Origin of the sequence: Hydrogenophaga sp. NH-16 (assembly GCF_004006415.1) — a bacterium.
Taxonomy (GTDB): Bacteria; Pseudomonadota; Gammaproteobacteria; order Burkholderiales; family Burkholderiaceae_C; genus Hydrogenophaga; species Hydrogenophaga pseudoflava.
Genome location: NZ_CP029344.1, coordinates 2,971,034 through 3,028,586, shown reverse-complemented (window position 1 = coordinate 3,028,586; position 57,553 = coordinate 2,971,034). Strand labels below are relative to the sequence as shown.

General features: G+C 63.0%; 52 protein-coding genes, 1 tRNA gene and 1 other RNA gene (2 of these 54 cut by a window edge). 46 read left to right on the top strand and 8 right to left on the bottom strand.

Translation table 11 applies throughout. The features are described 5' to 3' along the window. On the top strand, positions 1-1,392 hold the 3' portion of the coding sequence (gene acs, locus DD542_RS14570; RefSeq protein ID WP_079365644.1) for an acetate--CoA ligase. The gene continues 603 nt to the left of window position 1, outside the view; the window shows 1,392 of its 1,995 coding nt (coding positions 604-1,995); its start codon lies off the left edge, out of view; it ends in the stop codon at positions 1,390-1,392. Between the two features lie 102 nt (positions 1,393-1,494). Here acs and DD542_RS14565 read toward each other — a convergent pair whose 3' ends face one another. Then, positions 1,495-1,800 carry a c-type cytochrome gene (locus tag DD542_RS14565; protein ID WP_066151532.1) on the bottom strand — a complete coding sequence of 102 codons (306 nt, stop codon included), beginning with the start codon at positions 1,798-1,800 and terminating at the stop codon, positions 1,495-1,497. A gap of 125 nt (positions 1,801-1,925) precedes the next feature. Between DD542_RS14565 and DD542_RS14560 the strand changes: the two genes are divergently transcribed. The 8 genes from DD542_RS14560 to DD542_RS14525 all read left to right on the top strand — a co-directional run bounded on the left by DD542_RS14560 (position 1,926) and on the right by DD542_RS14525 (position 10,472). Beyond that, on the top strand, positions 1,926-2,165 hold the full coding sequence (locus tag DD542_RS14560; RefSeq protein WP_066151530.1) for a TIGR04438 family Trp-rich protein: 240 nt from the start codon (positions 1,926-1,928) through the stop codon (positions 2,163-2,165). 116 nt (positions 2,166-2,281) lie between these two features. Continuing rightward, on the top strand, positions 2,282-4,138 hold the full coding sequence (ilvD, locus tag DD542_RS14555) for a dihydroxy-acid dehydratase (protein ID WP_066151803.1): 1,857 nt from the start codon (positions 2,282-2,284) through the stop codon (positions 4,136-4,138). A 38-nt stretch (positions 4,139-4,176) separates the two neighbouring features. Beyond that, positions 4,177-4,980: a prolipoprotein diacylglyceryl transferase gene (gene lgt / locus DD542_RS14550; protein WP_066151529.1), complete on the top strand. Its 804-nt coding sequence runs from the start codon at positions 4,177-4,179 to the stop codon at positions 4,978-4,980. 108 nt (positions 4,981-5,088) lie between these two features. Beyond that, the gene (locus DD542_RS14545; RefSeq protein ID WP_127806137.1) at positions 5,089-5,757 is read left to right on the top strand and encodes a GntR family transcriptional regulator; all 669 of its coding nucleotides are present in this window, start codon (positions 5,089-5,091) and stop codon (positions 5,755-5,757) included. Beyond that, a complete protein-coding gene (locus tag DD542_RS14540) occupies positions 5,754-7,094 on the top strand; it encodes a malonyl-CoA decarboxylase family protein (protein WP_127806136.1) in 1,341 nt (446 codons plus the stop codon). The genes DD542_RS14545 and DD542_RS14540 overlap by 4 nt, the downstream gene beginning before the upstream one ends. Positions 7,095-7,134: 40 nt before the next feature. Then, complete coding sequence (locus DD542_RS14535; protein ID WP_066151523.1) at positions 7,135-8,124, top strand: tripartite tricarboxylate transporter substrate binding protein; 990 nt, start codon at positions 7,135-7,137, stop codon at positions 8,122-8,124. Positions 8,125-8,145: 21 nt separating this feature from the next. Continuing rightward, on the top strand, positions 8,146-8,913 hold the full coding sequence (locus DD542_RS14530) for an enoyl-CoA hydratase/isomerase family protein (protein WP_127806135.1): 768 nt from the start codon (positions 8,146-8,148) through the stop codon (positions 8,911-8,913). Between the two features lie 17 nt (positions 8,914-8,930). Then, complete coding sequence (locus tag DD542_RS14525) at positions 8,931-10,472, top strand: malonyl-CoA synthase (RefSeq protein ID WP_127806134.1); 1,542 nt, start codon at positions 8,931-8,933, stop codon at positions 10,470-10,472. Positions 10,473-10,531: 59 nt separating this feature from the next. Here DD542_RS14525 and DD542_RS14520 read toward each other — a convergent pair whose 3' ends face one another. After that, complete coding sequence (locus DD542_RS14520) at positions 10,532-10,975, bottom strand: universal stress protein (protein ID WP_066151517.1); 444 nt, start codon at positions 10,973-10,975, stop codon at positions 10,532-10,534. Positions 10,976-11,071: 96 nt separating this feature from the next. Here DD542_RS14520 and DD542_RS14515 point away from each other — a divergent pair, with 96 nt between their 5' ends. The 9 genes from DD542_RS14515 to DD542_RS14475 all read left to right on the top strand — a co-directional run bounded on the left by DD542_RS14515 (position 11,072) and on the right by DD542_RS14475 (position 19,187). Beyond that, entirely contained in the window at positions 11,072-13,456 is a 2,385-nt protein-coding gene (locus DD542_RS14515) for a cation-translocating P-type ATPase (RefSeq protein ID WP_241559560.1), read from the top strand. Positions 13,457-13,501: 45 nt separating this feature from the next. After that, positions 13,502-13,639, top strand: coding sequence for a cbb3-type cytochrome oxidase assembly protein CcoS (gene ccoS, locus DD542_RS14510; RefSeq protein WP_066151515.1), 138 nt, complete (start codon positions 13,502-13,504; stop codon positions 13,637-13,639). A 67-nt stretch (positions 13,640-13,706) separates the two neighbouring features. Beyond that, positions 13,707-15,152: a cytochrome-c oxidase, cbb3-type subunit I gene (ccoN, locus tag DD542_RS14505; RefSeq protein ID WP_127806133.1), complete on the top strand. Its 1,446-nt coding sequence runs from the start codon at positions 13,707-13,709 to the stop codon at positions 15,150-15,152. 13 nt (positions 15,153-15,165) lie between these two features. Continuing rightward, positions 15,166-15,909, top strand: a complete 744-nt coding sequence (gene ccoO, locus DD542_RS14500) for a cytochrome-c oxidase, cbb3-type subunit II (RefSeq protein ID WP_079365653.1) — start codon at positions 15,166-15,168, stop codon at positions 15,907-15,909. A 12-nt stretch (positions 15,910-15,921) separates the two neighbouring features. Then, positions 15,922-16,059, top strand: coding sequence for a cbb3-type cytochrome c oxidase subunit 3 (locus tag DD542_RS14495; RefSeq protein WP_079365654.1), 138 nt, complete (start codon positions 15,922-15,924; stop codon positions 16,057-16,059). A 30-nt stretch (positions 16,060-16,089) separates the two neighbouring features. Then, positions 16,090-17,004 carry a cytochrome-c oxidase, cbb3-type subunit III gene (gene ccoP / locus DD542_RS14490; RefSeq protein ID WP_127806132.1) on the top strand — a complete coding sequence of 305 codons (915 nt, stop codon included), beginning with the start codon at positions 16,090-16,092 and terminating at the stop codon, positions 17,002-17,004. A 138-nt stretch (positions 17,005-17,142) separates the two neighbouring features. Continuing rightward, on the top strand, positions 17,143-18,516 hold the full coding sequence (gene ccoG / locus DD542_RS14485; protein WP_127806131.1) for a cytochrome c oxidase accessory protein CcoG: 1,374 nt from the start codon (positions 17,143-17,145) through the stop codon (positions 18,514-18,516). A 93-nt stretch (positions 18,517-18,609) separates the two neighbouring features. Then, positions 18,610-18,846, top strand: coding sequence for a FixH family protein (locus DD542_RS14480; RefSeq protein WP_164868405.1), 237 nt, complete (start codon positions 18,610-18,612; stop codon positions 18,844-18,846). A gap of 47 nt (positions 18,847-18,893) precedes the next feature. After that, entirely contained in the window at positions 18,894-19,187 is a 294-nt protein-coding gene (locus DD542_RS14475) for a hypothetical protein (RefSeq protein ID WP_066151503.1), read from the top strand. A gap of 78 nt (positions 19,188-19,265) precedes the next feature. On the opposite strand, the gene fnr is transcribed toward DD542_RS14475, so the two are convergent. Beyond that, positions 19,266-19,985 (bottom strand): fumarate/nitrate reduction transcriptional regulator Fnr, encoded by a 720-nt coding sequence (gene fnr, locus DD542_RS14470; RefSeq protein WP_079365657.1) that lies wholly within the window; start codon positions 19,983-19,985, stop codon positions 19,266-19,268. Between the two features lie 177 nt (positions 19,986-20,162). On the opposite strand from fnr, the gene hemN reads away from it, so the two are divergent. Beyond that, on the top strand, positions 20,163-21,542 hold the full coding sequence (gene hemN / locus DD542_RS14465) for an oxygen-independent coproporphyrinogen III oxidase (protein ID WP_066151499.1): 1,380 nt from the start codon (positions 20,163-20,165) through the stop codon (positions 21,540-21,542). A 50-nt stretch (positions 21,543-21,592) separates the two neighbouring features. After that, positions 21,593-22,267, top strand: coding sequence for a sulfite exporter TauE/SafE family protein (locus tag DD542_RS14460; protein ID WP_127806129.1), 675 nt, complete (start codon positions 21,593-21,595; stop codon positions 22,265-22,267). Positions 22,268-22,272: 5 nt separating this feature from the next. Here DD542_RS14460 and DD542_RS14455 read toward each other — a convergent pair whose 3' ends face one another. Next, complete coding sequence (locus tag DD542_RS14455) at positions 22,273-23,214, bottom strand: DMT family transporter (RefSeq protein ID WP_079365659.1); 942 nt, start codon at positions 23,212-23,214, stop codon at positions 22,273-22,275. Between the two features lie 295 nt (positions 23,215-23,509). Between DD542_RS14455 and aceA the strand changes: the two genes are divergently transcribed. From aceA to DD542_RS14380, 15 genes are all read left to right on the top strand, one after another. Continuing rightward, positions 23,510-24,841: an isocitrate lyase gene (gene aceA, locus DD542_RS14450; RefSeq protein WP_066151490.1), complete on the top strand. Its 1,332-nt coding sequence runs from the start codon at positions 23,510-23,512 to the stop codon at positions 24,839-24,841. A 207-nt stretch (positions 24,842-25,048) separates the two neighbouring features. Further along, on the top strand, positions 25,049-25,444 hold the full coding sequence (locus DD542_RS14445) for a DUF4189 domain-containing protein (RefSeq protein WP_143434252.1): 396 nt from the start codon (positions 25,049-25,051) through the stop codon (positions 25,442-25,444). Between the two features lie 206 nt (positions 25,445-25,650). Beyond that, on the top strand, positions 25,651-27,558 hold the full coding sequence (gene thrS, locus DD542_RS14440) for a threonine--tRNA ligase (protein ID WP_079365661.1): 1,908 nt from the start codon (positions 25,651-25,653) through the stop codon (positions 27,556-27,558). A 99-nt stretch (positions 27,559-27,657) separates the two neighbouring features. After that, positions 27,658-28,254, top strand: coding sequence for a translation initiation factor IF-3 (gene infC, locus DD542_RS14435; RefSeq protein WP_079365662.1), 597 nt, complete (start codon positions 27,658-27,660; stop codon positions 28,252-28,254). Between the two features lie 193 nt (positions 28,255-28,447). Beyond that, positions 28,448-28,651 carry a 50S ribosomal protein L35 gene (gene rpmI, locus DD542_RS14430; RefSeq protein WP_066151481.1) on the top strand — a complete coding sequence of 68 codons (204 nt, stop codon included), beginning with the start codon at positions 28,448-28,450 and terminating at the stop codon, positions 28,649-28,651. Between the two features lie 24 nt (positions 28,652-28,675). After that, positions 28,676-29,035 (top strand): 50S ribosomal protein L20, encoded by a 360-nt coding sequence (gene rplT / locus DD542_RS14425; protein ID WP_066151478.1) that lies wholly within the window; start codon positions 28,676-28,678, stop codon positions 29,033-29,035. 118 nt (positions 29,036-29,153) lie between these two features. Continuing rightward, positions 29,154-30,206, top strand: coding sequence for a phenylalanine--tRNA ligase subunit alpha (pheS, locus tag DD542_RS14420; RefSeq protein ID WP_066151475.1), 1,053 nt, complete (start codon positions 29,154-29,156; stop codon positions 30,204-30,206). 23 nt (positions 30,207-30,229) lie between these two features. Further along, complete coding sequence (pheT, locus tag DD542_RS14415) at positions 30,230-32,653, top strand: phenylalanine--tRNA ligase subunit beta (protein WP_127806127.1); 2,424 nt, start codon at positions 30,230-30,232, stop codon at positions 32,651-32,653. 38 nt (positions 32,654-32,691) lie between these two features. Further along, positions 32,692-33,018 carry an integration host factor subunit alpha gene (locus DD542_RS14410; protein WP_066151798.1) on the top strand — a complete coding sequence of 109 codons (327 nt, stop codon included), beginning with the start codon at positions 32,692-32,694 and terminating at the stop codon, positions 33,016-33,018. A 200-nt stretch (positions 33,019-33,218) separates the two neighbouring features. Beyond that, positions 33,219-33,668 carry a MerR family transcriptional regulator gene (locus DD542_RS14405; RefSeq protein WP_066151469.1) on the top strand — a complete coding sequence of 150 codons (450 nt, stop codon included), beginning with the start codon at positions 33,219-33,221 and terminating at the stop codon, positions 33,666-33,668. A 35-nt stretch (positions 33,669-33,703) separates the two neighbouring features. Further along, positions 33,704-33,780: transfer RNA gene (locus tag DD542_RS14400), tRNA-Pro, on the top strand. A 646-nt stretch (positions 33,781-34,426) separates the two neighbouring features. Further along, complete coding sequence (gene radC, locus DD542_RS14395; protein WP_127806126.1) at positions 34,427-34,963, top strand: DNA repair protein RadC; 537 nt, start codon at positions 34,427-34,429, stop codon at positions 34,961-34,963. Positions 34,964-35,461: 498 nt separating this feature from the next. Then, positions 35,462-36,229, top strand: coding sequence for a phage integrase N-terminal SAM-like domain-containing protein (locus DD542_RS14390; protein WP_241559559.1), 768 nt, complete (start codon positions 35,462-35,464; stop codon positions 36,227-36,229). A gap of 679 nt (positions 36,230-36,908) precedes the next feature. After that, entirely contained in the window at positions 36,909-43,346 is a 6,438-nt protein-coding gene (locus DD542_RS14385; protein ID WP_164868404.1) for a PAS domain S-box protein, read from the top strand. Between the two features lie 136 nt (positions 43,347-43,482). Next, positions 43,483-43,932 carry a response regulator gene (locus tag DD542_RS14380; protein WP_127806124.1) on the top strand — a complete coding sequence of 150 codons (450 nt, stop codon included), beginning with the start codon at positions 43,483-43,485 and terminating at the stop codon, positions 43,930-43,932. Positions 43,933-44,107: 175 nt separating this feature from the next. Here DD542_RS14380 and DD542_RS14375 read toward each other — a convergent pair whose 3' ends face one another. Further along, entirely contained in the window at positions 44,108-44,806 is a 699-nt protein-coding gene (locus DD542_RS14375; RefSeq protein ID WP_164868403.1) for a response regulator, read from the bottom strand. 323 nt (positions 44,807-45,129) lie between these two features. Between DD542_RS14375 and DD542_RS14370 the strand changes: the two genes are divergently transcribed. The 5 genes from DD542_RS14370 (at position 45,130) to DD542_RS14350 (ending at position 50,100) form a co-directional block, all read left to right on the top strand. Further along, on the top strand, positions 45,130-46,467 hold the full coding sequence (locus DD542_RS14370; RefSeq protein ID WP_066151290.1) for a glycosyltransferase: 1,338 nt from the start codon (positions 45,130-45,132) through the stop codon (positions 46,465-46,467). 49 nt (positions 46,468-46,516) lie between these two features. Further along, positions 46,517-47,287: a hypothetical protein gene (locus tag DD542_RS14365; RefSeq protein ID WP_127806122.1), complete on the top strand. Its 771-nt coding sequence runs from the start codon at positions 46,517-46,519 to the stop codon at positions 47,285-47,287. Positions 47,288-47,339: 52 nt separating this feature from the next. Beyond that, positions 47,340-48,103, top strand: a protein-coding gene (locus DD542_RS14360; protein WP_127806121.1) for an IS5 family transposase whose coding sequence is annotated in 2 segments (ribosomal slippage) — positions 47,340-47,655 and positions 47,655-48,103 — 765 coding nt in all. Because the reading frame shifts where the segments join, the coding sequence is not laid out codon by codon here. 21 nt (positions 48,104-48,124) lie between these two features. Next, positions 48,125-48,967: a Gfo/Idh/MocA family oxidoreductase gene (locus tag DD542_RS14355; RefSeq protein WP_127806120.1), complete on the top strand. Its 843-nt coding sequence runs from the start codon at positions 48,125-48,127 to the stop codon at positions 48,965-48,967. Further along, positions 48,964-50,100 carry a DegT/DnrJ/EryC1/StrS family aminotransferase gene (locus DD542_RS14350; RefSeq protein ID WP_127806119.1) on the top strand — a complete coding sequence of 379 codons (1,137 nt, stop codon included), beginning with the start codon at positions 48,964-48,966 and terminating at the stop codon, positions 50,098-50,100. The genes DD542_RS14355 and DD542_RS14350 overlap by 4 nt, the downstream gene beginning before the upstream one ends. On the opposite strand, the gene ffs is transcribed toward DD542_RS14350, so the two are convergent. After that, positions 50,086-50,182: signal recognition particle sRNA small type (ffs, locus tag DD542_RS14345), an RNA gene on the bottom strand. The genes DD542_RS14350 and ffs overlap by 15 nt on opposite strands. Positions 50,183-50,247: 65 nt before the next feature. On the opposite strand from ffs, the gene dnaX reads away from it, so the two are divergent. The 5 genes from dnaX to DD542_RS14320 all read left to right on the top strand — a co-directional run bounded on the left by dnaX (position 50,248) and on the right by DD542_RS14320 (position 54,789). Beyond that, positions 50,248-52,149, top strand: coding sequence for a DNA polymerase III subunit gamma/tau (gene dnaX / locus DD542_RS14340; protein ID WP_127806118.1), 1,902 nt, complete (start codon positions 50,248-50,250; stop codon positions 52,147-52,149). 46 nt (positions 52,150-52,195) lie between these two features. Next, entirely contained in the window at positions 52,196-52,528 is a 333-nt protein-coding gene (locus DD542_RS14335) for a YbaB/EbfC family nucleoid-associated protein (protein WP_066151282.1), read from the top strand. 14 nt (positions 52,529-52,542) lie between these two features. Continuing rightward, a complete protein-coding gene (gene recR / locus DD542_RS14330; RefSeq protein WP_127806117.1) occupies positions 52,543-53,148 on the top strand; it encodes a recombination mediator RecR in 606 nt (201 codons plus the stop codon). 36 nt (positions 53,149-53,184) lie between these two features. Beyond that, complete coding sequence (locus DD542_RS14325; RefSeq protein WP_127806116.1) at positions 53,185-53,589, top strand: MAPEG family protein; 405 nt, start codon at positions 53,185-53,187, stop codon at positions 53,587-53,589. A gap of 135 nt (positions 53,590-53,724) precedes the next feature. Then, positions 53,725-54,789 (top strand): ABC transporter substrate-binding protein, encoded by a 1,065-nt coding sequence (locus DD542_RS14320; RefSeq protein ID WP_127806115.1) that lies wholly within the window; start codon positions 53,725-53,727, stop codon positions 54,787-54,789. A 19-nt stretch (positions 54,790-54,808) separates the two neighbouring features. On the opposite strand, the gene DD542_RS14315 is transcribed toward DD542_RS14320, so the two are convergent. Both DD542_RS14315 and gloB read right to left on the bottom strand, forming a co-directional pair. Then, entirely contained in the window at positions 54,809-56,395 is a 1,587-nt protein-coding gene (locus tag DD542_RS14315) for a transglycosylase SLT domain-containing protein (protein WP_127806114.1), read from the bottom strand. Between the two features lie 57 nt (positions 56,396-56,452). Next, positions 56,453-57,226, bottom strand: coding sequence for a hydroxyacylglutathione hydrolase (gene gloB / locus DD542_RS14310; RefSeq protein WP_127806113.1), 774 nt, complete (start codon positions 57,224-57,226; stop codon positions 56,453-56,455). A gap of 84 nt (positions 57,227-57,310) precedes the next feature. Here gloB and DD542_RS14305 point away from each other — a divergent pair, with 84 nt between their 5' ends. Further along, a protein-coding gene (locus tag DD542_RS14305) for a methyltransferase domain-containing protein (RefSeq protein WP_066151269.1) crosses the window boundary here: on the top strand, positions 57,311-57,553 show its start. The gene runs 597 nt beyond the window's last position; 243 of the gene's 840 nt are visible here — the first part of the coding sequence; it begins with the start codon at positions 57,311-57,313; its stop codon lies beyond the right edge, outside the window.

The following is a 57,553-nucleotide window of genomic DNA, read 5'->3' as shown; positions in this document are numbered from 1 at the left end:
GGCGGCAAGGAGCTGCCGCTCAAGTCAATCGTGGACGAAGGAATCGCCATGGGCGGCTGCGACACGATCAAGGACGTGATCGTGTTCCAGCGCACACCCACCGCCTGCAACATGGTGGCGGGTCGTGACAGCTTCATGCACGACGTGATGGCGGGGCAGTCCACCGACTGTCCGGCCGAGATGGTCGGTGCCGAGCACCCGCTGTTCGTGCTCTACACCTCCGGTTCCACCGGCAAGCCCAAGGGTGTGCAGCACAGCACCGGGGGCTACCTGCTGTGGGCCAACCTGACCATGAACTGGACCTTCGACCTGAAGGACAACGACGTGTTCTGGTGCACGGCCGACATCGGCTGGATCACCGGCCACAGCTACGTCGCCTACGGCCCGCTGGCTGCCGGCGCCACCCAGATCGTGTTCGAAGGCGTTCCGACCTACCCGAACGCCGGCCGCTTCTGGCAGATGATCGAAAAGCACAAGTGCACGATCTTCTACACCGCACCGACGGCCATTCGCTCGCTGATCAAGGCTGCCGAAGGCGACGAGAAGGTGCATCCGAAGAACTGGGACTTGACCAGCCTGCGTCTGATGGGCTCGGTGGGCGAGCCCATCAACCCCGAAGCCTGGATGTGGTACTACAAGCACGTGGGTGGCGAGCGTTGCCCCATTGTGGACACGTTCTGGCAGACCGAGACCGGTGGCCACATGATCACCCCGCTGCCGGGCGCCACGCCGCTGGTGCCGGGTTCCTGCACGCTGCCGCTGCCGGGCATCACCACCGCCATCGTCGACGAGACGGGCAACGACGTGCCCAACGGCGCGGGTGGCATTCTGGTGGTGAAGAAGCCCTGGCCCTCAATGATCCGCACCATCTGGGGCGACCCCGAACGTTTCAAGAAGAGCTACTTTCCCGAAGAACTCAAGGGCTACTACCTGGCTGGCGATGGTGCCGTGCGCAGCGCCGACCGGGGTTATTTCCGCATCACAGGCCGTATCGACGACGTGCTGAACGTGTCGGGCCACCGCATGGGCACGATGGAAATTGAGTCGGCCCTGGTGGGCAAGACCGACCTGGTGGCCGAAGCCGCCGTGGTGGGCCGTCCGGACGACCTGACGGGTGAAGCCATCGTGGCCTTCGTGGTGCTCAAGCGCTCGCGCCCCACCGGCGACGAGGCCAAGGCCATCGCCAAGGAACTGCGCGACTGGGTGGGTAAGGAGATTGGCCCGATCGCCAAGCCCAAGGACATCCGCTTTGGCGACAACCTGCCCAAGACCCGTTCGGGCAAGATCATGCGCCGCCTGCTGCGCTCGATCGCCAAGGGCGAGGCCATCACCCAGGACACCTCCACGCTGGAAAACCCGGCGATCCTGGACCAACTGTCGGAAAACAACTGATCTTCTTGGAGCTGCCCTGGTGCCTGCACAACGGCACCGGGCGACAAAAAAGCCCGCTGGGTTCCAGCGGGCTTTTTGTTGGCGTGTACTGTGCGAAGTGGCTTACTTCTGGCTCAACACCCAGGCAGCCAGCTTCTTGGCTTCGGCATCGCTGACTTGCGTGTTGGCCGGCATGGGAATCGCACCCCAGACGCCGGAACCACCCTTGACGATCTTGCCGGCCAGCATGTCGACGGCCTTGGCATCGCCCGCGTACTTCTTGGCCACATCCTTGTAGGAGGGGCCGACCAGCTTCTTGTCGACCGCATGGCAGGCCATGCAGTTCTTGGCAGTGGCCAGAGCCTGATCAGCCATGGCGGAGGTGGAGATAGCGGCCATCGCAGCCATAATCATCAGAGCGCGTTTCATGGTGTTGTCCTCGTGGGAATAAGTGAGAAGCTCACGAGCCGCGATTCTAGCGAGTCGGTCGGGGACGCCCCATGCTTCTTTACAGAAGTTTGCCCGTCTTTATCGGACCTTTACCGGAGGGTGTGATGTATTTGTTGGCTGTCGGAATTGCCTTGTTGCTGATGAGATACCTGGAGATCGGTTTCATGGCCGGGGTGTCGTGGTGGTGGGTCGCGGTGCCTTTCGGTTTGACGGTTGCCTGGTGGACTTGGGCTGACACCACCGGCTACACCAAGCGCAAAGAAGTCGAGAAGATGGACAGGAAGAAGAAAGAGCGCATCGACAAGCAGCGCGCAGCGCTCGGCATCCGGACACGCAAGCGCTGAATCGCGCGGTAGCCGTCCCCCTTGCCCCGGCTGGGCTTTCAGATGCAAGGCGCATGGCCCTGCGGGATAATTTGAGGTTGACAGCCCGCATTCCGTTCATCAACATCATCCGCCCCATGCCTGCTTACCGCTCCAAGACTTCCACCGCCGGCCGCAACATGGCTGGTGCCCGCGCTCTCTGGCGCGCCACTGGCATGAAGGATGGCGACTTCGCCAAGCCCATCGTCGCCATTGCCAACAGCTTCACGCAGTTCGTGCCTGGTCATGTGCACCTCAAGGATCTGGGCCAGCTGGTGGCGCGCGAGATTGAGGCCGCTGGTGGCGTCGCCAAGGAATTCAACACCATTGCGGTGGACGACGGCATTGCCATGGGGCACGACGGCATGCTGTATTCGCTGCCCAGCCGTGAGCTGATCGCCGACTCGGTGGAATACATGGTCAATGCCCACTGCGCCGACGCGCTGGTGTGCATTTCCAACTGCGACAAGATCACACCCGGCATGCTGATGGCCGCCATGCGCCTGAACATTCCTGTGGTGTTTGTCTCCGGTGGCCCCATGGAGGCGGGCAAGGTGCGGCTGGCCAATCCGCAGACCCAGACCATCGAGATCAAGAAGCTCGACCTGGTGGACGCGATGGTGATGGCCGTGGACAGCAAGGTGAGCGAAGCCGATCTGGCCGAGGTCGAGCGTTCGGCCTGCCCGACCTGCGGATCCTGCTCAGGCATGTTCACCGCCAATTCCATGAACTGCCTGGCGGAAGCGCTGGGCTTGGCGCTGCCGGGCAACGGTACCGTGGTGGCCACGCACGCCGACCGCGAGCAGTTGTTCAAGCGCGCCGGTCGCACGGCTGTGGCGCTGTGCGAGCGCTATTACGAACAGGGCGATGAGTCGGTGTTGCCGCGCTCGGTGGGCTTCAAGGCCTTCGAGAACGCCATCACGCTGGACATCGCCATGGGCGGGTCCACCAACACCATCCTGCACCTGCTGGCCATCGCACAGGAGGCCGGGATCGACTTCACCATGGCCGACATCGACCGCCTCTCGCGTGTCGTGCCGCAGCTGTGCAAAGTCGCGCCCAACACCAACAAGTACCACATCGAAGACGTGCATCGTGCGGGCGGCATCATGGCCATCCTGGGTGAACTGGACCGTGCGGGCAGGTTGCACACCGACGTGCCCACCATCCACGCCAAGACCATGAAGGACGCGCTGGAACAGTGGGACATCGCGCGCAACCCGTCAGACGAGGTCAAGACCTTCTACATGGCCGGCCCGGCGGGCATTCCGACGCAGGTGGCGTTCAGCCAGTCCACGCGCTGGCCCAGCCTCGACCTGGACCGTGCCGAAGGCTGCATCCGCTCCTTTGACCATGCATTCTCGAAAGAGGGCGGTCTGGCCGTGCTGCGCGGCAACATTGCGCTCGACGGTTGCGTGGTGAAGACGGCGGGGGTGGACGAGTCCATCCTGGTGTTCGAGGGTTCGGCCTATGTCACCGAGTCCCAGGACGAAGCGGTGGCCGAGATCCTGGCCGACAAGGTCAAGGCCGGCGACGTAGTGATCGTGCGCTACGAGGGTCCCAAGGGCGGCCCAGGCATGCAGGAGATGCTCTACCCCACGAGCTACATCAAGTCCAAGGGCTTGGGCAAGGCCTGTGCGCTGCTCACCGACGGCCGCTTCTCCGGTGGCACGTCCGGCCTGTCTATCGGCCACTGCTCGCCCGAAGCGGCGGCCGGCGGCGCCATCGGCCTGGTGCGCCAGGGCGACCGCATCCGCATCGACATTCCCAACCGCAGCATCAATGTGCTGGTGAGCGATGAGGAGTTGGCCAAGCGCCGCGCCGAGCAGGACGCTCTGGGCTGGAAGCCGGCCCAGCCGCGCCCGCGCAAGGTGACCGCCGCGCTCAAGGCCTACGCCTTGCTGGCCACCTCGGCCGACAAGGGTGCCGTGCGCAACCTGTCGATGCTCGACTGACCGGAGAGGGTCATGGCCTGCGTGCACAATCGCAGGCCATGTTGATTCATCCCCAGATTGATCCCATCGCCCTGCAGCTTGGCCCGCTGGCCATCCACTGGTACGGGCTGACCTACCTTGCGGCCTTCGGGCTTTTTATTTTGCTCGGGCGTGCTCGGCTGAAGCACGAGCCCTTTGCGTCGGTTCGAGCGCCCAGACCCTGGGAGGGCAAGGATGTCGAGGACATCCTGTTCCTGGGGGTTATGGGTGTGGTGCTGGGCGGGCGCATCGGCTATTGCCTGTTCTACAAGCCTGCGTACTACCTGAGCCACCCGCTGGAGATCTTTGCGGTCTGGGAGGGTGGCATGAGCTTCCACGGCGGCATGCTGGGCGTGCTGGTGGCGATGGTCTGGTACGCACGTAGCCGCCAGCGGCCGTGGCTGCAGGTGATGGACTTCGTGGCGCCCTGCGTCCCCACTGGTCTGGCCGCCGGTCGGGTGGGCAACTTCATCAACGGCGAACTCTGGGGGCGGGTGGCCGACCCGTCGCTGCCATGGGCCATGGTGTTCCGCGGCGCAGGTGACCTCCCGCGGCATCCCTCGCAGGTCTACCAGTTCCTGCTGGAAGGTCTGCTTCTGTTCGTCCTGTTGTGGTGGTACGCGCGCAAACCGCGCGCGACGGGGCAGGTGGGCGGCGCCTTCCTGTTCGGCTATGGCCTGTTCCGCTTTACCGCGGAGTTTTTCCGGGAGCCGGATGCCCACCTGGGCCTGTTGTCTTTGGGCATGAGCATGGGGCAGTGGCTGTGTGTGCCCATGGTCCTCGGCGGTGCTGCGTTGTGGGTCTGGGCGGGTCGACGCAGCTGAAGGCGTCCGACGTGTTCTGAGGGTTTGTACGGGCTTGCGCCCGGTGGGCCTCTCTCTAGAATTATCTGTAATTACAGGTAATCACGAAGCGGGTTCTCCCGATGCTTCATGCGACTGGTGCTCAACTCCCTTCACGATGAGGTGGCCGCCAAGTTGCGCGACCGCATCTTTGCGGGGGACCTGGCGCCAGGGCGATTCATCGACGAACCGGCACTCTGCGCCGAGCTGGCGATCTCCCGCACGCCCTTGCGCGAGGCGCTCAAGGTGCTGACGGCCGAAGGGCTGGTGAGGCACGAGCCGCGGCGCGGCTGCTTTGTGAGTGAAATCACCGAGCGCGATCTGGACGAGATCTTTCCGGTCATTGCTCTGCTGGAAGGGCGGTGCGCGTTCGAAGCTGCCACCAACGCGACCGACGCCGATCTGGCAGCGCTGGAACAGTTGCACGACCGCCTGCAGCGCAGCGCCAAGGCCAAGCGCATCACCGAGTACTACGAAACCAATTACGCGATTCACGAAGCCATCATCGTGCTGGCCAACAACCGCTGGCTGGCGCAGGTGATCGGCGACCTGCGCAAGATCGTCAAGCTCGCGCGCCTGCAGCAGCTGCATGCGCCCGGCCGGCTGGAACAGAGCCTGTCGGAGCACATGGCGGTGTACGCCGCACTCAAGGCCAGGGACGCCGAGGGGGCGGAGGCGGCGATGCGGACCCACCTGATCCGCCAGCGCGTGGCGCTGCGCGACCTGGCCCGTCTCCACATCTCGAGGATCTCCGCATGAACACCAGGGAATGGCTGAGCGAAAGGGTTTCCCGCCTGCGTGCGCAGGCCGCGAAGCCCCAGCCGGCACCTGTGCGCTCCACGCACGAGCGGCTCAAAGCCCGCCTGCGGCAGGGAGAGGAAGCGCTGTCGCCCCGGGCGCTGCGTCAGAAGCTGGACGAGCTCAAGGGCATCGTCGATCCGCTGGTCAGCGAAGTGGAAGGCGGCCGCCGCGCCGGGGAACTGATCGCCTGGTACGCCAGCGCCTCGCCGGCCCACCGGCGCGATCTGTGGCTGCTCATGAGCGAGCGCTTCGTGGCCGACCCCGAGCAGGTCAAGGCCGCGCAGCAGAAATACGCCGCCGCGGTGGGCACGCCCGACGAAGCCGCGGCCGAGGTGCTGTACCGCCGCGCCACCGTGTCGCCGCGCCGGCGCCTGCTGCAGCGCTTCAGCGCCCACCCGGACGGCATTCCTTTTCTGGTCAACCTGCGCGCCGAGATGCAGCCGCAACTCAAGACCGACAAGCGCCTGCTCGCGCTGGACGTGGAGATGGAGTACATGTTCTCCACCTGGTTCGATGTGGGCTTTCTGGAACTGCGCCGCATCAGCTGGGACTCGCCCGCGTCGCTGGTGGAGAAGCTCATCAAGTACGAGGCGGTGCACGACATCCGCAGCTGGGGCGACGTGAAGAACCGACTGGACAGCGACCGCCGCTGCTACGGTTTCTTCCACCCGCGCCTGCCGGGCGAGCCGCTGATCTTCGTGGAGGTGGCGCTGATCAACGAGATCGCTCCCAGCATCACGCCGCTGCTGGACGAAGCCGCCGCGCCGGCCGACCTGGACCGCGCGACCACGGCAATCTTCTATTCCATCAGCAACACCCAGGCCGGACTGCGCGGCGTGAGCTTTGGCGATTCGCTGATCAAGCGCGTGGTCGAGTGCCTGCACGAGGAGTTTCCGCGCCTCAAGACCTTTGCCACGCTCTCGCCGATTCCCGGGCTGCGGGCCTGGCTGGGCAAGCACGCGCCGGCCGAGTTGCTGCAGGCCTGGGAGGCGGCGCCAGATCTGGCCGAGAAGTCGCCTCCGCGCGTGGCCCTCAAGCAGTGGGCGGCGCGTTACCTCGCCCAGGAGCTGCAGGATGGCAAGCCGCTGGATGCGGTGGCGCGCTTCCACCTGGGCAACGGCGCGCGCATCGAGCGCCTGAACTGGGCCGCCGACCCGTCGGCCAAGGGATTCAAGCAGTCCTACGGGCTGATGGTCAACTATCTCTACGATCTCAAGAAGCTCGACAGGAACCGGTCCGCCCTGGCACAAGGCAAGATCCCGGTCGCCCCGGCGATCAAGGACCTGCTGGCCTGACGCGAAACACTTTCACCACAACCACAACGGAGACAAACCGATGCAAGCAACAGGATTCAAGCGGCGCGATGTGCTGCGCGCGGTCGCGGCAGGCGCCGCGGTGTACGGCACCGTGGGCCATGCCCAGGGCAGCTGGCCGACCAAGCCGGTCACGATGATCGTGCCGTTCCCGGCCGGCGGCGGCACCGACGCCTTCGCGCGCCCGATGGCGGCCCAGTTCACCAAGCTCTCGGGCAAGTCCCTGGTGATCGACAACCGCGGCGGCGCTGGCGGCACGCTGGGCGCAGGCATCGCGGCCAAGGCGGCGCCCGACGGCTACACCCTGTTCATGGGGGCGGTGCACCACACCATCGCTCCGTTCATGTACCCGAAGCTGGACTACGACCTTGAAAAAGACTTGGTGCCGCTGATCCTGGTGGCCAGCGTGCCGCAGGTGCTGGTGGTCAATGCCAAGAAGCATGGCGGCATGGACTTCAAGGCCTTCCTGGCCGAGATCAAGGCCAACCCCGGCAAGCTCAACTACGGCTCGGCCGGCAGCGGCACCTCGCACCACCTGGCCGGCGAGCTGTTCAAGCAGCAGAGCAAGACCTTCATCACCCACATCCCGTATCGCGGCGCGGGCCCTGCGCTCAACGACCTGATTGCCGGCAACGTCGACATGATGTTCGACGGCCTGGGCTCATCGGCCGGTCACATCAAGGGTGGCCGCATCAAGGCGCTGATGGTGTCGGGCACCAAACGCAACGCCGCGTTCCCCGACGTGCCCTGCGCCGCCGAGCTGGGCCTGCCCGAGTACACCGTGACCACCTGGTACGGCATCTGGGCACCCAAGGGCACGCCGGCCGACGCGCAGGCGCGGGCCATCGAAGAGATCCGCAAGGCTGCACAGGCCGACGAGGCCAAGACGGTCTGGGCGGCCCAGGGCGCCGAGTTCCCGAACCTCAGCGGCGCCCAGTTCGATGGCTTCGTCAAGGCCGAACTGAAGAAGTGGGCGCAGGTGGTCAAGGCCTCGGGCGCGAAACTCGACTGATCTGTCGCCACTGTCCCGCCCATGTCCGGTCACATCCGCCTGCACCTTGAAGACGCCATCGCCCGCGTCACCCTGAGCAACCCGTCCAAGTTCAACGCCATGTCGCGCGCGATGTGGCGCGAGCTGCGGCAGGTGTTCACCGGGCTGCAGCAGCGCAGCGAGCTGCGTGCCGTGGTGGTGGCTGGTGAGGGCGGGCACTTCTGTGCGGGCGGTGACATCGCCGAGTACACCGACTTCCGCTTTCACCCAGACGGCTTGCGCGATTTCCACGAGAACGACGTCTGGGGCGGCCTCTCGGCCGTGGTGGACTGCGACCTGCCCGTGATCGCACAGATCGAGGGCAACTGCATGGGGGCTGGCGTGGAGATCGCCAGCTGCTGCGACATCCGCGTGGCAGGGCATGGTGCCCGCTTCGGTGCCCCGATTGCCAAGCTGGGCTTCCCGATGGCGCCGCGCGAGGCCGCGCTGGTGGCGCGCGAAGTGGGTCTGGCCACTGCGCGGCAGATGCTGCTGGAGGCCGCGGTGCTGGACGCGCCGACCCTGCTCGCGCGCGGCTTCCTGCACACCGTGCTGCACGACGCGGATGTGCCCGCCGAGGCCCGGCAACGCGCCCTGCGCATCGCCCGCCTGGCGCCGCAGGCCGCGCGCCTGAACAAGCAGACCTTGCGCGCGCTGGCGGGCGGGCAGGGCGCCGAAGCCCTGGTACCCACCGCCTACGACTACGCCGACAGCGCCGAACACCGCGAGGGTATTGCCGCCTTTCTGGCCAAGCGGCCGCCGAACTTCTGAACCTCCCACGCCACACCATGAGCAACCAGAACCTGTTCGTCGCACTGCGCGACGCCTTCCCCGCCGACCTCGACCGCGCGGCGGTGGAGACCGACAACGGTCTGTCCTATTCCTGGCGCGATCTGGACCGCGCCACGGCCATGATGGCCAACCTGCTGGACTCGCTGGACCTTCCTCCGGCTTCGCGCATCGCCGTGCAGGTGGAAAAGTCGGTCGAGGCCATGGTGCTGTATCTGGCCACGCTGCGTGCGGGCCATGTGTTCCTGCCGCTGAACACGGCCTACCAGAGTGCCGAGATCGAGTACTTCATCGGCAACGCCGAGCCTGCCGTGGTTGTCTGCAGCCCGAGGAACCACGGCTGGGTGAGCAAGATCGCATTCACCGCCGGCACCCAATACGTCTTCACACTGGGCGACGACCGCACTGGCAGTCTGCTGGAGCGCGCGGCCCATTGCAGTGACGGCCACGTGCCCGCAGTCCGGAGCGACGACGACCTGGCCGCCATCCTCTACACCAGTGGCACCACCGGCCGCAGCAAGGGTGCCATGCTCACGCACGGCAACATGCGCAGCAACGCGCTGATGCTGCGCGACTACTGGCAGTGGCAACCGGACGACGTGCTGATCCACGCGCTGCCCATCTTCCACGTGCACGGCCTGTTCGTGGCCATCCACGGCGCCCTCATCAACGGCAGCAAGATGATCTGGCTGTCAAAGTTCGATCCGAAGCTGGCCATCAGCAAGTTCCCGGAAGCCACCGTCTTCATGGGCGTGCCCACGCTGTACGTGCGCATGCTGGCCGAGCCGTCGCTGACGAAGGCGCAGGCCGCGCACATGCGTCTGTTCATCTCCGGCTCGGCGCCGCTGCTGATCGAGACCTTCACCGAATGGCAGCGATGCACGGGTCACACCATCCTGGAACGCTACGGCATGAGCGAGACGGTGATGCTGACCTCCAACCCCTGCGGCCCGGACGCGCGCTACGGCGGCGCCACCGAGCGCCGCGGCGGCACCGTGGGCTTCCCCCTGCCCGGCGTGACGCTGCGGGTGATGGAGGAGGACGGCAAGGCGGTGGCGCCGGGCGAGATCGGCGGCATCCAGGTGAAAGGCCCGAACGTGTTCAAGGGCTACTGGCGCATGCCCGAAAAGACAGCGGAGGAATTCACCGCCGACGGCTTCTTCCGGACCGGCGACGTGGGCAAGGTGGACGAACGAGGCTACGTCACCATCGTCGGCCGCAGCAAGGACCTGATCATCTCCGGCGGCTACAACGTCTACCCGGCCGAGATCGAGGGTGTCATCAACGACATGCCAGGCGTGGCCGAGAGCGCAGTGATCGGCGTGCCACACCCGGATTTCGGTGAGGTGGGCGTGGCGGTGATCATCGCCAAGCCTGGCGCCACGGTGGACCCGGACCGGGTGATCGCCGAACTCAAGGCAAAACTCGCCAACTTCAAGATTCCCAAGCGTTGCGTGATGGTCGACGAACTGCCGCGCAATACCATGGGCAAGGTGCAGAAGAACCTGTTGCGCGATCAGTACAAGGGCGCGTTCGCCTGAACCTGGCGCTGCAAAACAAAAAGGCCCGCAGTCGCGGGCCTTTTGCTTGAGGGGCTCGCTCAGCGCAGGACGAGCACGGGGATGTGAGAATGCGTCAGCACCTGCTGCGTCTCGCTGCCCAGCAACAGCCGCTTGATGCCCTTTCGGCCGTGCGAGGCCATCACGATCAGGTCCACCTTGTTGCGCTTGGCTGCGGCGATGATGGCTTCGGCGATCAGGTCGGACTTGACGGTGATCGGCTTGACCTTGACCTCCCGTTTCTGTCCCGCGGCCTTGACCGCGTTGACCGCCTCCATGGCTTCATCGTTCCACTGCTTCTCGATGCGGGCCACTTCCGCTGCCGCCAGGGCCACACCGCCTTCGAAATAGGTCTGCGGGTAGCGCGGCACCACCTTCAATGCCACGACCTCGGCACCGGTGATGTCGGCCAGGCCAATGGCGTGTTCGACGGCCATGTTGGACAGTTTGGAGCCATCGGTGGCCACGAGGATGCGCTTGTACATGCTGATCTCCGGTTGTGTTGTGGTTGAAAGGACAATATAGGCTACGCATTGACCGCCCGGTAGCGGTTGACTTAAATCAACTGCATGAAAAGCGACTTGAACTACCCTCGCGGCATGAACGAGGCCGCCACCGCGCCCCCGGTGGGGCTTTTGCTGGGCAACGAACCGTCTGCCCAGTCGCAGCGCGGGGAAGACCCTTTCGGACCACATCGCGGGCCGCTGACCGTCACCGATGACTTTTCGGTGCTCGACGACCCGGTCGAGCTGAACGACTTCACTGAATTCAAGGAAATTGACGGCCAAACGGTGGCCGAATCCGTGCTGATGGTGCAGGGCATGTACTGCGCTGCCTGCGCCGACACGGTGGAATGCGCCTTGCAGGACCTGCCCGGCGTGCGCAGCGCGCGGGTTCATGCCGCGACGCGCCGCCTGATGCTGCAGTGGGAACCCGGTGCCACCCGCATGTCGTCGCTGGCCGACGCCGTGGGCCAGGCCGGGTACCGCCTGCTGCCGCTGCAGCAGGCGCTGTCGATTTCCGAACGCCTGAAGGAAACCCGGCTCGCGCTCTGGCGCCTGTTCGTGGCCGGCTTCTGTGCCATGCAGGTGATGATGTACGCGTGGCCAGCCTACGTGGCCGAGCCCGGCGAGATGCCTGCCGACATCGACCAGCTGCTGCGCTGGGCCAGCTGGGTGCTCAGCGTGCCTGTGGTCACTTTTGCCAGCGGACCGTTCTTCAGGGGTGCGTGGCGCGACCTCAAGCTCGGTCGTGTCGGCATGGACACACCGGTGTCCATCGGCATCCTCGTGGCCTTCCTGGCCAGCTCGGCGGCCACCTTCGATCCGACAGGGCCCTGGGGCCATGAGGTCTGGTTCGACTCTTTGACCATGTTCGTGTTCTTCCTGCTGGGGGGGCGCTACCTCGAACTCAAGGCGCGGGACCGCACCGCCGGCGCGCTGGATGCGCTGATGAACCGCCTGCCCGAGGTGTGCGAGCGGCAGACCGCCGACGGGCGTTTCGAATCGCTGTCGGTGCGCCGTCTGTCGGTGGGCGATGTGGTGCGGGTGCAGGCGGGCCAGGCTTTCCCGGGAGACGGGCGGCTGCTCAGCGGCACCGCGACCGTGGACGAAGCGCTGCTCACCGGCGAGTCCGATCCTGTGACCCGCCGACAGGGCGATGGGGTGGTGGCCGGCAGCTACAACCTGGCCGGGCCGGTGCTGGTCGAGGTGCTGCGCCTGGGGCGCGACACCCGGTTTGCCCAGATCGTGGCGCTGATGGAAAAGGCCTCCACCGAGAAGCCGCGCCTGGCCGTTTTGGCCGACCGCATTGCGGCGCCATTCCTCGTGCTCGTGCTGGCGGCGGCCGCGCTCGCGTTTGCATACTGGTGGCAGATCGACCACTCGAAGGCGCTGGCCGTCGCCGTGGCTGTGCTGATCGTGACCTGTCCCTGCGCCTTGTCGCTGGCCACGCCGGCGGCCATGCTGAGCTCCGCTGGAGCTCTGGCTCGGCGCGGCATTCTGGTGCGTCGCTTGCAGGCGTTCGAGACACTGGCAGAGGTGGGGGCGGTGGTGTTCGACAAGACCGGGACGCTCACCTACGACCGCCTGGCGGTGACGGGCCAGCGATTCCGTGAGGGGGCGGACCCCCGGCAGGTGCTGGCGCTGGCCGCCGCCATGGCCGAAGGCTCGCTGCACCCTGTGTCCCGTGCCATCGCCGCCTTCGCGCATGAGGCGGGTGTGTCTACTGTGCGCATCGATCTGAACGAGGTGACCGAGGCGGCAGGGCAGGGGGTGTCTGCCCGGAACGCGCACGGTGACCTGCTCCGCATGGGGTCGGCGGCCTTCTGTGGTTTGGCCAGCGAGGGTATGGAAGCGCCTGCTGGCCGTGTGCACCTTTCGGACGCGCAGGGATTGCTGGCCAGCTTTGATCTGAGCGAAGGGGTGCGCGAGGACGCGGCCCCGGCCGTGGCGGCCCTGCACCAGTCCGGGCTGCGCACCTGGCTGCTGTCGGGCGACCGGGAAGCGGCCGCTCGGGCGGTGGGGCAGACGGTGGGGGTGCAGAACGTGGTGGCGGGTGCCTCACCCGAGCAGAAGCTGGCTCAGATCGAGTCCATGCAGTCGCAGGGGCTCCGTGTGGCGATGGTGGGCGATGGTCTCAACGATGGTCCGGTGCTCGCCAGGGCCGACACCTCGTTCACACTCGGTCATGCGGCGCCGCTGGCGCAGGCGCAATCCGACTTCATCCTTCAGGGCGGCAAGGTCCAGGACGTGGTGTTGACCTTGCGGCAGGCCCGGTTCACGATGCGCATCGTTCGTCAGAACCTCGTATGGGCCGCGCTGTACAACCTGGTGTGCGTCCCTCTGGCACTGGTCGGCTGGATGCCGCCGTGGCTGGCCGGTCTGGGGATGGCGGGCAGTTCGTTGCTGGTGATCCTCAACGCGCTGCGGCTGGCCGCGCCACCGCGTGAGCAGACCGGCGCCTGAACCGGCTCTTGGCGTTTCAGATTGAGATTATTTCAAGGAGCCGACATGGACATCCTGTATCTGTTGATACCCGTCTCTATCGTGCTGGTCTTCGCGATCATCGGCGTGTTCTGGTGGGCACTGCACGCCGGTCAGTTCGACAACGTCGAGCGCGAGGGCGAACGCATTCTTAGAGGCGATTGACGTAAGTCAAGGCGTTCACTGGGTTACATGTGGACACTTCGCCGGTGGCATTAATGAGGAGTTCTGTATGTCCGTAACAACAAAGACCGGCCAACCGGCGGTCTACAACGACAGCGTCGTCCGCTGGTTCTCCATTGCAGCCGTGATTTACGGCGTGGTGGGCATGCTGGTGGGCGTCATCATCGCGGCCCAGCTGACCTGGCCCGAGCTAAACATGGGGATCGAATGGATCACCTACGGCCGCCTGCGGCCGCTGCACACCAACGCCGTGATCTTTGCTTTCGGCGGCAGCGTGCTGTTTGCGACCAGCTACTACGTCGTGCAGCGGACGTGCCACACCCCCTTGTTCTCCAACAAGCTGGCTTGGTTCACCTTCTTCGGCTGGAATGTGGTCATCCTGTCCGCGGTGGTCACCCTGCCAATGGGCCTGACCCAGAGCAAGGAGTACGCCGAACTGATCTGGCCGATCGACTTGCTCATCGCCGTCACCTGGGTGGCCTACGCGATCGTGTTCTTCGGCACCGTCGGCATCCGCAAGGTGAAGCACATCTATGTGGCCAACTGGTTCTTTGGTGCCTACATCATCACCATTGCCCTGCTGCACATTTTCAACAACCTGTCGATCCCGACCAGCCTCACGCATTCCTACTCCGCCTATGCCGGCGTGCAGGATGCGATGGTGCAATGGTGGTACGGCCACAACGCCGTGGGCTTCTTCCTGACCGCCGCCTTCCTGGGCATGATGTATTACTTCATCCCCAAGCAGGCCGAACGTCCGGTGTACTCGTACCGCCTGTCGATCGTTCACTTCTGGGCCCTGATCTTCACCTACATGTGGGCGGGCCCCCACCACCTGCACTACACCGCGCTGCCCGACTGGGCGCAGTCGGTCGGCATGGTGTTCTCTCTCATCCTGCTGGCCCCCAGCTGGGGCGGCATGATCAACGGCATCATGACCCTCTCGGGTGCATGGCACAAGCTGCGTGACGACCCCATCCTGCGCTTCCTGATCGTGTCCCTGTCGTTCTACGGCATGTCCACCTTCGAAGGCCCGATGATGTCCATCAAGACCGTCAACGCGCTGTCGCACTACACCGACTGGACCGTGGGTCACGTGCACTCCGGTGCTCTGGGCTGGGTGGGTCTGGTGTCCATGGGTTCGCTGTACTACCTGATCCCGCGCCTGTTCGGCCAGAAGAAGATGTACTCGGTGCCAGCCATCGAACTGCACTTCTGGATCGCCACCATCGGCATCGTGCTGTACATCGCCGCGATGTGGATTGCCGGTGTGATGCAGGGCCTGATGTGGCGCTCGGTCAACCCCGACGGCAGCCTGACCTACACATTCGTTGAATCGGTGAAGGCCACCTTCCCGTTCTACGTGATCCGCCTGGTCGGTGGTCTGCTCTACCTGAGCGGCATGGTGCTGATGCTCTGGAACGTGGTCATGACCGCGATGCAGGGCAAGGCCCACAACGCCCCTGTCATGGCCGTCAACCCCGCCCACGCCTGAGGAGAAGAACAACATGGCACACAATGAACCCGTGACTGGTCACGCAAGGATCGAGACCAGCAACTTCCTGATGATCGTCCTGATCACCCTCGTGGTGGCCGTGGGCGGTCTGGTGGAAATCGTTCCCCTGTTCTTCCAGAAGTCCACCACCCAGCCGGTGGAGGGTCTCAAACCCTATACCGCGCTGCAGTTGGCGGGGCGTGATGTATACGTGAGCGAAGGCTGCTACAACTGCCACTCGCAGATGATCCGGCCGTTCCAGGCCGAGACGCTGCGTTACGGCCCCTACTCGGTGGCTGGCGAGTTCGTGTACGACCGCCCCTTCCAATGGGGTTCCAAGCGCACCGGTCCGGACCTGCATCGAGTGGGCGGTCGATATTCGGATGAATGGCATCGCGCTCACCTGAACAACCCGCGCGATGTGGTCCCCGAGTCCAACATGCCTGCCTATCCGTTCCTGGCTGAAAAGACCGTCGATGCGGACGTGCTGCCCAAGAGAATGGAAGTGTTGCGCACGCTGGGTGCCCCGTACAGCGACGAAGAAATTGCCAAGTCCGTGGAAGAGGTCAAGGGCAAGACACAGATGGAGGCGGTCATCGCCTATCTGCAGGTGCTGGGCACGGCACGCAGCGCCGCCAAGCTCGCGCCCGCAGCCGCTGCTCCTGCAGAGGCTGCTCCCGCCGCCGCACCTGAAGCCGCAGCTCCCGCAGCAGAGGCACAGACGGCCGCGCCGGCTGCCGAGGCGAAGACCCAATAAAGGGGCGAGACCATGGACATCAACGATCTTCGCAGCATCGTCACGGCGATCAGCCTGCTGACCTTTGTCGGCATCCTGGTCTGGGCCTGGTCCAAACGCAATCAGCGCGATTTCGAGGAGGCGGCCCAGCTGCCTTTCCAGGACGACTGAGCGATTGCGGAACGAACACGAGAAAACATCATGAGCGACTTCATCAGCGACTTCTGGCACCTCTACGTGGCCGGTATCACGCTCGTCAGCATCATCGCCTGCGCGGTGCTGCTGTACATCAGCGGCACGACCAAGGCTGCCACCCACGCCGACAACACCACGGGACACGTATGGGACGGTGACCTGCGTGAGATGAACAACCCCCTTCCCAAATGGTGGGTGTACCTGTTCATCATCACCGTGGTCTTTGCCCTCGTGTACGGCGCCCTTTACCCGATGTTTGGCAAGTTCCAGGGTGCCCTGGGCTGGTCGTCCCAGGGGCAGCACGCCGCAGAGGTGAAAAAGGTCGAGGACGCCATTGCCCCGATCTATGCGAAGTACAACGGCATGAAGCCGGAGGAGATCGCGGCCGACGCCCAGGCGATGGCTATTGGCGAGCGCCTGTTCATGAACTACTGCGCCCAGTGCCATGGTTCCGACGCCCGCGGCGCCAAGTCCTTCCCCAACCTTGCCGATGGCGACTGGCTGGGTGGTTCCGATCACGCCTACATCAAGACTACGATTGCACAGGGGCGTACCGGCGTCATGCCCCCGATGGCTGCGGCTGTGGGTGGTCCTGAAGACGTCAAGGACGTGGCCCACTACGTGCTCAGCCTCTCCGGCAGCCCGAACGATTCGGTTCGTGCTTCGCAGGGTAAGGCCAAGTTCGCAGCTTGCGCGGCATGCCACGGTCCCGAGGGCAAAGGCATGGCAGCGGTGGGTGCCCCCAACCTGACCGACGGCGTCTGGCTGCATGGCTGGGGCGAAGAGGCGATCATTCGTGCCGTCAACAATGGTTTCAACAATCATATGCCGCCGCAGGCCGCGCTGCTGAACGAAGCCCAGATCAACGTGCTGGCTTCCTACGTCTGGGGTTTGTCCAACAAGCCTGCCGCCAAGCAGTGATGGCCTGAAGCCAGTTACTTCTCTCCCGCCAGGTCATCCGTGAGTTCTCCAGCGCCAGACGCCACAAGCACTGTTAAGCCCCCCGTGATTCCCATCGTTCCCGAGACGCCGAAAGGTGTCCCGGAGGACGATGAGGTGATGGTTTCCCTCTACGCCTCGCGAAAGAAGATCCATCCCCGTTCGGTGTCCGGGCTGTTCTCCAAGTGGCGCTGGGCGCTGGTCTGGTTCACCCAGATCATCTTTTACGGATTGCCCTGGCTGGAGTGGAACGCCCGCCAAGCGGTGCTCTTCGATCTCGAAGCGCGCCGCTTCTACATTTTTGGTCTGGTCCTTTACCCGCAGGACTTCATCTACCTGACAGGACTGCTGGTCATCTCCGCGCTGGCGCTGTTCCTGTTCACTGCGGTCGCCGGTCGCCTCTGGTGCGGTTATGCCTGCCCCCAGACCGTCTACACCGAGATCTTTCTGTGGATCGAGAAGAAGGTGGAGGGGGACCGCTCGGCGCGGATCCGGCTGGACGAATCGAGCCTGGACGCCCGCAAGGTCGGCAAGCGTTCGCTCAAGCACGCCCTGTGGGTCCTGTTCGCCCTCTGGACCGGCTTCACGTTCGTTGGCTACTTCACACCCATCCGGGAGCTGGCGAGTCTGAGCCTGGCCGCTTCACTGGGGCCTTGGCAGACCTTCTGGATCTTCTTCTACGGCTTCGCGACCTACGGCAACGCGGGCTTCATGCGCGAGCAGGTCTGCAAGTACATGTGTCCCTACGCCCGCTTCCAGAGCGCCATGTTCGACAAGGACACGATGATCGTGACCTACGACAAGGCGCGTGGAGAGCCGCGCGGAGCACGTTCGAAGAAAGCCGACCCCAAGACCCTGGGCCTTGGGGCTTGCGTCGACTGCACGCTCTGCGTGCAGGTCTGTCCGACGGGCATCGACATCCGCAACGGACTGCAGTACGAATGCATTGGCTGTGGTGCCTGCATCGATGTCTGTGATGAGGTGATGGACAAGGTGGGCTATCCGCGAGGACTGGTCAAGTACTCGACGCAGAACGGCATGGCCAAGGGCTGGACCCGTGAGCAGATGGTCCGCCACGCTTTCCGTCCCAGGGTGCTCGTCTACTCCAGCGTTCTGGCGGTCATCACCCTGGCTGTGTTTGTCAGTCTCTTCCTGCGCACGCCGCTGAAAGTTGATGTGATTCGCGACCGTGGCGCGCTGGCGCGCATGGTGGAGCAGGGGCGCATCGAAAACGTGTTCCGCCTGCAGATCATGAATGCGACCGAGTCGCCGCAGCGCTACCAGATCAGCGTCGACGGTCTTGAGGGCGTGATGATCGCGTCGGAAACCGAGGTGGACGTGCTTTCCACTGAAGTGCGTTCCGCCGCCGTGCGGGTGCAGATCCCGCCCAACGCCGCACCCGCCGGATCGCACCCGATACGGTTCACCGTCCGGTCCACCGCCGCTGATGCGTCCGAGGTCGTGGAGAAGGCGGTCTTCATCGTTCCGCGCTAAACTGGATTTATAAGCCTTATGGAACAAGTCATGTCAGCAATTTCTCGTCCAGTTGACCGCGCACCAAGCACACCTTGGTGGAAGGTCCCGCACATGTGGATGGTGGTGGGCGGTCCTTTGCTGGTCATCATTGCAGGTCTGGTCACCGTGGTCATCGCCGTGAAGAATCCAGACCCTGTGCTCAACAAGTCCGATTACGAGAGGGATCTTGCGGCGGCTCAGCGACTGGAAGGGCAGGCCAAGGTCGATGCGATGGCCAAGTTGCAGCCGGCCCATCAGGCCCGCAATCACGCCGCCTCCCCCGTCGTCCCGGCGGCACCCTCCAAGTAGGACGCCACACCACCGGATGTGACAACACAGGAGTGAAGGTGACGCTCATGAATGCTCAGCGGTGGATGTGGATAGCTTGGCCTGCCTTTCTGGTGGCTGCCGTGCTTGAGATGGTTGTTTTCGCCATGGTCGACCCTGGTGATCTCCATTGGTTCGGCAGCCCCCTGGAGTTGTCTCGCCAAGCCATCTACACCTTGGCGTTCTTTGTGTTCTGGGGCGTCACCATGGCATCGAGCGCGCTGACCACCCTGTTGTCCATGTCTCCGTTCGAAGTCAACCGCTGCCCGGTTCCCGAAGCGGAGCGCCCCCGGGACTGCGCCCGCAACGGCGGGTGCGGCTAACCCTCGGCTTGCACACAAAGAGAAACCCCGCTCAGGCCTTGGGCCCAAGCGGGGTTTCTTTCGTTCAAACGCCCAGACTCAACGGCAGCTCTGAGGGTTCACGATCTGCTTGAGTGCATCGGTGTTCTTGATGTGTACGTAGCGTTGTTTGACTTCGATGGTGCCTTCCTCAACGAACTTCGAGAAAGTCCTGCTCACGGTCTCGAGCTTCATGCCCAGGTAACTTCCAATCTCCTCCCGGGTCATCCGAAGGATGAGCTCTGACTGCGAGAAACCTCGTGCATGCAGACGCTGGACGAGATTGAGAAGGAACGCTGCGAGACGTTCCTCGGCACGCATGCTGCCCAGCAGCAGCATGACACTGTGATCGCGGACGATTTCCCGGCTCATGATCTTGTGGACATGGTGTTGCAGTGTGGTGAACTCCCGCGAGAGTTCCTCGACCTGGTCAAACGGCATCACACAGACCTCGGCGTCCTCAAGCGCAATCGCGTCGCAGGAATGGCGGTCGCTGACGATGCCGTCCATGCCGATGATTTCTCCGGTCATCTGGAAGCCGGTGACCTGGTCTCGCCCATCGGCCGTGGTCACGCAGGTTTTGAAGAAGCCCGAGCGCACTGCGTAGAGCGAAGTGAACTTGTCGCCGGTGTTGAACAGCGCGGTTCCCCGCTTGATCCTCCTGCGCGTGGAGATCACGGTGTCCAGCTTGCCCATTTCCTCGGGATTGAGGCCCATTGGCAAACACAACTCCCGAAGGTTGCAGCTGGAACAGGCGACTTTGATGCTGTGAATGTCCATAAATCTTCCAGATTTCGCCCGAAGCTTAACGCATGGCCACAAGTGCCAGCAAGGCGGGCGCTCTCATCCTCGTTGCGAGCATGGGGGAAAACCCGGGGCTTGGATGGCCCTTGATCTTGATCAAGGGTGCGATTTCCGCCTTGGTGCACATTCGCGCTGAGAACTGGAGAATTGTTTGTGAGTCACGCCATTTCAGACGAATTGCTCAAGCGATTCGACATCCCGGGGCCCCGCTACACCTCGTACCCCACCGCGGACCGCTTTGTAGAAGCGTTCACGGAGAGCGACTACATCCAGGCGCTGGAACAACGTCGGGCAGGCTCGCTCGCGTTGCCGCTGTCGTTGTACGTACATATTCCTTTCTGCGAGTCTGTCTGCTACTACTGCGCCTGCAACAAGGTCATCACCAAACACCACGAAAGGGCTGCGGAATACCTGCGGTATCTGTCGCGTGAGGTGGAGCTGCAGGTACAGCATTTCGGCAAAGGGCATGCCGTGTCCCAGCTGCATCTGGGAGGAGGGACGCCCACCTTCCTGTCCGACGCCGAGCTGGAAGACCTCCTGACGATGATCCGGCGCAACTTCACGCTCGTGCCCGGAGGCGAGTACTCCATCGAGGTTGACCCCCGCACGGTGACGGACCAGCGCTTGCAGACACTGGCCAGGTTGGGTTTTAACCGACTGAGTTTCGGTGTACAGGATTTCGATCCCGCTGTTCAGAAAGCGGTGCACCGGGTTCAGCCGGCCGAACAGGTGTTCGCTCTGGTCGAGACAGCCCGCAAGATCGGGTTTGAGTCGGTGAATGTGGACCTCATCTATGGATTGCCGCTGCAGACCCCTGAGTCGTTTGCCCGTACGCTTGCCCAGGTCAACCAGTTGCGCCCCGACCGCATCGCGCTGTATGCCTACGCGCATCTTCCGGCGCGTTTCAAGCCGCAACGGCGAATCGTCGCTGCCGAGTTGCCCAGCGCGGGAGACAAGCTGTCGATGCTGTCGGCTTCACTGGATGCGATGAGTGATGCGGGGTATGTCTATGTCGGCATGGATCACTTTGCGCTGCCCACGGATGCGCTGGCGGTGGCCAAGCGGCAAGGGCGCCTGCACCGGAATTTCCAGGGCTACAGCACGCAGCCGGATTGCGACCTGATCGCTTTGGGTGTCTCGGCCATCGGCCGCATTGGTGCGACCTACAGCCAAAACGCCAAGACGATCGAGGAGTACTACGACGCGCTGGACCAGGGGCGGCTGCCGATCGTGCGTGGACTGGCACTGACCAGGGACGACCTGCTGCGCCGCTCCGTGATCATGTCGCTGATGTGTCAGGGGCAGCTTCAGTTCGAATCGATCAACCTGGGGCACCTGATCGACTGCAAGAGCTACTTTGCGCGCGAGTTGGAGGTACTGGCTGGCTATGCCGAGCACGGACTGGTTCGCATCGACGACTCAGGTGTGGAGGTGACGCCGTCGGGCTGGTATCTGGTTCGCGCCATTGCCATGGTTTTCGACAAGAACCTGCAGGTCGACCAGGACCGGGCGCGTTTCTCCAAGATCATCTGACTCGCGTGGTTTCGAACCGGCGCGAGGGCTGCGACTGCTAGAGTTCTGCCATGCAAACATCCATGGCACTCACCGCACTGTTCATGGGGATCGCTGGAGGTCCCCATTGTGTTGCCATGTGTGGTGCCGCGTGTGCAGGCATCAGCCGTGGCGGGACTGGGCGCCAGAGCACATCGGCTCTGCTGACCTTCCAGGCCGGACGACTTCTCGGTTATTCCCTCTTTGGTGCTTTTGCTGCAGGGTCGGTGCAGGGTTTGGCATGGCTCGGAACCAACACTTCGGTGATCCGGCCGGTCTGGACCATGTTTCACGTGGCGGCGATGCTGCTCGGGTTGGTGCTGATCTGGCAGGCTCGCCAGCCAGCCTGGCTCGACGGGTTGGCCCAAGGCGTCTGGCGCAGGACGCGTCCTGTGCTCGGGCGGCTGGGAGCCAAGGCTCCCGCGGTGCTCGGCGTCGCGTGGGCCCTGATGCCATGCGGGCTGCTGTATTCCGCGCTGATGGTGGCGTCTTTGTCGGCCAACGCGATGGAGGGCGCGATGATCATGGCGCTGTTCTCTACTGGGACGTCACTGTCATTGACCATCGGTCCCTGGCTTTTGCTGCGTTTGCGAGGCGACGGCTCGGGTGGCTGGGGCATCCGGCTGGCAGGTATTGCACTGGCCGCCACCTCCGGTTGGGCACTCTGGATGGGAATCACCGATCCCACCGGTCTGTGGTGCGCGTGAGCCTCTCAGCTTGAACGTCCTGGCAGGGTTGCCAGAACCAGGCCCAGCAAGGCGATACCAAAAGCAAGCATCTGGACGGTGCTGAGGGTTTCACCCATGAACAGCACACCGATGGTGGCTGCGCTGATCGGGAGCATCACTGTGAACACCCCGGCGCGAGCGGCGGGAACGGACTTCAGGCCGGTCATCCAGAGCCAGACCGTCCAGACACTGGCGGCGAGTGCGTAAAAGACCAGCAGGCCCCACATGGGTGCTGTGATGGAGGCGAAGTCAAAGGCTCTGGCCGCCCACAGCCCAAAGGGCGTGACCAGCACAAAACCCCAGAGGTTGATGATGGCGGATATCCGCTTGGGCCCCAGGCCTTCCGTGAGCCGCTTGCCAATGACCACATAGGAGGCTTCGCAAAGCACCGCAGCGAAGACCAGCAAGTTGCCCCAGAACTGCTGACCGAGACCGAACCATCCGACAGCTTGTGCGTGCGCGGTCCCGCCGGCCTTCTGCATTGAAAAGAGCCCGATGCCGACCGCAGCACACGCAATGCCAAGAGCGGTGCGCTTGCCGATGCGCTCTTTGAGAAACACCCAGCTGAGGACGGCTACCACCGCGGGAATGGATGACATCACCACACCAGCGGACACCGCCGTGGTCATCGACACGCCAAACAGCATGCAGATTGAGAACAGGAAGTTACCCAGAAAGGACTCAAGAAACAGCAGCTTTCGTGTGCGAGCGGACAGCTGGGGCTCTTCGGCAGGCTTGCGCAGCCATCTCCACATGGCCGCACCCCCGAGACCGAAGCGGAGCCACGCAAGCAGGAAAACCGGAAAGGCTGTAACCAATGGTTTGGAGAGTGCGACATAGCTCCCCACCAGCGCCATGCTGGCCGCGAGGCAGACATACGCACCAAATTTTGCGGGTGTGGTTGGTAACTTTGGCTGTGATGACATAGGGCGAGCATCATGCCCCAGTCAACAGTGATCAGTGTCTTCCAGATGGAGTTGTGTTATTTCGCAATGAGAAAAATCTCCTGCTGCGCTGCAAAAAAATTTCTCAATACAAGAGAAATGATTTTGTATGGCGGAATGTGTTTTGGAGATTATTGATTTTAAACGGTTTTATTTTTGTCTTATATAAGACATAAGAGCTTCCAAAAGTCTTCTATAAGACTTAAAGTTCTCCCATCGGCTCCGGTCTGCAGCAGCGACAAGCCGTCCCGTTCATCAACCTCATGGAGAGTCCAAAATGCCCCAGTCCCTCAAAGAACAACTGAGCCGCCAACAGCAGATCGAAGCCCTGGAAAAAGACTGGGCAACCAATCCCCGCTGGAAGCTGGTCAAGCGCGGTTACTCCGCCGCTGACGTGGTGCGTCTGCGCGGATCAATGCAGCCCGAGTACACGCTGGCCCAGCGTGGCGCCGAGAAGCTGTGGGAAAAGGTCAACGGTGGCGCCAAGAAGGGCTACGTCAACGCCTTCGGCGCCATCACCGCCGGCCAGGCCATGCAGCAGGCCAAGGCTGGTCTGGAAGCCGTGTACCTGTCGGGCTGGCAGGTTGCTGCCGACGGCAACACCAGTGAAACCATGTACCCCGACCAGTCGCTGTACGCCTACGACTCGGTGCCCACCATGGTCCGCCGCATCAACAACACCTTCAAGCGTGCGGACGAGATCCAGTGGAGCCGTGGCATCGAGCCGGGTTCGCCGGAGTTCATCGACTACTTCCTGCCCATCGTCGCTGATGCGGAAGCCGGTTTCGGTGGCGTGCTCAACGCCTTCGAACTGATGAAGAACATGATCGCCGCCGGCGCTGCTGGCGTTCACTTCGAGGACCAGCTGGCCGCCGTGAAGAAGTGCGGCCACATGGGTGGCAAGGTGCTGGTGCCGACGCAAGAAGCCATCGAAAAGCTGATCGCCGCCCGCTTTGCTGCCGACGTGATGGGCGTGCCCACCATCGTGCTGGCCCGCACTGATGCCGAAGCCGCCAACCTGATCACCAGCGACCACGACGCCAACGACAAGCCTTTCCTGACCGGTGAGCGCACTCAAGAGGGTTTCTACCGAGTCAAGAACGGTCTGGAGCAAGCCATCAGCCGTGGCGTGGCCTACGCACCCTACGCCGACTTGGTGTGGTGCGAAACTGGCGTGCCCGACATCGGCTTCGCCCGTGAGTTCGCCCAGGCCGTGCACGCTGCCTGCCCCGGCAAACTGCTTTCCTACAACTGCTCGCCCTCATTCAACTGGAAGAAGAACCTGGACGACAAGCAGATCGCCAAGTTCCAGGACGACCTGTCCGCTCTGGGCTACAAGTACCAGTTCATCACGCTGGCCGGCATCCACATCAACTGGTTCAATACCTTCCAGTTCGCCCACGCCTATGCCCGCGGCGAAGGCATGAAGCACTACACCGAGATGGTGCAGGAGCCGGAATTCAAGGCGCGCGAGAAGGGCTACACCTTCGTGTCGCACCAGCAGGAAGTCGGCGCCGGCTATTTCGACGACGTGACCACCGTGATCCAGGGTGGATCCTCTTCCGTGAAGGCCCTGACCGGCTCGACTGAAGAAGAGCAGTTCCACTGATCGCTCTGACGACCAGTTCGCAAGTACGAGACGTCAACCCCGGCTCGCGGCACCGCGATCCCGGGGTTTTCTCTTATTTCCAGTACGTGGTCTGTCGTCAAATTCCTACATTGGTGTGTTGCTTGGGGATATTCCTCCCTACCCGTGGGAGAATTTGCCGGGTAAAGCAGGTCGCTCAGGCCACTACAAAACAGGAGAGTCCAAGTGTTGAGCAAATGGAAATGGGTGTCTGTTCTGGCAATGTCCTTGACTTTGGCAGGATGTGGTGGGGGCGGCGAAGCCACAGCACGTGGTGCGATTGCGGTGAACACCATCAACGGTGTTGGCACTATTGTGACCAACTATGCTTCTCAGCCTGAAGCCAACAGCGATGCGTTGGTTCAGTGCGCACGCCTGGTTGGAACCGGCATGGGATGCGAGGTCATTCTTGAGTTCTCCGGTAACGGTACCTGTGGATCAGCCGCGAGAGGCAACAACAACGTCTGGGGTGTTGCCAGTGGCTCATCCAAGGAGGTTGCCGACTCGCGGGCCATGTCGGATTGTGTTGCCAAGGGTGGGACGAGCTGTGTGATCCCTGGGTGGCTTGAGACGCAGTGCAACTGATCTGCCAGGAGTGCAGCGAAGAACTGTGTGAAAATTGAAGTTCGTTGTTCTCTAGACTTCGTACTGCTTGGTTATGACACCGCGAACTAAACCGGAGCTCTTTGCTCAGGCCAGTTGAGGCCAGCAGTTCGCGCCTGCAGTTTTTTGCAGTCTTCTCTTTTCAAGCGCGGCCAAGTCCGCGCTTTTTTTGTTTCTCTGATCACGCCATGCCCAACATCACACTTCCTGACGGTTCCTCGCGACAATTCCCTGGGCCAGTGACCGTGGCCGAGGTGGCCGCCTCCATCGGCGCCGGTCTGGCCAAGGCGGCGCTGGGTGGCAAGGTCAACGGCAGATTGGTGGACACCAGTTTCCTGATCGCAGAAGACGCTTCGCTGGCCATTGTGACTGCCAAGGACGCCGATGGCCTGGAGATGATCCGACACTCCACCGCCCATCTGCTGGCCTACGCTGTCAAGGAACTGTTTCCCGACGCACAGGTCACCATCGGTCCCGTGATCGAGCACGGTTTCTACTACGACTTTTCCTACAAGAGGCCCTTCACGCCCGAAGACCTTGCGGCTATCGAAAAGAAGATGATCGAACTGGCCAACAAGGACGAAACAGTGGTGCGCCGTGTGCTCCCGCGCGACGAGGCGGTGGCGTATTTCAAGGGATTGGGTGAGCACTACAAGGCCGAGATCATCGCCAGCATTCCGAGCAGCGAGGATGTGTCGCTGTACCGCGAGGGCGCCTTCGAAGACCTCTGCCGTGGCCCGCATGTGCCCAGCACCGGCAAGCTCAAGCACTTCAAGCTCATGAAAGTCGCTGGGGCGTATTGGCGAGGTGACCATCGCAACGAAATGCTGCAGCGCATCTATGGCACTGCCTGGGCCTCGAAGGATGAGCTTCAGCAGTACTTGATCATGTTGGAAGAGGCTGAGAAGCGGGATCATCGCAAGCTCGGTCGCGAGCTGGATCTGTTCCACCTGGACGAGCACTCGCCTGGCACCGTGTTCTGGCATCCCAAAGGATGGACCGTTTGGCAGGCCGTGGAGCAGTACATGCGGGCCGTCTACCGCGACAACGGCTACCAGGAGGTTAAGGGGCCTCAGATCCTGGACAAGGCGCTTTGGGAGAAGACCGGGCACTGGGACAAGTACCGAGAGAACATGTTCGTGACCGAGTCGGAAAAGCGCGACTACGCGCTCAAGCCGATGAACTGCCCGGGCCACATCATCATCTTCAAGCAGGGAATCAAAAGCTACCGGGACCTGCCACTGCGCTACGGCGAATTTGGCCAGTGTCACCGCAACGAGCCCTCGGGAGGGCTGCACGGCATCATGCGTGTGCGTGCATTCACGCAGGATGACGGCCATATTTTTTGTACCGAGGACCAGATCCAGTCCGAAGTCAAGGCGTTCACCACTTTGCTGCAGCAGGTCTACAAGGACTTCGGCTTCACCAACATCCTCTACAAGCTTTCGACTCGTCCCGAAAAGCGCATCGGCACCGAAGAGAGCTGGGACAAGGCGGAGGCGGCGTTGGCCGAAGGGCTGAGAGCTTCGGGGTGTGCGTTCGAGTACCTGCCGGGTGAAGGGGCGTTCTACGGGCCCAAGATCGAATACACGCTCAAGGATGCTTTGGGCCGCGAATGGCAGTGCGGCACCATCCAGGTCGACCCCAATCTTCCCGAACGACTTGGCGCAGAGTTCGTTGGGGAAGATGGCTCGCGCCATCGTCCCATCATGCTGCATCGCGCCATCGTGGGCAGTCTCGAACGCTTCATCGGAATCTTGATCGAGCAGCATGCAGGTGCGCTCCCTGTTTGGCTGGCGCCGGTGCAGGTGGCTGTTCTCAACATCACCGATGCGCAGGCGGATTACGCTCAGGAAGTGGCGAAATCGCTGCAAAAACAAGGGCTTAGGGTTGAAACAGACCTGCGCAACGAGAAAATTACGTATAAAATACGCGAACATGCGTTGCAAAAGCTGCCTTACATCCTCGTCGTGGGCGACAAGGAAAAAGGCGCTGGCGCTGTGGCTGTGCGGGCACGAGGCAACAAAGACCTCGGTGTCATGTCGCTGGAGAGTTTCTCCCAATTAGTGGCGACAGACGTTTCCTCCAAGGTGTGATTTCATCCGCTCCGGAAGGCCCCTCGGCTGCTGTGCACTGCGCGTGGCCCCGAGGGGTTTGTTTTTTTCTGACCAACTGCCCACGACAAGGAACTAGCCATAGCTACCAACTTTCGCGACCGCCGCCAGCGTGAAGAGCGTGCACACCGCCTGAACCGGGAAATCATGGCCCCCGAGGTCCGCCTCAACGGGCCAGACAACGAGCCTTTGGGCATTGTCAGCCTCCAGGAAGCGTTGCGCATGGCCGGTGAGCTGGACGTAGATCTGGTCGAGATCGCGGCGACAGCGAACCCGCCGGTGTGCCGGCTGATGGACTATGGCAAGTTCAAATACCAGGAGCAGAAAAAAGCTGCTGAGGCAAAGGCCAAGCAGACTGTCATCGAGATTAAGGAAGTGAAGTTCCGTCCCGGGACCGACGACGGCGACTACAACATCAAGATGCGCAACATTCGCCGTTTTCTGGACGACGGAGACAAGTGCAAGATCACGCTGCGGTTCCGGGGTCGTGAGATCACCCACCAGGAGTTGGGTCTCGCTCTGCTGAATCGCATCAGGGATGAACTGGGCGATGCGATCGTGGTTGAGCAGTTCCCGAAGCTCGAAGGGCGCCAGATGATCATGATGATTGCGCCCGGGAAAAAGAAAGCAGGCGGTGGGGCACCCAAGGCGGAGGCTGTTGTCCAGCCAGCCGCCTGACAATCAGTGGCAAGTCTTTGCCGTCAGGATTGAAAAGGCCGGTCTAGTCTGTCGGTCCTTTCGAGGTGAGGGGTGAAAGCCTCTCTCCGAACTGGACGACCCAAATGGGTGGTCCATCAAAAGTGGCTCGGGGCCAGCAAGTCCGCGGAAGGTTCGCGGCGCCTCACGAGCACAAATGAAAAGGAGCATTCACATGCCCAAAATGAAGACCAAGAGCAGCGCGAAGAAGCGTTTTCGCGTTCGTCCCGGTGGCACCGTCAAGCGCGGTCAAGCCTTCAAACGTCACATCCTGACCAAGAAGACCACCAAGAACAAGCGCCATCTGCGTGGTGCGGTGACTGTTCATGAGACCAATATGGGTCACATGGCACAGATGCTGCCCGGCATGGGCATTTGATCAACGACGAACAAGGAGCAACACATGCCTCGCGTCAAACGTGGTGTAACGGCACGCGCCCGTCACAAAAAAGTTCTCGCCCTTGCCAAGGGTTTCCGCGGTCGCCGCGGTAACGTTTTCCGCATCGCCAAACAGGCGGTGATGAAGGCCGGTCAATACGCCTACCGTGACCGCCGTACCAAGAAGCGCGTCTTCCGTCAGCTGTGGATCGCGCGTATCAACGCCGGTGCACGCGCTTGCGGCCTGACGTACAGCCAGTTCGCCAATGGCCTGAAGAAGGCACAGATCGAGATCGACCGCAAGGTTCTGGCCGATCTGGCCGTCAACGACGTTGCTGCTTTCAACAGCATCGTGGAGCAAGTCAAAGCCAAGCTGGCCGCTTGATTCACGACTGTCCCCGCCTGCTCCGGCCGGTGGTGACGATGTCGCTCAAAGGGGTTGAGGCTTGAGGGATTCCCTCGCTGCTCTCAACCCCTTTTTTGTTTTCCCGGACGAGATACACATGAACGAGTTGGACGCACTGGTTGACAGCGCACGCGCCGCGTTCGCGCAGGCAGCCACCCCCGCCGATCTGGAAAATGCCAAGGCGCAGTACCTGGGCAAGTCGGGCCGCATCACCGAGCTGATGAAGGGCATGGCTTCCCTGCCGGTCGAGGAAAAGAAGACCCGTGGTGCGGCCATCAACGTGGCCAAGCAGTCGATCGAAGCCGCGCTGACCGAACGCCGCCAGGCGCTGGCCGATGCCGAGTTGCAGGCGCAGCTCAAGGCCGAGGCGCTGGACGTGACGCTGCCCGGTCGGCAGCGTGGCCAGGGTGGCCTGCATCCGGTGAGCCTGACGCTGGAGCGCATCGAAGCCATCTTCGGTTCGCAGGGCTTTGAGGTGGCCGAGGGCCCCGAGATCGAGTCCGACTGGTTCAACTTCACCGCACTGAACACACCCGAGGACCATCCGGCGCGTTCCATGCATGACACGTTTTATGTGGAAGGCGGCAGCGCCAAGGCACCCAACCTCCTTCGTACTCACACCAGCCCGATGCAGATCCGCCATGCGGTGCAGCACGTCAAGCGCCACCGTGGCGCGCTGGATGCGGGCCAGCCGATGCCCGAAATACGCGTGATCGCGCCGGGACGCACCTACCGTGTTGACAGCGACGCCACGCACTCGCCCATGTTCCACCAGTGCGAAGGCTTGTGGATCGGCGAGAACGTGAGCTTCAAGGACCTCAAGGTCGTCTTCACAGATTTCTGCCGCGCCTTTTTCGAGAGCGACGATCTGGTGTTGCGGTTCCGTCCCAGCTTCTTCCCGTTCACCGAGCCCAGCGCCGAGATCGACATCCAGTTCCAGAGCGGCCCGTTGGCCGGGCGCTGGCTGGAGGTGGCCGGATCTGGTCAGGTGCATCCGAACGTGGTGCGCAACATGGGGCTGGACCCTGAGCGCTACATCGGTTTTGCCTTCGGCATGGGGCCGGACCGCCTGACCATGCTGCGGTATGGCGTGAACGACCTGCGCCTGTTCTTCGACGGCGACATTCGCTTCCTGTCGCAGTTCCGTTGAAGTCTTGTTGAGCTGAAGAAATCATGCAATTCCCCGAATCCTGGCTGCGTGCCTTCTGCAACCCGCCCCTGACCAGTCAGCAACTGGCCGACACCCTGACCATGGCTGGTTTGGAGGTTGAGGAGCTGCGCCCGTTTGCGCCCGCCTTCACCGGTGTGGTGGTTGGACAGATCCTGAGCGCCGAGCAACACCCCAACGCCGACCGCCTGCGCGTTTGCCAGGTGGACGTGGGGCAGGGCGCTCCGTTGAACATCGTTTGTGGCGCTCCCAACGCGCGTGCCGGCATCAAGGTCCCGTGCGCCACTGTTGGCGCGTTGCTGCCGCCAGGCGAAGACGGCAAACCCTTCGCCATCAAGCTGGGCAAACTGCGCGGCGTCGAGAGCCAGGGCATGCTGTGCTCGGCCAAGGAATTGCAGATTTCTGAGGAGAGCAACGGCCTGCTGGAACTGGCTGACGACGCTGTGGCTGGCCGCAACATCCGCGAGCAGTTGGGACTGGACGACATGTTGTTCACGCTCAAGCTCACGCCCAACCTGGCGCACTGTCTGAGCGTGTATGGCATTGCACGCGAGGTCTCGGCCCTGACCGGTACACCGCTTGTACAGCCCGAGTTTCCGAAAGCCGCCGTGCAGGCGCAAGACCGCCTGCCGGTGAGTGTGCAGGCGCCTGATCTCTGCGGCCGTTTCAGCGGCCGCGTGGTGCGTGGCGTCAACACCCAGGCGCAGACGCCGGCCTGGATGGTCGAGCGCCTGGCGCGTTGCGGCCAGCGCAGCGTTTCGCCACTGGTGGATATTTCCAACTACGTGATGTTCGAGTTGGGCCGTCCCTCGCACATCTTCGACCTCGACAAGATCCATGGCGGATTGCAGGTGCGCTGGGGCCGCGAGGGCGAACAGCTCAAGCTGCTCAACGGCAATACCGTCACGCTCGACAGCAGCGTGGGTGTGATCGCCGACGATCTGCAGGTCGAGTCGCTGGCGGGCATCATGGGTGGCGACGCGACCGCTGTGTCGGACGACACGAAGAGCATCTTCATCGAAGCCGCGTTCTGGTGGCCCAAGGCGATCGCCGGCCGTTCGCGCCGCTACAACTTCAGCACCGATGCGGGCCACCGCTTTGAGCGTGGCGTCGACCCGTCGACCACGGTCGAACACGTCGAGCGCATCACGCAGCTGGTGCTGGAGATCTGTGGAGGTCAGGCAGGCCCGCTGGACGATCAGGTGCTTGCGTTGCCGGAAGGCAGGCCGGTCACGCTGCGCGTGGCTCGCACGGCAAAGGTTATCGGCATGCCGGTGACTCAGGAGCAGTGCGTTGGCGCGCTGCGCCGCCTTGGCTTGGCTGTGACCGAAGGCGAGGGCACGGTCACCGTTGCACCACCGGCCTTTCGTTTTGACCTGCAGATCGAAGAAGACCTGATCGAAGAGGTCGCGCGTGTGATCGGCTACGAACAACTGCCGACGAATCCGCCGCTGGCGCCCATCACCGCCAAGCTGCGGGTCGAGAGCCGGCGCGGCCCATTTGCTGTGCGCCGTCAACTGGCGCAACTGGGCTATCAGGAAACCATCAATTTCAGCTTTGTCGAAGAGCGGTGGGAGCACGAACTGGCTGGCAATGCCGATCCGATCAAACTGCTGAATCCGATCGCCAGCCAGATGAACGTGATGCGCTCGTCGCTGCTGGGCAGCCTGATCGCGGTGCTCAAGTTCAACTTGGACCGCAAGGCACAGCGTGTGCGCCTGTTTGAACTGGGGCGCGTGTTCCGCAAGGACCCGTCGGTTCAGGACAGCGACACCTCCGTCGCCGGGTTCGACCAACCTATGCGGGTGGCAGGTCTGGCGTATGGCGGGGTCGACAGCCTGCAATGGGGTTGCGCCGAGCGCAACGTCGATTTCTTCGACATCAAGGGGGATGTGCAGGCGCTGCTGGCGCCATTGCAAGCTTCCTTCAAGCCAGCCGAGCACTCCGCGATGCACCCGGGTCGCTGCGCCAGCGTCTGGCTGGGTGAGCGCTGCATCGGTCACGTGGGCGAACTGCATCCGAAGTGGCGCCAGGGCTACGACCTGACGCAGGCGCCGGTGATGTTTGAACTCGCACTGGATGCGGTGCTGCAGCGCGAGGTTCCGGTGTTCCAGAGCGTGAGCCGCCACCAGCCGGTCGAGCGCGATATCGCCATCGTGGTCAAGGAGGCGGTGACGCACGCCGCGGTAATGGACGCCATTCGTGACGCAGGAGGTGAGCTTCTTCGCGACGCCGTGTTGTTCGATGTGTACCGGCCCAAGAAGATGTCCGAAGGGCAGGGCGGCGGCCTGGCGTCGGACGAGAAGAGCTTGGCAGTGCGCCTGACGCTCAGTCGGGAGGACGCTACACTGACCGAGCAGGAGATTGAGGCGGCGGTCAAGGGCGCGCTGGTTTCGCTGGAACAGCGCGTGGGTGCGCGCCTGCGTTGAGCGCCTTGCGTATGGACAAGAACCTGGAGCACACCCCAATGGAACTGGCAGTCGAGAGCCTGGAGACTCCTGCACTCACAAAGGCGCAGCTTGCTGAGCTGTTGTTTGATCAGATCGGTCTGAACAAGCGCGAGTCCAAGGACATGATTGATGCGTTTTTTGACCTGATCACAGACTGTCTGGTCGAGGGCACCGACGTCAAGATCTCCGGCTTCGGCAACTTTCAGATCCGAACCAAGGCCCCGCGACCGGGTCGCAACCCCAGAACAGGAGAACCCGTGGCCATCGAGGCTCGTCGGGTGGTCACGTTCCATGCGAGCCCCAAACTCAAGGAGCAGGTGCAGGCGGCCGTTGTCACCGGCTGAGCATTTCGCACAGCCTTGCACTACAGGCAATCAATGAAGCCCGGGACCTGTGGTCGCCGGGTTTTTTTATCTTCCGCTGCCACGAAAAAGTGCTGAGGAGATGGATTTGCAACAGTTTGTACGGTTTTTTTCGATGCGCAGCGCGCGGCACCAGCGCTTAGAGTAAATTTCAAGGTTCGGTCTATACCGCATTGATTTTGATGGAAAAATCGCTTCCCCCGATCCCCGCAAAACGCTACTTCACCATTGGGGAAGTGGGCGAGTTGTGTGGTGTCAAGCCGCACGTGCTGCGCTACTGGGAGCAGGAGTTCACCCAGTTGCGCCCGATGAAGCGGCGTGGCAACCGACGTTACTACCAGCACCACGAAGTGCTCATGATTCGGCGGATCCGAGAGTTGCTGTATGACCAAGGCTTCACCATCAGTGGGGCCCGCAACAAGCTTCAGGAGTTGGTGCAGGCCGAGCGGGACAGGCGCCGCGCGCAGGATGACGATTTCGCCGATTCTGTCGGATACGACGTCCTGGGGGACGCAGAAGAAGATCTGGTGGCAGAGGCCATCCCCGCGGTTTCTGAGCAACCATCAGCTGCGTTGCTGGGTGTCCGACGGGAGTTGCTTGAAATTCGCGAGCTTCTTACTGCTCCCGTGTGAATCGCTCTATTTGCACGCTATAATGCAAGGCTTGTCGGCGTGTAGCGCAGCCTGGTAGCGCACTTGCATGGGGTGCAAGGGGTCGCGAGTTCGAATCCCGCCACGCCGACCAATAAAATCAACGGGTTAGCTCAGAAATGAGCTAACCCGTTTTTCTTTGTGGCGCTCCGGGGGTAAACCGGGGGGTAAACCGCCGTTGCGCACGCCGTTCTGATGACGGCCTCACGAAGAACCCACGTCGTAGCAACAGGCTTTTTGTTCTCACAGGGTCTTGCATGTAGGCGCCTGTGGCGGGCAAGCAACGCCTGCCGGTCTTTGCGCCACCGGACGACAAAAAAGTTCGAGTTCGCGAAATGGGTTTTTGGCGACATGTTCTGGTGACGTGTCGCTGACGGGGTCACGTTTGATCTGCGCTCGGTTTGTGTGCGGAGTTTCCCTTGGGGGACTGAGCGTCCCGGCGTACCGCCGTCGGGCTCTGCGGGCTGCGCCCCGCGCCCCTGCAGGTCGCGGCCATAAGGCTCCGATCCCTGACGCCTCCGGCCGTCCCGGCCTGCGCGCTGCGCTTGCCTGCTTCGCTCAGGCATGTGTGGTGGGGCTGGCTTGCTGATCCCTTCATCCTTGCACACCGTTCTCGCCGTCAAGGTCTGCGCGCCCGGTGGGCGCTGGCGGCCTCTCGGCCGTCTTCGAACCTGTGACCGCTGCGCTGCGGTGTGCCGGTTCCGGTCTCGGGCAATCCCGCCCGATCACCGGAGTTGGTCATGCAGCACGATCTGTTCTCTTCCCTCGATTCCTTCCTGTCGGTGCCCGCTGGTTCGGGCGGCTTGCTCATCCGCGATGTGACCGGGCAGTACCGTCCCGCCGAGGCCGACGAGGTTCTGCTGGCCGCGCAGCGCTTGCTGGCGGCCCAAGTGCGTGGCCGCGACCTGATGGACTCGCCTGCCGTGGTCAAGGAATTCCTGCGCTCTCGCCTGGGCCATCTGCCGCACGAGGTGTTTGCGGTGATGCACCTGGACTCACAGAACCGCGTGCTGGACTACGTCGAGATGTTCCGGGGCACGGTGAGTCAGACCTCCGTCTACCCGCGTGAGGTTGTGCGCGATGCTATTCTGCGCAACAGCAGTGCCCTGGTCTTGGTGCACAACCACCCCAGTGGCGAAGCGCGTCCGTCGCGAGCCGACGAACATCTGACGCAGACGATCAAGCAGGCCACGGCCCTGGTCGACGTGCGGGTGCTAGACCACTTCATCGTGGCGGGTGAGGTGGTCTGCTCCATGGCAGAAGTCGGCCTCGTTTGAGTCAGGGGGCTTGCCGATCTTGGTCATCAGCCAAGAGCGCTGGAAAGCCGGTGTAACGCTAGCCGAGTTGGCGGCGGAGGGCGGTTTGACGGCTTCCAAGAGTGCTGCCCGCCGACTGGCAATTGGTGGCGGCCTGCGGGTGAATGGTCGCCCCGCCGAGCAGGCGGATGCATTGCTACCAGCCGGCGCTACAGAGTGGCGGTTATCAGCCGGACGAAAGCAGCACCTCCGCATTGTGTTGGCGTACTAGCAGACAAAGAGATGGGTGGCTGCGCCTCGCGGTAATGGCGGCCCCCTCTTCCCGGGGGGCAGGGTTGTCCGAATTTGCCCCCTGAGCGGCCCCTGTTTGTTGGCGGTCCAACGTCCGCAAAGGGGCGGAGGACTAAACCGCTCGCGCGGTAGACGCTCCGGCTACGTTGGTGGCGTTTCGTTGCGCGCGTGATTCTGCGATGTTGGCGATCGAGGCAATCCGCCTCGGTCACCGACAGGAGCAGGATCATGGACGTTTCCACCCCGACCCCATCCGCGGCCGTATCGCCGCTGCGCCAACGCATGCTCGAGGACATGCGCATGCGCCAGTTCGCCGAGCACACGCAGGAGGGCTACATCCGCGCCGTGCGCAAGCTCGCCACCTTCCTCGGCCGCTCGCCGCACACCGCCACCGCCGAGGATCTGCGCCGTTTCCAGTTGCACCTGGTGGACACCGGCACTGGACCGGTCACCATCAACGCCACCATCACCGGGCTGAAGTTCTTCTTCGACATCACGCTGGGCCGGCCCGAGCTCATGCTCAAGATGACGCATGTGGCGGTGCCTCGCAAGCTGCCCGTGATCCTGAGCCCTGAGGAAGTCGGCCGCCTGATCGCCGCCGCGCCCAACCTCAAGCACCAGGCCGCCATGTCGGTGGCCTACGGCGCGGGCCTGCGCGTGAGCGAAGTCGTCTCGCTCAAGGTCGGCGACATCGATGGTGAGCGCATGACCCTGCGCGTGGAGCAGGGCAAAGGCCGCAAGGATCGCTACGCCATGCTCAGCCCGGTGCTGCTGGAGCGGCTGACCACGCTCGAACACCGCCGATCAACTCGACGCTGGACATGGCGCCCGGTGGGCTGCTGCGTGCGTCGCCTGGTCAGCGTCTGCGCAGGCTCGGCCAAGAGTTCCTGCCGTATCGAAGTGGCACACAGATGGGCGCCTGCGGTCATCGATGCGGTGTCGATGCTCAGTCGCAGGCTGCCAACTCGCGACCCGCGCGTAGAGCAATCGCCATAGTCACCGCGCTCGACAACTACCGTGGCGGTCGCCGCGGTTTCCTCCCTCGAGGCTTATGCAACACCTGCCCGACAGCAGTGAGGGTGCTCGACCGCCTGGGCGGCTGGGCAGGTGTCACACAAGCCTTAACTGAAGATGTCGCTCGTTGAACAACGGGCGAAAGTCCGCAACCAGCCTTGGGACTAAACCGCTCGCGCGGTAGTCTCCGAGCCGGGATGGTTGGTTGGGAGTCCTACAACCCTTAACTTGATCAGACTTTGCGGTCCCGAGAGGCAGCAACGCAGCGATTGCAGCCGGTGGGTGCTTCCTGGCCTGCCCATGCTGAGTACCTCAAAGCGACCGTCGGGCGCCGAGACTGGCGCTGGTCTGTATGGCGTCTTTATGAGGCAAAGAGGTCGTAGGGTTGCTGTTCCAGAGCGCTCAAAAACCGAAAGCCAAACTTGGTCGGCCCGCTCAAATCTAAGCGAAGTTTGACGGGCTTCACAAGCCGGCGTCCGGGAACATGGCGAACACCATACAGCGGATCAGAGCTTTAATGGCATGGAAACGCCCCGTTTTTGTGAAGAGCACGCTGTCCTAGCGAGGCTAGGCTAGAGATACGGTGCGGAGCATTGCGGGTCTTCTGCATTGAAAGACGCCAGAAGCTTTAATTCAGCCGAGTCAACCAATGAGCCCTCAGTTGCAGCAACTCCGCGCCAAACCGGCGCTACGGATTTTCGCCCTTTGGATCCTGGGCATGCTCATTACGGCGGCGTTGACATTTTGGCTGCACGACTACCTGCATGAACGCTTGCATGCGCGATTCAACTTTGAGCTAGAAAGAGTCAGCGACGACATACATCGACGCTTTCAGACACCGGTGTACGGCTTGATGGGTGCACGTGGCGTGTACGCGGCCAGCGGATCCCTGGATCGACGGTCGTTTCAACGCTATGTGCAGTCGCGCAACCTCGCCGCAGAGTTCCCCGGGGTGCGAGGCATGGGTTTTATTGAGCGTTTGCAGCGGCCTGAACTTGACAGCTTTGTTCTTCGCGAGCGGGCCGACGGCGCACCTGACTTTGAGGTGAGTAGTCTGGGTGGCGGGGCCGCCGACTTGTACGTCATCAAATACATAGAGCCACTGGCCAGAAACCGCTCCGCCCTTGGTTTGGATATTGGCTCTGAAGCAGTTCGGCGTGAGGGTGCAGAGCGTGCTGCTCGCAGTGGCGAGCCTGCGCTGACTGGCGTCATCACCTTGGTGCAAGACGAACAGACTCGTCCGGGGTTTCTGTTGTTTGTCCCGGTGTACCGGCCCGGGCAGCCATTGAACAGCTCGGAAGAACGGTTGGCCGCTCTGCAGGGGCTGACCTATTCGCCCATCGTGCTAGAAGAGCTGTTGCTGCCCGGCATGGCTTTGCTCCGCACCAGCGGGCTGCAGATACAGATCTCCGACAGGTCGATCGCCGAAGGAGGGAAGTCGCTCTATGAAAGTGAAAGGGAGCCTGCGAACCCTTTCGTAAGCGCTGAAGTACCTCTCGTTTCAAACGGGATGACCTTGTTTATCAGGGCAAAAAGCACCCCCGACCTCGATGCCACCGCGAACGGCCTGTTGGTGTACGCATTCGGGGCCGGCGGTGCGACGCTGACCCTGCTGTTGTGCTGGGTGATGTGGCTCCAGTTAGTTGGCCGTGAACGGGCCGAGGCCCGCGCACAGGCCATGACCATGGATCTTCAAAAACTGGCTGTGGTCGCCGAGCGAACTACAAACGCCGTCGTCATGACGGACGCGAATTTGCGCATCACGTGGGTCAATGAGGGGTTCACTCGAATTACAGGATACACCGTTGAGGATGCTACGGGACGCACGCCTGGAGAGCTGTTGGGCAGTGGTCTTGCCGATCCAGCGACCCTGGAACAGCTAAAACAGGCGGCGGAGCAAGGGGAAGGTTGCCGGGTTCAAATTCTCAACCGCGCCAAAGACGGGCATACCTACTGGCTCGACACCGAAGTACAACCCATTCGCGACCCTGCAGGGCAGGTGATCGGGTTCATTGAAATAGGCCTGGACGTCACGAAGGAACGTGAGACCAATGAGCGTCTGGTGCAGGCGCTGCAGGAGTCAAAGGCGCAGCAGCAAGAACTCGCCTGGCTGGCCCGCGTGGCGCGCGAAACCACCAACGCAGTGGTGCTGACCGACCCGGGAGGGCGGATCGAATGGGTCAATGAAGGCTTCACCCGCATCACTGGCTACTCGCTTCAGGAGGCCTTGGGCGCAAAACCCGGCAGCCTTTTGCAGTGCCCTGAGACCGATCCCCATACCGTGTTTCAAATTCACGAGGCACTGGAACGGCGCGAGGTCTGCAAAAAAGAGATTCTTAATCGCGCAAAAGACGGGCGACTCTACTGGCTGGAGCTCGAAATCAATCCTCTCTTCGAACACAGTGGTCTACACACAGGCTTCATGGCCGTTCAGAGCGATGTGACCGACCGGCACACTGCGCTGGAGAAGCTCCAGCGTGCCTTGCAGGTTAACGGTTCTCTGACGAACGCCATCAACCAGGGCACCATCTACTCTGTGGCCGATTTGCAGGGCAAGATTGTCGAGGTGAACGACGCGTTCGTGCAGATCAGCGGCTACGAACGCAATGAACTGATCGGGGCCAACCACCGGCTGCTCAAGTCGGGCACCCAGCCGGACGAATTTTGGCGCGCCGCCTGGGCCACCATCAGCAGCGGTCAAATCTGGCGTGGCGAGGTCTGCAATCGCAGTAAGAGCGGCGAGCTTTACTGGGTGGACTCCACCATCGTACCCTTCGTGGGCACCGACGGCATGGTGGAGAAATACATTTCCATCCGTGTTGACATCACGGCACAGAAGCATGCACAAGTCGAGGTAGAGACCCAGCGCAGACGGCTCGACAACATCCTCAAGGGCACCGATGCCGGTACCTGGGAGTGGCACGTGCCCAGCGGAAAAACGGTATTCAACGAGCGCTGGGCTGAGATCGTGGGTTACAGCCTGCAAGAGTTGGAGCCTGTAACGATCGACACCTGGATGGGTTTCGCACACCCCGATGACCTCAAGGCCTCAGGCGAAATGCTGCAACGGCATTTCAGTGGTGAGCTGGAGTTTTACGAGTTCGAAGCACGAATGCGGCATCGCGAGGGGCACTGGGTCTGGGTGCTGGACCGCGGGCAATTGGCCACACGCGAACCCGATGGCTCACCGGGCTGGATGTACGGCACTCATCTTGACATCACTGAGCGCAAGGTAGCAGAGAACAAACTGCTCGAAAGCCAAGCCCTGTTCAAGGAACTGCTGCACGTGGCATCCGACTGGTACTGGGAGACCGACGACGAGTTCCGTTTTTCCAACTTTGTCGCGACCGACCACGCTGCAGATCAGCATGCGCTCAGTCAATCCAGTCTGAACATACTGGGCAAGAGGCGCTGGGAAATATTGGAGATCACGCCGCTGACCAGTGACTGGGCCGCGCACATTGCTGTCCACCAGAGGCGCGAGGTCTTCCGAAATTTCGAGTACCGACGTGAACTGGCCAATGGCGAAATTCGCTACTACTCAATCAGCGGCTTCCCGGTGTTCGACGCGTTCGGCGAGTTCAAAGGCTACCGGGGCACTACCCGTGACGTAACGGATCAGAAGCAGCAAGAGCAAGAGTTGCAAATGGCGCGCGATCGCCTTGAGCTTGCCACTGAGTCAGCGGGCATCGGGGTATGGATCTTTGACTTGACCGACAACACACTGCAATGGGACGAACGCATGTTTCGTCTGTACGGCCAGCAAGCATCTCAAAATTTGCAGCCCTATGAGTTGTGGGTAAATAGTCTGCACCCTGAAGACAAACAGAGCGCGATTCAAGCTGTCGAAGAGGCCCTCAATGGGGCTCGGGCGTTTGACAACGAATTCCGGATCATCCGGCCCGACGGTGCAACGCGCTATGTTCGCGGGACTGCGCGAGTACTGCGAGACGATGATGGCGCTGCTGTGCGGATGGTTGGCGTCAACATCGACATCACCGAGCTGCGCGAGCGCGAGCGCAAGATCGCTTCTGAAGAGATGCGTCTGCGGGCTGTTTACGACATCCTGCCAGTGGGTATCAGCATCACAGACCCGGAAGGCCGGATCATCGACTGCAACCCAGCATCCGAGCGGCTGCTGGGCATTACCAAGTCCGAGCATCTGGCGCGTGCCTACGACGACAAGGAGTGGACCATCAAGCGTGAAGACGGTACCCCCATGCCAGCGGAGGAGTTTGCAAGCGTACGCGCGCTCACCGAAAAACTCCCGGTGCACGGTACGGTGATGCAGGTCATCACGGATCAGCACAGCGTGTGGCTGTCGGTCAGCGCCATGCCGGTTGCGCACGAGGACTTTGGCGTGGTGATCGCCTATGTGGACATCACGGAGAGCAGACAGGCCCAACTGCAGATCGCCCGGAGCGAGGCTTTGTTGCGGGGTGCCATCGACACGGTGGATGAGGCCTTCGTGCTGTACGACCCGCAAGACCGATTGGTTTTTTGCAACGAGAAGTACCGTCAGGTCTACTCCAATGTGGCACACCTGATGGTGCCAGGCGCGTCTTTCGAGTCCATCGTGCGCGCTGGTGCCGAATTGGGGGATTACGTCGAGGCAATCGGTCGTGTGGATGCCTGGGTTGCCGAGCGGATGGACAACCACCGCAAGGGCAAATCGCAAGTGCTGCAAAGGCTCAGCACAGGTCGCAGCCTGCGCATCATTGAACGCCGCATGCCCGATGGCCATACCGTGGGGTTTCGCATCGACATCACCGACCTGGTCAACGCCAAGGAACAGGCGCAGCAAGCCTCGCGCTTCAAAGGCGAGTTCCTCGCAAATATGAGCCACGAGATTCGCACGCCCATGAACGCCATTCTGGGCATGCTGAAGCTGATGCACAACACGCCGCTGCTGCCGCGCCAGCGGGACTACCTGGAGAAAACCGAGGGCGCGGCCAAGTCACTGCTGGGTCTGCTCAACGACATTCTGGATTTCTCCAAAGTGGAAGCGGGCAAGATGACGCTGGATTTCCAGCCTTTCGAACTTGACCGGCTGATGCGTGACCTGTCGGTGATCTTCTCTGCCAGCCTTGGCAGAAAGCCGGTTGAAGTGCTGTTTGACATCGACCCCCGCCTGCCGCACAAGTTGATGGGCGACAGCCTGCGTCTGCAACAGATTCTGATCAATCTGTGTGGTAACGCGATCAAGTTCACGTCCGAGGGCGAAGTGGTCCTTCGGGTTTACCTGGAGTCGTTGGATAGTCTGGATTCTTCGGCAACCCAGCAACAGGCCCGTGTGCATTTCTCGGTGAAAGACACTGGGATTGGCATCGCACCGGAAAATCAGCATAAGATTTTTGCGGGTTTTACCCAGGCCGAAGCCTCTACCACCCGGCGCTTTGGTGGCACAGGGCTGGGTTTGTCGATCTGCCGGCGACTGATCGAAATGATGGGTGGGACGCTCCACCTGGAAAGCGCCCTGGGTCAAGGCAGTACTTTTTCGTTCAGCTTGCCGATGAGAGTGGTGGAGACCTTGAGCGGTCCATCTCCGTTGCCCAACAACAACCAGAGTGCCTTGGCCCCGTGGGGCGTCCCAAATCTTTCGGTGCTGGTGGTGGACGATAACCCGGTGGCCCGGCAGCTGATGGCCCACATGGGAGAGTCTCTGGGCTGGTGCCTGGAGACTGCGGACAGTGGCGAAGCTGCGCTGGCACTCATTGCTGAGCACAACGACCGAGGACGTCCGTATCAAGCGGTTTTTGTCGACTGGCTCATGGCTGGCCTGGACGGCTGGCAGACGAGTGCACGGATTCGTTCCTTGCTTGCCCATGGCAGCAACTCCAACTCGTCGCCCGTGATCATGATGGTCACCGCCCATGGACGTGAGATGTTGGCACAACAAACGCCCGAGGTTCGGAGCCTGATCGACGGCTATCTGGTGAAGCCGGTAACCGCCTCTATGCTGCTGGAAGCTATGCAATCTGCCTTTCAGCCTGTGGATGCCACTGCCAGCGTCCGCTCAACGGCCGAGGTATCTCAGCCGCTGAACGGTATGCGCATACTGCTGGTAGAAGATAGCGCCATCAACCAGCAGGTGGCTGAGGAGCTACTTTGCGGCCAAGGCGCTATGGTTGATATTGCTGACAACGGCCTGCGTGGGGTCGAAGCGGTCCAAGCTGGGATGGCGACCGGCAAGCCGTACGATGCCGTGCTCATGGACATGCAGATGCCTGTGATGGATGGGCTTACCGCAACACATGAAATCCGCAGCCGATTGGCCGCGCACGAGTTGCCTATCATCGCCATGACTGCCAACGCCATGGCGAGTGATCGTGAGGCCTGTTTGGCCGCAGGCATGAACGATCATGTGGGAAAACCATTTGACCTGGACCAACTGGTCGCCAAGCTGTTGCAATGGTCGGGAAGGGAAGCGGCTACCGAAGGTGCACAAGTGTCAGCTCCGGGAGCGCCATCGCGCAATGCCAAAACCCGAGCGGTCGCTGGCATTGCCGCCGCCAATACCCCCGCGGTACTGGACCGATCAGGTGCGCTTCAGCGTGTTGGCGGTAGCACTGCCCTGTTGGACCGCCTGAGCGCCCAATTCCTGTCCGATTTGCCGAGCTTGTTACTAGCGTGCGAGGCGACCACGCAAGACGAGCAAGGCGAGCAGACCTGTCGGGCACTGCACTCCCTCAAAGGGGTCGCCGCCACTATTGGCGCCGATGCTCTGGCCGAAGCCGCAGGGAAAGCAGAGCAGTCCTGCAAAGCTGGCCGGGCGCTGGACCTCGTGAGCCTACGTGGTGTGGCAGCAAGCACCCACCAGGCTTTACTGGATATTGGCATTGCAAAACCTGTGGCCCCGGCTAGCTCTGACCAGACCGCCAGAGCGATGCAGATGCTGACCTCTGTTCAGCGCCAAATACTGGTGCGGATACTTTCCTTGTTGGAAGGGGCTGACATGTCGGTCCTTGACGCCCTGGAGGAACTTCTATCGCATGGTGGGGGCGACCCCCAGCGATGGGGCGCGATAAACGATCACGTGCAGGCAATGTCATTTGATCGGGCCGCGGAGTTGGTGCGGCAATCTTTGGATGAGGGATAAACAGGACTTAGGATTTGTCAGTGAGCTCACGCCGTTTTGATCGGGATCGATTCATCTTGGCTGTCGAGCAAATTAGAGGTCGTGTTTTTCAGCTGTCTCGATTGCGCCAGAATAGCCTGTTAGGCATAGAAGCGAAATGAATCACCATATTGATCAACTGATTGAGAACTGTGGCCACAAGCCCAAAATCCTGGTGGTTGATGACCAGCCCATAAACATTCAGGTTATCTACAGCGTGCTCAAGAACCAGTTCAGCGTCGTCATGGCAACGACAGGTGAGCAAGCGCTGGTTCAAGCTGAGCAGCAGCGTCTTGATTTGATCATTTTGGACGTCATGCTGCCTGACCTTGATGGGTATGAGGTTTGTAAACGCTTGAAGGCTAATCCCGCCACCAGTGCTATTCCGGTTATTTTTGTCACTGGAAACAATAGTGCCTCTGATGAACAAAAGGGTTTTGAATTTGGCGCCATCGACTTCATTGCCAAGCCAATCAATGCCGCGATTTTGAAAGCCAGAGTCAAAACGTACGTGGCCTTCAAACTACAAACAGAGTTGCTTCAATCCATGAAGCCGAGGGATGACTGACCGCTCGGTTACTCACCGGCCCTGATGTTGAGGCCCGTGGTGGATGCACGTGTTAGCGCGGAAACGACCAGTACCGATTGAACTGGGACCCAAAGCGGAAGGAGTCCGCCCCGTCTTGGAGTGTCGATTCCTGCAGGCGCCTAGAACACGGCGATACTGAACAAAGCCGGCAGGCCTATACCTCCTGTGTCGCGCTCTCGATCACAAGCGTTACCTGCAGATTCACCTCGCGCAGGAAAATCACTAAGGCTTCGTCTCCGGACGTCGCCTCTCCCACACAAGTCCTCAACAGGGTTGAGCAATGCTTCAAGCCCAGTAGCGCGCAGCTGCCCTGTATGCGTTGGATCTCGGCCAGAGAGGTCGATGCATCGCTCCCGGTTTGCACCCGACCCACACAAGCAGAAATGTCGGATTGCAGCTTACGCATCAGACGGATAACCTCAGATTTTGGAAGACCCAGGCGCCGAGCGATTTGACCTAGTGGCTCCACCAGGTTCGTCTGCGTTTCCCGCAAAATCCGCTCAAGTGTGCGGGTGGTGTCTGCGAACGAAAAAGGCTTGATGATGAATCCCACCGCGCCCGCTTCGATTGCGCTTAGGACGGACTGGCGGTCCGCTGCAGAGGAAATCATCACGAAGGGTATGGCGGAAAGTAACTGATCGCCTTTTGCCCGTTTGAGCAGCCCCACGCCGTCCAGGTTCGGCATCGACAGGTCACAGCAGCACAGCGACGGACGTAGCCCGTCTTGCAGCAAAGCCCAAGCCGCTTCGCCGTCTGCAGCTTCAACGACTCCAGTGACGCCCGGCAGGCGTTGAATCAGAGACTCCAAGGGGACTCGGGAAATTTCGTCGTCGTCAACTATCAGGATCTTCATATTCCGCATGCCTTGTGCGATGGCTCGCTACATCCGCTTTACCTGCGTCTGCGCTTTCCTCATTTTTTGCAACGGGTACCTAGCAGGCCGTTGAAAAAGTGCTCATCGAACGTATCAGGGACGCTGTTTCCGAAGAAACGAGTGGCCCAGACGCGTTTCTGAAGCAAAAAACGCCTTGGGTTGCACCAAGGCGTCTCTTGTGTGCCCCCGCTCATCCGTTTTGACACGGACTGAATGCGGCCCTTTGTCTTGAAGGCCTCCGGTCAGGAGCATGCCCTATCATCCAGCCGGATGACAGGCCCCAAGACCCGAAGAGGACCTCTGTGAAGATTCTGCTGGCCGTCTGCAGCATGGCCCACCGCTCTGGCGCCGAGCTCTTTGTGCACGACGTGGCCACCGTTTTGCACCGGCGTGGTCACTCGGTGGTGGTCTATGCACCCATCATGGGCGACATGGTGGACGGGCTGCGCCAGCGCTGCATTGCCTGCGTGGTTGAGCTGAGCCAGGTGGCCGAGGCGCCCGACATCATCATCGGCAACACGCGCGACGACACGGTGGCCTGCCTGGCGCACTTCCTGGACGTGCCGGCCATCTCCATCTGCCACGACCGCACGGCTTCCCACGGCCAACCGCCGTTGTTCTCCCGGGTGCGGCAGCATGTGGCGGTGGACGCCAATTGCGCCGAGCGCCTGTCGCTGGAGAGCGGCATTCCGGCCGCGGGGATCGCCATCGTGTCCAACGGGGTGGATCTGCAGCGGTTTCGACCGCGGCCTGCCTTGCCCGGGCGGCCCCGCAGGGCGGCCATCTTCAGCAACTACGCCACCGAGAGTCCGGACACGCGCGCCATCCGTTCGGCGTGCGAGTCGCTGGGACTGACGCTGGAGGTGATCGGGCAGGGCGTCGGCCGCCAGGCGACGGCGCCTGAGGACTTGCTGGGAGCGTTCGATCTGGTGTTTGCCAAAGCGCGCTGTGCCATGGAGGCCATGGCGGTCGGTTGCGCAGTCGTCCTGCTGAACGAAGGCATGGGTTTGGCGGGACTGGTCACGGCCGACAAGGTGCAGGAATGGCATCGCTGGAATTTCGGTCGCCGCCTGATGCAGGCGCCCATTGACAGCGATGCGATCCGGCGCGAAGTGCTCCGCTACGACGCAGCCGATGCGGCGCTTGTTAGTGACTACGTGCGAACCCATGTGTCGCTGGAGGCCAGCGCCGACGCGCTGGAAGCGCTGGCGCGCCAGGTGATCGAGGCCGAGCCCGGGCGCGCGGTGATCGACCCACGGGATGAACTGCGCGAGTTCGCCCGGCATGTGGCCGACAACCTGGTGCCCTTCGGCACGCCGCAGGTTGCGGTGCAGGTCGGCCTGTTGCTCGCGCGCATCCAGGACCTTGAGTCGCGTCTGATCGGCACCGCAACCAGCCTGGCGAACACCCAGGAAGACCTTCTGGCGTCCGGGGCCAGGGCAATGGAGCTCGAACAACAGGCACAGGCTCTGAGCGGGTTGAGCGATCGCGCAGCCTGGCTGGAACGGCAGGTGCAGGAGTTGCAGGACGCCAGGACGCAGGCCGATGCATTCGAACGCGAGGTGCAGGCCTTGAGGAGCAGCCATTCCTGGCGCCTGACCGCGCCCATGCGCTGGCTGGTTTCGCGCTTCAAGCACTGATCTTGGGCACGCCGCACTCTCCACACGACCACCCGATGCAATGACCGCCATGAAGCCCCTTCTCCTGGTTGCCCACCCCGGACATGAGCTGCGTGTTTTCCAATGGGTCCAGCAGGCCCGCCCTCAGGTCGTGGTGCTGACCAGCGGGGACGGCTCCATTGGTCAGCCCCGGCTGGAGGACAGCCGGCGCATGCTGAACCAATGGGGGCTGGACGTGCGCAGCGAGTGGCTGGCGCCTGTGTCCGATTCGGTGGTGTACCAGGCGCTGCTGGGGACGGGGAGTTCTCCATTCGGAGAATGGCTCGACGGGCTCACCCGGGCGGCACTGGAGGCCGGCATCGACACGGTGGTGGCGGACGAGGCAGAGGGCTACAACCCGTCGCACGACCTTTGCCGGGTGCTGGCCAACCGCCTGGTGTCGCGCTTGCGCGCGGCGGGCCGCGAGGTGCGCAACCTGGAAATCCCCCTGGTGGGTCATCCCTGTGACCCTGCGCGTGAAGACCAGATCGAGATCGAGGTGCGACTGACGGAGGCCGAGCTCCGCCAGAAGCTGGAGCAGGTGCTGGACTACGCCCGGCGCTGCAGCCCGGTGCTGCTGGCCGAGGTGCAGACCATGTTCGACACTTTCGGCACGCAGGCCTTCGCCCGCGAATGCCTCTACCCCGCGGCCCGCACGCCTTATGAGGAAGGGGTGCTGCCAGGTGACATGCCCCACTTCGAGCGGGTCGGGGAAGAGCGGCAGGCTGCGGGCATCTACAAGGATGTGATCCGCGCACGGCATCTGCTGCGCATGGTGACTGCTGCGGGCGTCCCGGACTAAGGCGTGTTAACACTAGTTGCGATTTCATTGACTGCGACGGATACTTCGACGCATGGAGATCACACCCGAGCAATTCGCCACGATTGAGCACTGTCTGCCCAGGCAGCGTGGCAACGTCAGCCTGAGCAACCTGCAAGTGGTCAATGCGATCCTCTATGTGGCCGAGCATGGCTGCAAGTGGCGCGGACTGCCCAAGCGGTTTGGCAACTGGCACACCATCTACACGCGCATGAACCGCTGGACCAAGGCCGGGGTACTTGATCGCATGTTCGAGGAGTTGCAGCGGGCCCAGGTCGTGCGCATCAAGATCGAAGCGGTATCGCTGGACTCCACCAGCATCAAGGTCCATCCCGACGGCACTGGAGCACTAAAAAAAACGGCCCGCAGTCCATCGGAAAGTCCCGAGGGGGATGGAACACCAAGATTCATATGGTTGCCGCGGATGCTCGAACGGCCGTGACGTTCTGCCTCTCGCCTGGGCAGGCACACGACGCACCCGAAGGTCGGCGCCTGCTCAGCAGTCTTGGGCCAACCAGCAGACCTGTGCATTTGCTGATGGACCGAGCTTACGAAGGCAACGAGACGCGGCAGTTGGCCCTGGATCTGGGGTTCGTTCCGGTGGTGCCACCGATGAGGACGCGGATCGAACCTTGGGAGTACGACCGCGAGATGTACAAGCGCCGCAACGAGGTCGAACGTCTGTTCCGTCGGCTCAAGGGCTATCGCCGGATCTTCTCGCGCTTCGAGAAACTCGATCTCATGTTCCTGGGTTTCATCAGCTTCGTTCTCGTCGCCGATGGACTTCGGATGTGTTAACAGCCCCTAGTCGAGACGACGATGGGAACTCGCACCCGCATCGCCGTTCTGGGATTCGGTCGCTTCGGCCGGGTGCACGCCTTGCGCTTGCAGGCTCACCCGGCCTACGAAGTGGTGTGTGTGGTCGACCCCGACCCGCAGGCGCGTGCCGCTGCGCAGACGCAGGGCTTCAATGCCGTTGCCTCCCTTGACGCCTTGCCGAAGGCGGTGCAGGCCGCCGCGGTGGTCACACCCGCAGAAACCCACGCGGATCTGGCGGTGACGCTGATGCACCGGGGCATCGACGTGCTGGTCGAGAAGCCGATGGCCGAAAGCGAGCAGGCCATTGACGCCATGCTGGACGCTGTCCGCGTGACGGGTCGCAAGCTCTTCATCGGCCACATCGAGCGCTTCAACCCGGCGCTGATCGACCTGCCGTGGGGTCAGGTTCCTGGTCACCTGGTGTTCCGGCGCCAGTCCCGCCTGCCCGGCACCGCCCGTTCGGTGGTGCTGGACCTGATGGTGCACGACCTCGATCTGGCGCCCCACCTCCTGCGCTGCGGACCCGATGAATTCCTTCACATTCTCGATGTGCAGTCTCTGGAGGACAGCATGCAGGTCGTGGCGCGGATGGGCGACACGCGTGTGGACTTTCATGTCCGCCACGGCGCGGACATCTCTCTTGCCAGCGTGTGTTGGGGCGACCAAGGAGCCTGGAATGAGCTGCTTCTGTCCAGCCGGTCCGATCTGGGGCAGTCCGATGCCCTGACCAGACAGTACACCGCCTTTCATCACGAGTTGCGCGGCCTGCCTTCGCTGCTGGCAGGTGCACAGGATGGCGCCATCGCTGCCCGCCGCGCTCTCGCCATCGTGGCCAAGCTATGAAGGTGCCTTTTTTTCGCAGTCCCTGGCAGGAGCCAGAAGCCGCAGATCGCGCGATGGCGGTTTGGTCCCAGGTGCTGCGCAGCGGCTGCTACATCCAGGGGCCTGCTGTGTCGCGCTTTGAAGGAGCGCTGGCCCTGCGACTGGGCGCTCGGCAGGTGGTGGGGCTGAACTCCGGCACCGATGCCCTGGTGCTTGCGCTGCGCTTGCTCGACCTCGACCCTGGCGACGAGGTCGTGTTGCCCAGCTACACCTTTTTCGCCTGTTTCGAGGCTGTGGTGCGGGCTGGCGCCGTTCCAGTCTTGTGCGACTGTGCTCCCGACGATTTCCTTGCCGGTGCCGAGGACGTGGCCGAGCGGCTGACGCCGCGCACACGGGCCGTTCTCACTGTGCCGCTGTTCGGCGATGCCAGCGCACTGCCCGGTGTTTCGCAGCTGTGCCGGGACCGGGGGCTGCCGCTGGTCGAAGACGCTGCACAGGCGCTGGGCGCACGCGCCTGGACTCCGGACCGTGGCTGGGTCGCTGCCGCAGCCTGGGGAGACCTGAGCACCCTGAGCTTCTATCCCACCAAGACCTTGGGGGCAAGCGGTGACGCTGGCGCCCTGAGCAGTCCGCATGCGCAGCTGGTGGAGCGCGCACAGGCGCTGCGCAATCATGGCTTGAACAGCGCAGTTCATATCGATGTGGGCTACAACAGCCGCATGGACGCGCTGCAGGCGGAGCTGCTCCTGATGGGGCTGGATCAGCTGGATCGTTGGCTGGCCAGGCGCCAGGAGATTGCGCGGCGCTACCTGAGCGGCTTGTCCGGACTGCCGGGCATCACCCTGCCACACGACCGCGAGGGCCATGCCTGGAACTACTTTGTCCTGCGGTGTGAGCGCCGTGACGGTCTGCGGGAGAGCCTCGCCGCGGCGGGCGTCGAAACCAAGATCTATTACGAACGCCCCATTCACGCACAGCCGGCCTGGCTGGCCCGGTATGGGGAGCGGACGCTGCCTCATGCCAGCGCGCTTGCCAGCCGGGCCCTGGCGTTGCCCATTTTTCCGGGCATGCAGGATGAGGAGGTCGCAAGGGTGGTGGCCGCTGTGCGGCGGGCTGTTGCCGTACAGCAGAAAGAAGAAGGTGACGAGCCTTGACCCCGGCACTGGCTCCACAGTTAGGGCTGCTTGGTTCCCCACCTGACCCGGTTGGCCGCTTTACCATGCGGGAAGGCCCGTCAACTGCAATTGTAGGCGATGCCTGTGTCCTTTGCGGCGTGGGGTGACCTTTAGAATCAGCCGCCTATGTCCTATGTCGTCCTGGCCCGCAAATACCGTCCGCGCCGCTTCACCGAAATGGTGGGGCAGCAGCATGTGGTCCAAGCCCTCTCGAATGCCCTGACGACCCAGCGCCTGCACCACGCCTACCTGTTCACCGGCACGCGTGGCGTGGGCAAGACCACGGTCTCGCGCATTCTGGCCAAGTCGCTCAACTGCCTGGGTGCTGACGGGCAGGGCGGTATCACCGCCGAGCCCTGCGGCGTGTGCCAGGCCTGCACCGACATCGACGCCGGGCGTTTCGTCGACTACACCGAGCTGGACGCGGCCTCCAACCGCGGCGTGGACGAGGTGCAGTCGCTGCTGGAGCAGGCGGTCTACAAGCCGGTGCAGGGGCGCTTCAAGGTCTTCATGATCGACGAGGTGCACATGCTCACCGGGCACGCGTTCAACGCGATGCTCAAGACACTGGAAGAGCCGCCCGAATACCTCAAGTTCGTGCTGGCCACGACCGACCCGCAGAAGGTGCCGGTCACGGTGCTCTCGCGCTGCCTGCAGTTCAACCTGCGGCCGATGGCGCCGGAGACGGTGCTGGAACACCTGGGCCAGGTGCTGGCGGCCGAGAACGTACCGGCCGAGCCGCAGGCCTTGCGCCTGCTCTCGCGCGCGGCGCGCGGTTCGATGCGCGATGCGCTGTCGCTCACCGACCAGGCCATCGCCTTCGGTGGCGGCCAGTTGCAGGAGGCCACGGTGCGCCAGATGCTGGGCGCGGTGGACCGTTCGCACGTGCTGCGGCTGATCGATGGCCTGGCGCGCGGTGATGGCGCGGCGGTGGTGGACACCGTCGATGCGCTGCGCGTCAACGGGCTGAACGCCGCTTCCACGCTGGAAGAAATGACCAGCCTGCTGCAGCGCATGGCCGTGCTGCAGGTCGTGCCCGAGCGGGCGGCGCTGGAGGCCTCGGACGACCCCGACCAGCCCGAGATCGTGCGGCTGGCGCAGGCCCTGCCGGCCGACGAGACGCAGCTGCTCTACAGCCTGTGCCTGCACGGTCGTGCCGAGCTGGGACTGGCGCCCGACGAGTACGCCGCGCTGACCATGGTGCTGCTGCGGCTGCTGGCCTTCAAGCCGGCCGGCGCCCCCAGCGCCTCGCCGGAAAAAAAAACACTGAAATCCGGGCCTGAGCCCGTCGCAGCGCCCGCGCCGGTGGCCAAGCCGCCGGTGGTCGTGCCCCCTTCGCAGGGCCCTGCGGCCCAGGTGCCCGCTTCGCCAGCCGTCTCCGCCCCGTCTGCCGCCGTGCCTGCACCCCGGCCCGCTGAAGCCCCCGTCTCGCGCGCGGCTCCCGAAGAACCCACGGACGTCGACGGACCGCCCTGGGTCGACGAACCCGGTGAAGAGTCGATGCCGGAGCCGCCGGAAGAGGGCGTGCAGACCAGCCGGCGCGTGGTGGAAATTCCGGTGCGCGAGGCCAGCCTGTCCCCGCGGGTGGAGCAGATGCGCGACCCCTCGGAGCCGGTGCGACTGCCGGAGCCGGTGATCACGCCCGAGGGCGACTTCTGGTTCGCCCTGGTGCAGCAGATGGTCAAGGCCGAGGTGGTCTCGGCACTGGTGCGTGAGCTGGCGCTGCAGTCGCAGCTGGTGGCGCGCGACGCCGACCAATGGCTGCTGCGCGTGGAGCGCGAGTCGCTCAACCAGCCCAGCACGCGCGAACGTCTGTCGACGGCCCTGCAGTCGCAGGGTCATGCGGTGCGGCTGGCGGTGGAGATCGGCCCGGTGAGCGACTCGGCGTCCCTGCGCCTGGCGGCCGAGGCCAACCGGCGCCAGCGCGAGGCCGAGCGCATCATTCACGACGACCCTCTGGTGCAGGCCATGATGCGCGACTTTGGCGGCAGAATCGTGCCCGGATCGTTGCGGGCCACCGAGGCCTGAACGCACAGCTTTTATTCATTCCAAGAACCCCAACCCAAGGAACACCATGTTCAACAAAGGACAACTCGCCGGCCTGATGAAGCAGGCCCAGGCCATGCAGGAAAACCTCAAGAAGGCCCAGGACGAACTGGGCAACATCGAGGTCACGGGTGAGTCCGGTGCCGGTCTGGTCAAGGTGCTCATGACCTGCAAGCACGACGTGCGCCGCGTGACCATCGACCCTTCGCTGCTGGCCGACGACAAGGACATGCTCGAAGACCTGGTGGCCGCCGCCTTCAACGCCGCAGTGCGCAAGGCCGAAGAGACCTCGCAGGAGAAGATGGGCAAGCTCACCGCCGGCATGCCGGGGCTGCCCGGCGGCATGAAGTTCCCGTTCTGACCACGCACCCTCGCGTGGCCGATACCCACTCGCTGGAACTGCTGGTGCAGGCGCTGCGCTGCCTGCCCGGCGTGGGGGTGAAATCCGCCCAGCGCATGGCCTTCCATCTGCTGCAGCACGACCGCGAAGGCGCGCTGCGTCTGTCGCAGGCCTTGCAGCACGCCTGCAGCTCGGTGAAGCACTGCACGATGTGCCACACCTTCACCGAAAACGACATCTGCCCGACCTGCGAGGACCCGCGGCGCGACCGCGGCCTGCTCTGTGTGGTCGAGACGCCGGCCGACCAGGCGGCGATGGAGCGCACCGGTGCCTACAAGGGCCTGTACTTCGTGCTGATGGGCAAGCTCAGCCCGCTGGACGGCGTGGGTCCGCGCGAGATCGGCCTGCAGAAGCTGTTCGAACGCATCGACGCGACCGAACAGGGCGAGCGGGTGGTGCGCGAGGTGATCCTGGCGACCAACTTCACCGCCGAAGGTGAGACCACGGCCCATGTCATCGCACAGGGGCTGAAGACCCGTGGCGTCAACGTCACCCGTCTGGCGCGCGGGGTGCCGGTCGGCAGCGAGCTCGAATACGTCGATCTGGGCACCATCGCCCACGCCCTGGTGGACCGGCGCTGAAGCGTCCGGCCTCCGTTTTTGTTTCAAGGTGTTTTCATGACCTATGCCGGACTGACCGTGGCCTACTGGACCGTGCTGGTCGTGGCCCTGCTGCCGCTCGGCTGCGCCTGGCTGGCCAAGTCGGGGGCGGTGTCCAAACCCCGCCGGGAAGGCGGCTACGACAACCACCTGCCCCGCGAATGGCTGGCGCGTCAGTCGGGCTGGCGCGCGCGGGCCAATGCGGCGCAGGCCAACTGCTTCGAGGCCATGCCGTTCTACATCGGCGCGGTGATCATTGCGCACCAGCATTCGGTCTTCCAGACGCGGCTGGATCTGCTGTGCTTTGTGTACGTGGTGCTTCGGCTGATGTACATCCTGTTCTACGTGGCCGACATGGCCACGCTGCGCAGCGCCGTTTGGGCGCTGGCGTTCGCAGCCAACATCGCGCTGCTCTTCATCTGATTGCGACGCCGGCGGCCGTTACATCGGCTTGCATTTGGCGTCGGTGGAAACCCGCTCGGGACTCGTCCCGATGCGCAGCGGGCGTCCGTGACCTACGCTCGGTTCCATCGAATCAGGGAACCGAAGGACGCGTGCATGTGGAATCGCCGTGAGTGGTTGCGGTCTTGGGCCTCGGCTTTGCCGATGGTGGCCGGGCTGCCTGCGGCGATGGCGCAGGGCAGCGCGAAGTTGCAGTCGCAGCCTTCGCGCGCGCCGTTCGGGCGTGTGGTGCTGGCGGTCGAGAACCGCGCGGCCTTCTGCTACCTGCCGCTGACGATTGCCGACCGCATGGGGTACTTCGCGGCCGAGGGGCTGGATGTCCAGGTGCGCGACCTCATGGAGCCTGGAACAGCCTTGCAGGCCCTGCTGTCCGGGTCGGCGCAGGTGCTCTCCGGTCCCTACAGCACCAGCGTCGCCTTGCGTGCGCGCGGCAAGTCCTATCCTTCGATCGTGCTGCAGGGGCGTGCGCCCCAACTGGTGCTCGGTGTGTCGCACAAGACACTCGCGGGCTTCCGAAACATCGAAGACCTGCGTGGGCGCAAGGTGCTGGTGCCGTCTCTGGGCAGTGGAGCGCACCGCATGGTGCTCATGTTGATGGCGGCCGGCCGTCTGGGCGCGGAAACCGTGGATTTCGTGCCCGTCGCCAGCCCGACGGCGGCGCTGGCGAATTTCCGGAACGGCCTGGTCGATGCGATCTGTTACACCGACCCGGTCATCACCCAGCTGGAGCAGGACAGTGCGCTGCGCCTGGTGGCGGACACACGCACTGTGCGCGGCAACGCCGATGTGTTCGGTGGACCGATGCCCGCGGGTTGCCTTAGCGTGGCGGCCGACTACCTGGGTTCGCACCGCGAGGAGTGCCAGGCGCTGGTCCATGGCCTGGTCCATGCGCTCAAGTGGCTGCAGACAGCGGGCCTGTCCGACATCAACAAGGTGGTGCCGGAGTCGTACTTCCAGGGGGACCGGGCGCTGTATCTGGCGGCGTTCAGCCGTGCTCGCGAAGCATGGTCGCCCGACGGGCTGATGCCCGATGCCGGGCCCGCGACCATGGCGCGGGTAATGTCCCGGTTCGACACCGCGTCACCGCTGCGCCAGGTGGACCTTTCGCAGACTTTCACGAACGACATGGCGCTCAAGGCCAAGGCCCGGTTCAAGGCCTGAGGCGCCGCGCCGGGGATGTTCAGCGTTTGGTGGTCTTGCGGCTGGAGCGCTCCTCCGACGCGACCCGGACGCTCTTCTGTTTGCCCTTGGGCACCTTGGCAGAACGAGCAGGCTTTTTCGCGCTGGCCTGCTTGCTGCGGGTGGCCTTGCCGGCCTTCGCCGAGCGGGCAGGGGCACGCTCGGCCACGCGGACGGATTTGGGCAGCATCAGGGTGAGGCGCTGGCCCGACTTGAGCTTCGCGTTCACGGACAGGCCGTTCCAGCCCGCCACGCTGACGGTGCTCACCCGGTAGCGCTGGGCCACACGGGCCAGCGTGTCGCCCTTGCGGGCGCGAACAACCGTGCGCCGGAGCACCACCTCGGGCGCCAGGCTGAGCTGGGCGTTGTCGGCCACGAACTCGCTCACGTCCCGATCCCGCGCGCCGTTGCGGTGGACCAGCAGGCTGGAACCGGCCCGGACCTTCATGCGCGGCGGGATGTTGTTCACGCTGCGCAACTCGGACTCGCTCATGCCCACGCGCTTGGCCACATCGGACACGCTCATGGTGGACGGCGCCACCCAGGCGGTCCAGCTGGCCAGCGGGCCGCTATAGGTCTTGAGCTTTTCCTCGAACACCTTGGCGTTGTCCCAGGGCAGCAGGATGTTCGGAGTGCCCGCGGCCATCACCAGCGGTTGCTTGATGGACGGGTTGAGCGTGCGGAAGTCGCGCTCGCTGATGCCCGCGAGACTCGCGATGAGCGAGACGTCCATGTCGCGCTCGATCGTGAGCGTGTCGAAGAAGGGGTGGTTGCCGATGGATGGCAGCACGGTGCCGAACACTTCGGGGCGCGCGACGATGTTCTCGACCGCCTGCAGCTTGGGCACGTACATGCGCGTTTCCAGCGGCATGTTCAGGTCGGTGTAGCCGGTGGGGCGGCCCTCGCGCTGGTTGCGGGTGATGGCCCGGTTGACGTTGCCCTGGCCCCAGTTGTAGGCGGCCAGCGCCAGGTGCCAGTCGCCGAACCGGGCGTGCAGCTGTTCAAGGTAGTCGAGCGCCGCACGGGTCGAGGCCAGCACATCGCGGCGGTCGTCGCGGAACACGTTCTGCTTGAGGTCGAAGGACTGGCCGGTGGCGGGCATGAACTGCCACATGCCCGCGGCCCGGGCGCTGGACACCGCCTGGGGGTTGAACGCGCTCTCGATGAACGGCAGCAGCGCCAGCTCCATGGGCAGGTTGCGCCGCTCGATCTCCTCGACGATGTGGAACAGGTAGCGGCTCGAGCGCTCGGTCATGCGCTGGATGTAGTCGGGCCGCGAGGCGTACCACTGTTCGCGGTCGCGCACCAGCTCGCCGTCGAGGTCCTGCATCGCGAGACCGCGGCGGATGCGTTCCCAGATGTCCGCAGGCGCCGCCAGCATGGTGACGGGCGGTGGCGTGGCGGACGCGATGGAAATCTCGCTCAGCGGGGCATGGGGCGTCTGAACCCGCGGAAGCTGGGGAGCGGTGGCCTGGGATGGGGCGGTGGCGCCGGGAGACGGCGTTTGCGGCGGCTCGTGCGGTGGCAGCGGGGTGCTTGCACAGGCGGCCAGCAGCGCCGCGAATCCGAGGCTGCTCAGCACTTTCAAGGAACGTGCCGAACAACAGCGCGCGCGGACGGGCAACGAAGAGAGAAAGGTCATGGACTACTGAAACACGTTTTTCCAGGCACGCAGCGTGGTGAACACACCCAGCGCGTCGGAAGGGGTCTCTGGGGCATGGCGGCGGGCAGCTTCTGAGAGGGCCGGCGCACGCACGCGAAGGAAGGGGTTGATCTGCTTTTCCAGTCCGATGGAGCTGGGCAGCGTGGGAAGGTTCCGCTCGCGCAGCGACTGACAGTGTTGTTCGTGCGCCTGCAGATCGGCATTGTCCGGATCCACCGCCCGCGCAAACCGCAGATTGGACAGCGTGTACTCGTGGGTGCAGCACACCCGGGTGTCGTCCGGCAGGACCGCCAGGCGGTCGAGCGAGGCCAGCATCTGCTGAGGTGTGCCTTCGAACAGGCGGCCACAGCCGGCAGAAAACAGCGTGTCACCGCAGAACAGCAGGGGCGCGCCATTCACATCGGCGCAGTGGTAGGCGATGTGACCCGCCGTGTGGCCCGGCACGTCCATCACCTCGAAGCGCAGGCCCAGCAGTTCGATGGTGTCGCCTTCGCTCACACGCTCAAGGGGCTCGGGAACGACCTCGCGTGCGGGGCCGATCACCCGTGCGCCGGTGGCCTGCCTCAGTGCGTCCACACCCCCCGTGTGATCGCCGTGATGATGGGTGACCAGGATGGCGTCGAGCGTGATGCCCTGCGAACCCAGCCATCTCAGCACACCCTCCGATTCCCCCGGGTCCACCACGAGCGCACGCCGGCCATCATGAAGCACCCAGATGTAGTTGTCATTGAAGGCGGGAAGCGGGATCAGGGTCATGGGGCTCGCACCTTGGGCAGGGCGTGTAGAGTACCGGGCGGGACCGGGTTGCGGCCCGAAGAGACCGTCGCTTGAACACCCAGAATGAATGACCGAATTATAAGTTTGACCGACTGGTTCCAGACCCCTCCGGGGCGCTACTTGCTCCAGTGGGAACAGGGTCAGTTCGACCGTTCGGTGGTGAACTTGTTCGGCTACAACGCGCTGCAGCTGGGGCTGCCGGAACTGCATGCGCTGGCGGCCAACCGGATGCCTCACCGGTGGCTGGCCCTGCCCGAAGAAATGCTCAGCGCCGAGGAAATTCCGACTGGACCGGACCGCGACACG

Excerpts from the sequence above, each read along its gene's own strand:
- DD542_RS14565 (WP_066151532.1), bottom strand. The coding sequence starts at position 1,800 with ATGAAACGCGCTCTGATGATTATGGCTGCGATGGCCGCTATCTCCACC.
- DD542_RS14480 (WP_164868405.1), top strand. The coding sequence starts at position 18,610 with ATGTGGATGGTGGTGGGCGGTCCTTTGCTGGTCATCATTGCAGGTCTG.
- DD542_RS14520 (WP_066151517.1), bottom strand. The coding sequence starts at position 10,975 with ATGTACAAGCGCATCCTCGTGGCCACCGATGGCTCCAAACTGTCCAAC.
- DD542_RS14380 (WP_127806124.1), top strand. The coding sequence starts at position 43,483 with ATGAATCACCATATTGATCAACTGATTGAGAACTGTGGCCACAAGCCC.
- DD542_RS14545 (WP_127806137.1), top strand. The coding sequence starts at position 5,089 with ATGCGACTGGTGCTCAACTCCCTTCACGATGAGGTGGCCGCCAAGTTG.
- DD542_RS14410 (WP_066151798.1), top strand. The coding sequence starts at position 32,692 with ATGGAACTGGCAGTCGAGAGCCTGGAGACTCCTGCACTCACAAAGGCG.
- DD542_RS14375 (WP_164868403.1), bottom strand. The coding sequence starts at position 44,806 with ATGAAGATCCTGATAGTTGACGACGACGAAATTTCCCGAGTCCCCTTG.
- radC (WP_127806126.1), top strand. The coding sequence starts at position 34,427 with ATGCAGCACGATCTGTTCTCTTCCCTCGATTCCTTCCTGTCGGTGCCC.
- DD542_RS14525 (WP_127806134.1), top strand. The coding sequence starts at position 8,931 with ATGAGCAACCAGAACCTGTTCGTCGCACTGCGCGACGCCTTCCCCGCC.
- gloB (WP_127806113.1), bottom strand. The coding sequence starts at position 57,226 with ATGACCCTGATCCCGCTTCCCGCCTTCAATGACAACTACATCTGGGTG.
- ccoS (WP_066151515.1), top strand. The coding sequence starts at position 13,502 with ATGGACATCCTGTATCTGTTGATACCCGTCTCTATCGTGCTGGTCTTC.
- DD542_RS14530 (WP_127806135.1), top strand. The coding sequence starts at position 8,146 with ATGTCCGGTCACATCCGCCTGCACCTTGAAGACGCCATCGCCCGCGTC.
- DD542_RS14355 (WP_127806120.1), top strand. The coding sequence starts at position 48,125 with ATGGGAACTCGCACCCGCATCGCCGTTCTGGGATTCGGTCGCTTCGGC.
- DD542_RS14560 (WP_066151530.1), top strand. The coding sequence starts at position 1,926 with ATGTATTTGTTGGCTGTCGGAATTGCCTTGTTGCTGATGAGATACCTG.
- DD542_RS14405 (WP_066151469.1), top strand. The coding sequence starts at position 33,219 with ATGGAAAAATCGCTTCCCCCGATCCCCGCAAAACGCTACTTCACCATT.
- ccoP (WP_127806132.1), top strand. The coding sequence starts at position 16,090 with ATGAGCGACTTCATCAGCGACTTCTGGCACCTCTACGTGGCCGGTATC.
- DD542_RS14335 (WP_066151282.1), top strand. The coding sequence starts at position 52,196 with ATGTTCAACAAAGGACAACTCGCCGGCCTGATGAAGCAGGCCCAGGCC.
- DD542_RS14350 (WP_127806119.1), top strand. The coding sequence starts at position 48,964 with ATGAAGGTGCCTTTTTTTCGCAGTCCCTGGCAGGAGCCAGAAGCCGCA.
- DD542_RS14365 (WP_127806122.1), top strand. The coding sequence starts at position 46,517 with ATGAAGCCCCTTCTCCTGGTTGCCCACCCCGGACATGAGCTGCGTGTT.
- DD542_RS14540 (WP_127806136.1), top strand. The coding sequence starts at position 5,754 with ATGAACACCAGGGAATGGCTGAGCGAAAGGGTTTCCCGCCTGCGTGCG.
- thrS (WP_079365661.1), top strand. The coding sequence starts at position 25,651 with ATGCCCAACATCACACTTCCTGACGGTTCCTCGCGACAATTCCCTGGG.
- ccoG (WP_127806131.1), top strand. The coding sequence starts at position 17,143 with ATGGTTTCCCTCTACGCCTCGCGAAAGAAGATCCATCCCCGTTCGGTG.
- dnaX (WP_127806118.1), top strand. The coding sequence starts at position 50,248 with ATGTCCTATGTCGTCCTGGCCCGCAAATACCGTCCGCGCCGCTTCACC.
- ccoO (WP_079365653.1), top strand. The coding sequence starts at position 15,166 with ATGGCACACAATGAACCCGTGACTGGTCACGCAAGGATCGAGACCAGC.
- fnr (WP_079365657.1), bottom strand. The coding sequence starts at position 19,985 with ATGGACATTCACAGCATCAAAGTCGCCTGTTCCAGCTGCAACCTTCGG.
- aceA (WP_066151490.1), top strand. The coding sequence starts at position 23,510 with ATGCCCCAGTCCCTCAAAGAACAACTGAGCCGCCAACAGCAGATCGAA.
- DD542_RS14455 (WP_079365659.1), bottom strand. The coding sequence starts at position 23,214 with ATGTCATCACAGCCAAAGTTACCAACCACACCCGCAAAATTTGGTGCG.
- rplT (WP_066151478.1), top strand. The coding sequence starts at position 28,676 with ATGCCTCGCGTCAAACGTGGTGTAACGGCACGCGCCCGTCACAAAAAA.
- DD542_RS14320 (WP_127806115.1), top strand. The coding sequence starts at position 53,725 with ATGTGGAATCGCCGTGAGTGGTTGCGGTCTTGGGCCTCGGCTTTGCCG.
- pheS (WP_066151475.1), top strand. The coding sequence starts at position 29,154 with ATGAACGAGTTGGACGCACTGGTTGACAGCGCACGCGCCGCGTTCGCG.
- DD542_RS14325 (WP_127806116.1), top strand. The coding sequence starts at position 53,185 with ATGACCTATGCCGGACTGACCGTGGCCTACTGGACCGTGCTGGTCGTG.
- DD542_RS14495 (WP_079365654.1), top strand. The coding sequence starts at position 15,922 with ATGGACATCAACGATCTTCGCAGCATCGTCACGGCGATCAGCCTGCTG.
- pheT (WP_127806127.1), top strand. The coding sequence starts at position 30,230 with ATGCAATTCCCCGAATCCTGGCTGCGTGCCTTCTGCAACCCGCCCCTG.
- ilvD (WP_066151803.1), top strand. The coding sequence starts at position 2,282 with ATGCCTGCTTACCGCTCCAAGACTTCCACCGCCGGCCGCAACATGGCT.
- ccoN (WP_127806133.1), top strand. The coding sequence starts at position 13,707 with ATGTCCGTAACAACAAAGACCGGCCAACCGGCGGTCTACAACGACAGC.
- DD542_RS14460 (WP_127806129.1), top strand. The coding sequence starts at position 21,593 with ATGCAAACATCCATGGCACTCACCGCACTGTTCATGGGGATCGCTGGA.
- DD542_RS14390 (WP_241559559.1), top strand. The coding sequence starts at position 35,462 with ATGGACGTTTCCACCCCGACCCCATCCGCGGCCGTATCGCCGCTGCGC.
- rpmI (WP_066151481.1), top strand. The coding sequence starts at position 28,448 with ATGCCCAAAATGAAGACCAAGAGCAGCGCGAAGAAGCGTTTTCGCGTT.
- DD542_RS14475 (WP_066151503.1), top strand. The coding sequence starts at position 18,894 with ATGAATGCTCAGCGGTGGATGTGGATAGCTTGGCCTGCCTTTCTGGTG.
- DD542_RS14535 (WP_066151523.1), top strand. The coding sequence starts at position 7,135 with ATGCAAGCAACAGGATTCAAGCGGCGCGATGTGCTGCGCGCGGTCGCG.
- lgt (WP_066151529.1), top strand. The coding sequence starts at position 4,177 with ATGTTGATTCATCCCCAGATTGATCCCATCGCCCTGCAGCTTGGCCCG.